At 70.2% G+C, this 57,671-nt stretch carries 51 protein-coding genes and 5 tRNA genes (2 of these 56 cut by a window edge); 35 read left to right on the top strand and 21 right to left on the bottom strand.

Annotated features, from left to right (window positions below):
* The 3 genes from CG723_RS20965 to CG723_RS20975 form a co-directional block, all read left to right on the top strand.
* Positions 1-602: the 3' end of a polysaccharide lyase 8 family protein gene (locus CG723_RS20965; RefSeq protein ID WP_100595014.1), read on the top strand. It extends 1,750 nt beyond the left edge of the window; the window shows 602 of its 2,352 coding nt (coding positions 1,751-2,352); its start codon lies beyond the left edge, outside the window; it ends in the stop codon at positions 600-602.
* 154 nt (positions 603-756) lie between these two features.
* Positions 757-2,358: an acyl-CoA carboxylase subunit beta gene (locus tag CG723_RS20970; protein ID WP_100595015.1), complete on the top strand. Its 1,602-nt coding sequence runs from the start codon at positions 757-759 to the stop codon at positions 2,356-2,358.
* Between the two features lie 22 nt (positions 2,359-2,380).
* Complete coding sequence (locus CG723_RS20975; RefSeq protein ID WP_100595016.1) at positions 2,381-2,575, top strand: acyl-CoA carboxylase epsilon subunit; 195 nt, start codon at positions 2,381-2,383, stop codon at positions 2,573-2,575.
* A gap of 111 nt (positions 2,576-2,686) precedes the next feature.
* Here CG723_RS20975 and CG723_RS20980 read toward each other — a convergent pair whose 3' ends face one another.
* The 8 genes from CG723_RS20980 to CG723_RS21015 form a co-directional block, all read right to left on the bottom strand.
* Positions 2,687-3,268: a GTP-binding protein gene (locus tag CG723_RS20980; protein WP_054239772.1), complete on the bottom strand. Its 582-nt coding sequence runs from the start codon at positions 3,266-3,268 to the stop codon at positions 2,687-2,689.
* Positions 3,249-3,839: a DUF742 domain-containing protein gene (locus CG723_RS20985; protein WP_100595017.1), complete on the bottom strand. Its 591-nt coding sequence runs from the start codon at positions 3,837-3,839 to the stop codon at positions 3,249-3,251. The genes CG723_RS20980 and CG723_RS20985 overlap by 20 nt, the downstream gene beginning before the upstream one ends.
* Positions 3,840-3,932: 93 nt before the next feature.
* Positions 3,933-4,346, bottom strand: a complete 414-nt coding sequence (locus CG723_RS20990; RefSeq protein WP_100595178.1) for a roadblock/LC7 domain-containing protein — start codon at positions 4,344-4,346, stop codon at positions 3,933-3,935.
* 10 nt (positions 4,347-4,356) lie between these two features.
* The gene (locus tag CG723_RS20995; RefSeq protein WP_100595018.1) at positions 4,357-7,593 is read right to left on the bottom strand and encodes a sensor histidine kinase; all 3,237 of its coding nucleotides are present in this window, start codon (positions 7,591-7,593) and stop codon (positions 4,357-4,359) included.
* Between the two features lie 367 nt (positions 7,594-7,960).
* Positions 7,961-8,542 (bottom strand): GTP-binding protein, encoded by a 582-nt coding sequence (locus CG723_RS21000; protein ID WP_100595019.1) that lies wholly within the window; start codon positions 8,540-8,542, stop codon positions 7,961-7,963.
* Entirely contained in the window at positions 8,523-8,933 is a 411-nt protein-coding gene (locus CG723_RS21005; protein WP_100595020.1) for a DUF742 domain-containing protein, read from the bottom strand. The genes CG723_RS21000 and CG723_RS21005 overlap by 20 nt, the downstream gene beginning before the upstream one ends.
* 109 nt (positions 8,934-9,042) lie before the next feature.
* Positions 9,043-9,456 carry a roadblock/LC7 domain-containing protein gene (locus tag CG723_RS21010; protein ID WP_067164664.1) on the bottom strand — a complete coding sequence of 138 codons (414 nt, stop codon included), beginning with the start codon at positions 9,454-9,456 and terminating at the stop codon, positions 9,043-9,045.
* Positions 9,457-9,465: 9 nt separating this feature from the next.
* The gene (locus tag CG723_RS21015) at positions 9,466-13,296 is read right to left on the bottom strand and encodes a sensor histidine kinase (RefSeq protein WP_100595021.1); all 3,831 of its coding nucleotides are present in this window, start codon (positions 13,294-13,296) and stop codon (positions 9,466-9,468) included.
* 578 nt (positions 13,297-13,874) lie between these two features.
* Between CG723_RS21015 and CG723_RS21020 the strand changes: the two genes are divergently transcribed.
* From CG723_RS21020 to CG723_RS21060, 9 genes are all read left to right on the top strand, one after another.
* Positions 13,875-14,072 (top strand): hypothetical protein, encoded by a 198-nt coding sequence (locus CG723_RS21020; protein ID WP_100595022.1) that lies wholly within the window; start codon positions 13,875-13,877, stop codon positions 14,070-14,072.
* A gap of 157 nt (positions 14,073-14,229) precedes the next feature.
* The gene (locus CG723_RS21025; RefSeq protein WP_100595023.1) at positions 14,230-15,006 is read left to right on the top strand and encodes a fumarylacetoacetate hydrolase family protein; all 777 of its coding nucleotides are present in this window, start codon (positions 14,230-14,232) and stop codon (positions 15,004-15,006) included.
* Complete coding sequence (gene gltX, locus CG723_RS21030; RefSeq protein ID WP_100595024.1) at positions 14,999-16,474, top strand: glutamate--tRNA ligase; 1,476 nt, start codon at positions 14,999-15,001, stop codon at positions 16,472-16,474. Before CG723_RS21025 ends, gltX begins: the two co-directional genes overlap by 8 nt.
* A 10-nt stretch (positions 16,475-16,484) precedes the next feature.
* Positions 16,485-17,216, top strand: coding sequence for an HAD family hydrolase (locus CG723_RS21035; protein WP_100595025.1), 732 nt, complete (start codon positions 16,485-16,487; stop codon positions 17,214-17,216).
* Positions 17,217-17,304: 88 nt separating this feature from the next.
* A tRNA-Gln gene (locus tag CG723_RS21040) sits at positions 17,305-17,376 on the top strand.
* A gap of 41 nt (positions 17,377-17,417) precedes the next feature.
* Positions 17,418-17,490, top strand: a tRNA-Glu gene (locus tag CG723_RS21045).
* Between the two features lie 62 nt (positions 17,491-17,552).
* Positions 17,553-17,625 (top strand) — tRNA-Glu (locus CG723_RS21050).
* A gap of 30 nt (positions 17,626-17,655) precedes the next feature.
* Positions 17,656-17,727, top strand: a tRNA-Gln gene (locus CG723_RS21055).
* Between the two features lie 28 nt (positions 17,728-17,755).
* Positions 17,756-17,828 (top strand) — tRNA-Glu (locus tag CG723_RS21060).
* Between the two features lie 152 nt (positions 17,829-17,980).
* On the opposite strand, the gene ndgR is transcribed toward CG723_RS21060, so the two are convergent.
* Positions 17,981-18,697 carry an IclR family transcriptional regulator NdgR gene (gene ndgR / locus CG723_RS21065; protein WP_100595026.1) on the bottom strand — a complete coding sequence of 239 codons (717 nt, stop codon included), beginning with the start codon at positions 18,695-18,697 and terminating at the stop codon, positions 17,981-17,983.
* Positions 18,698-18,882: 185 nt separating this feature from the next.
* Here ndgR and leuC point away from each other — a divergent pair, with 185 nt between their 5' ends.
* The 4 genes from leuC to CG723_RS21085 all read left to right on the top strand — a co-directional run bounded on the left by leuC (position 18,883) and on the right by CG723_RS21085 (position 22,220).
* Positions 18,883-20,313 carry a 3-isopropylmalate dehydratase large subunit gene (gene leuC, locus CG723_RS21070; RefSeq protein ID WP_100595027.1) on the top strand — a complete coding sequence of 477 codons (1,431 nt, stop codon included), beginning with the start codon at positions 18,883-18,885 and terminating at the stop codon, positions 20,311-20,313.
* A 6-nt stretch (positions 20,314-20,319) separates the two neighbouring features.
* On the top strand, positions 20,320-20,913 hold the full coding sequence (leuD, locus tag CG723_RS21075) for a 3-isopropylmalate dehydratase small subunit (protein WP_100595028.1): 594 nt from the start codon (positions 20,320-20,322) through the stop codon (positions 20,911-20,913).
* 269 nt (positions 20,914-21,182) lie between these two features.
* Positions 21,183-21,413, top strand: coding sequence for a hypothetical protein (locus CG723_RS21080; protein ID WP_100595029.1), 231 nt, complete (start codon positions 21,183-21,185; stop codon positions 21,411-21,413).
* A gap of 138 nt (positions 21,414-21,551) precedes the next feature.
* Positions 21,552-22,220 carry an HU family DNA-binding protein gene (locus tag CG723_RS21085; protein ID WP_100595030.1) on the top strand — a complete coding sequence of 223 codons (669 nt, stop codon included), beginning with the start codon at positions 21,552-21,554 and terminating at the stop codon, positions 22,218-22,220.
* A 112-nt stretch (positions 22,221-22,332) separates the two neighbouring features.
* Here CG723_RS21085 and CG723_RS47645 read toward each other — a convergent pair whose 3' ends face one another.
* Together CG723_RS47645 and cofC are read right to left on the bottom strand one after the other, a co-directional pair.
* On the bottom strand, positions 22,333-22,536 hold the full coding sequence (locus CG723_RS47645) for a hypothetical protein (protein ID WP_234374430.1): 204 nt from the start codon (positions 22,534-22,536) through the stop codon (positions 22,333-22,335).
* 13 nt (positions 22,537-22,549) lie between these two features.
* Positions 22,550-23,185, bottom strand: coding sequence for a 2-phospho-L-lactate guanylyltransferase (gene cofC / locus CG723_RS21090; protein WP_234374431.1), 636 nt, complete (start codon positions 23,183-23,185; stop codon positions 22,550-22,552).
* Between the two features lie 165 nt (positions 23,186-23,350).
* Here cofC and CG723_RS21095 point away from each other — a divergent pair, with 165 nt between their 5' ends.
* From CG723_RS21095 to CG723_RS21105, 3 genes are read left to right on the top strand one after another with little or no spacing between them, the layout of a single operon-like run.
* On the top strand, positions 23,351-24,151 hold the full coding sequence (locus CG723_RS21095) for a lysophospholipid acyltransferase family protein (RefSeq protein WP_234374432.1): 801 nt from the start codon (positions 23,351-23,353) through the stop codon (positions 24,149-24,151).
* A complete protein-coding gene (locus tag CG723_RS21100; RefSeq protein ID WP_100595031.1) occupies positions 24,148-25,158 on the top strand; it encodes an NAD(P)H-dependent glycerol-3-phosphate dehydrogenase in 1,011 nt (336 codons plus the stop codon). Before CG723_RS21095 ends, CG723_RS21100 begins: the two co-directional genes overlap by 4 nt.
* A 56-nt stretch (positions 25,159-25,214) precedes the next feature.
* A complete protein-coding gene (locus CG723_RS21105) occupies positions 25,215-26,372 on the top strand; it encodes a D-alanine--D-alanine ligase family protein (RefSeq protein WP_100595032.1) in 1,158 nt (385 codons plus the stop codon).
* Between the two features lie 21 nt (positions 26,373-26,393).
* On the opposite strand, the gene CG723_RS21110 is transcribed toward CG723_RS21105, so the two are convergent.
* Both CG723_RS21110 and CG723_RS21115 read right to left on the bottom strand, forming a co-directional pair.
* Positions 26,394-26,885, bottom strand: a complete 492-nt coding sequence (locus CG723_RS21110; RefSeq protein ID WP_100595033.1) for a DUF3515 domain-containing protein — start codon at positions 26,883-26,885, stop codon at positions 26,394-26,396.
* Between the two features lie 20 nt (positions 26,886-26,905).
* Positions 26,906-27,139 carry an Lrp/AsnC family transcriptional regulator gene (locus CG723_RS21115; RefSeq protein ID WP_016642988.1) on the bottom strand — a complete coding sequence of 78 codons (234 nt, stop codon included), beginning with the start codon at positions 27,137-27,139 and terminating at the stop codon, positions 26,906-26,908.
* Positions 27,140-27,363: 224 nt separating this feature from the next.
* Between CG723_RS21115 and CG723_RS21120 the strand changes: the two genes are divergently transcribed.
* Positions 27,364-28,329, top strand: a complete 966-nt coding sequence (locus tag CG723_RS21120) for a thiamine-phosphate kinase (RefSeq protein ID WP_100595034.1) — start codon at positions 27,364-27,366, stop codon at positions 28,327-28,329.
* Between the two features lie 5 nt (positions 28,330-28,334).
* On the opposite strand, the gene CG723_RS21125 is transcribed toward CG723_RS21120, so the two are convergent.
* From CG723_RS21125 to rpmB, 3 genes are all read right to left on the bottom strand, one after another.
* Positions 28,335-29,591 (bottom strand): FAD-dependent monooxygenase, encoded by a 1,257-nt coding sequence (locus CG723_RS21125; RefSeq protein WP_100595035.1) that lies wholly within the window; start codon positions 29,589-29,591, stop codon positions 28,335-28,337.
* Between the two features lie 35 nt (positions 29,592-29,626).
* On the bottom strand, positions 29,627-32,647 hold the full coding sequence (locus tag CG723_RS21130; protein ID WP_100595036.1) for a BTAD domain-containing putative transcriptional regulator: 3,021 nt from the start codon (positions 32,645-32,647) through the stop codon (positions 29,627-29,629).
* Between the two features lie 131 nt (positions 32,648-32,778).
* Positions 32,779-32,964: a 50S ribosomal protein L28 gene (rpmB, locus tag CG723_RS21135; RefSeq protein ID WP_003951095.1), complete on the bottom strand. Its 186-nt coding sequence runs from the start codon at positions 32,962-32,964 to the stop codon at positions 32,779-32,781.
* 247 nt (positions 32,965-33,211) lie between these two features.
* Between rpmB and CG723_RS21140 the strand changes: the two genes are divergently transcribed.
* The 9 genes from CG723_RS21140 (at position 33,212) to mutM (ending at position 42,408) form a co-directional block, all read left to right on the top strand.
* Entirely contained in the window at positions 33,212-34,882 is a 1,671-nt protein-coding gene (locus CG723_RS21140) for a DAK2 domain-containing protein (protein ID WP_100595037.1), read from the top strand.
* A 241-nt stretch (positions 34,883-35,123) separates the two neighbouring features.
* Positions 35,124-37,343, top strand: a complete 2,220-nt coding sequence (gene recG, locus CG723_RS21145; protein ID WP_100595038.1) for an ATP-dependent DNA helicase RecG — start codon at positions 35,124-35,126, stop codon at positions 37,341-37,343.
* Positions 37,344-37,394: 51 nt separating this feature from the next.
* On the top strand, positions 37,395-37,997 hold the full coding sequence (rsmD, locus tag CG723_RS21150; protein WP_100595039.1) for a 16S rRNA (guanine(966)-N(2))-methyltransferase RsmD: 603 nt from the start codon (positions 37,395-37,397) through the stop codon (positions 37,995-37,997).
* Positions 37,998-38,023: 26 nt separating this feature from the next.
* Positions 38,024-38,503 (top strand): pantetheine-phosphate adenylyltransferase, encoded by a 480-nt coding sequence (gene coaD / locus CG723_RS21155; RefSeq protein WP_199841845.1) that lies wholly within the window; start codon positions 38,024-38,026, stop codon positions 38,501-38,503.
* Between the two features lie 73 nt (positions 38,504-38,576).
* Entirely contained in the window at positions 38,577-39,668 is a 1,092-nt protein-coding gene (locus CG723_RS21160) for an ATP synthase F0 subunit B (RefSeq protein ID WP_100595041.1), read from the top strand.
* A 153-nt stretch (positions 39,669-39,821) separates the two neighbouring features.
* Positions 39,822-40,457, top strand: a complete 636-nt coding sequence (locus CG723_RS21165) for a YceD family protein (RefSeq protein WP_100595042.1) — start codon at positions 39,822-39,824, stop codon at positions 40,455-40,457.
* A gap of 2 nt (positions 40,458-40,459) precedes the next feature.
* Entirely contained in the window at positions 40,460-40,633 is a 174-nt protein-coding gene (rpmF, locus tag CG723_RS21170) for a 50S ribosomal protein L32 (RefSeq protein WP_030361955.1), read from the top strand.
* A 19-nt stretch (positions 40,634-40,652) separates the two neighbouring features.
* On the top strand, positions 40,653-41,453 hold the full coding sequence (rnc, locus tag CG723_RS21175) for a ribonuclease III (RefSeq protein ID WP_100595043.1): 801 nt from the start codon (positions 40,653-40,655) through the stop codon (positions 41,451-41,453).
* Between the two features lie 88 nt (positions 41,454-41,541).
* Positions 41,542-42,408 (top strand): bifunctional DNA-formamidopyrimidine glycosylase/DNA-(apurinic or apyrimidinic site) lyase, encoded by an 867-nt coding sequence (mutM, locus tag CG723_RS21180; RefSeq protein ID WP_100595044.1) that lies wholly within the window; start codon positions 41,542-41,544, stop codon positions 42,406-42,408.
* Here the strand turns inward: mutM and CG723_RS21185 are convergent.
* Positions 42,375-42,767, bottom strand: coding sequence for a winged helix-turn-helix transcriptional regulator (locus tag CG723_RS21185; RefSeq protein WP_100595045.1), 393 nt, complete (start codon positions 42,765-42,767; stop codon positions 42,375-42,377). The two genes, mutM and CG723_RS21185, sit on opposite strands and share 34 nt — an antisense overlap.
* A gap of 85 nt (positions 42,768-42,852) precedes the next feature.
* Positions 42,853-43,968: a CAP domain-containing protein gene (locus CG723_RS21190; RefSeq protein ID WP_100595046.1), complete on the bottom strand. Its 1,116-nt coding sequence runs from the start codon at positions 43,966-43,968 to the stop codon at positions 42,853-42,855.
* A gap of 135 nt (positions 43,969-44,103) precedes the next feature.
* On the opposite strand from CG723_RS21190, the gene CG723_RS21195 reads away from it, so the two are divergent.
* The 4 genes from CG723_RS21195 to CG723_RS21210 all read left to right on the top strand — a co-directional run bounded on the left by CG723_RS21195 (position 44,104) and on the right by CG723_RS21210 (position 50,792).
* Positions 44,104-44,385, top strand: coding sequence for an acylphosphatase (locus tag CG723_RS21195; protein ID WP_100595047.1), 282 nt, complete (start codon positions 44,104-44,106; stop codon positions 44,383-44,385).
* Positions 44,386-44,766: 381 nt separating this feature from the next.
* A complete protein-coding gene (locus CG723_RS21200; protein ID WP_100595048.1) occupies positions 44,767-44,970 on the top strand; it encodes a hypothetical protein in 204 nt (67 codons plus the stop codon).
* Between the two features lie 268 nt (positions 44,971-45,238).
* Positions 45,239-49,054, top strand: a complete 3,816-nt coding sequence (locus CG723_RS21205) for an AAA family ATPase (RefSeq protein ID WP_100595049.1) — start codon at positions 45,239-45,241, stop codon at positions 49,052-49,054.
* A 313-nt stretch (positions 49,055-49,367) separates the two neighbouring features.
* Positions 49,368-50,792, top strand: coding sequence for a sugar porter family MFS transporter (locus tag CG723_RS21210; protein ID WP_100595050.1), 1,425 nt, complete (start codon positions 49,368-49,370; stop codon positions 50,790-50,792).
* 40 nt (positions 50,793-50,832) lie between these two features.
* On the opposite strand, the gene CG723_RS21215 is transcribed toward CG723_RS21210, so the two are convergent.
* Positions 50,833-51,813, bottom strand: a complete 981-nt coding sequence (locus CG723_RS21215; protein ID WP_100595051.1) for an LLM class flavin-dependent oxidoreductase — start codon at positions 51,811-51,813, stop codon at positions 50,833-50,835.
* Between the two features lie 65 nt (positions 51,814-51,878).
* Positions 51,879-53,327 (bottom strand): cytosine permease, encoded by a 1,449-nt coding sequence (locus CG723_RS21220; RefSeq protein WP_100595052.1) that lies wholly within the window; start codon positions 53,325-53,327, stop codon positions 51,879-51,881.
* Positions 53,328-53,540: 213 nt separating this feature from the next.
* Here CG723_RS21220 and ftsY point away from each other — a divergent pair, with 213 nt between their 5' ends.
* Positions 53,541-54,755 carry a signal recognition particle-docking protein FtsY gene (gene ftsY / locus CG723_RS21225; protein WP_100595053.1) on the top strand — a complete coding sequence of 405 codons (1,215 nt, stop codon included), beginning with the start codon at positions 53,541-53,543 and terminating at the stop codon, positions 54,753-54,755.
* 326 nt (positions 54,756-55,081) lie between these two features.
* On the opposite strand, the gene CG723_RS21230 is transcribed toward ftsY, so the two are convergent.
* On the bottom strand, positions 55,082-55,759 hold the full coding sequence (locus CG723_RS21230) for a bifunctional DNA primase/polymerase (protein ID WP_100595054.1): 678 nt from the start codon (positions 55,757-55,759) through the stop codon (positions 55,082-55,084).
* 468 nt (positions 55,760-56,227) lie between these two features.
* On the opposite strand from CG723_RS21230, the gene nsdA reads away from it, so the two are divergent.
* Positions 56,228-57,671 carry the 5' portion of a transcriptional repressor NsdA gene (nsdA, locus tag CG723_RS21235; protein WP_100595055.1) on the top strand. Its footprint extends 29 nt past the window's final position, so 1,444 of the gene's 1,473 nt are visible here — the first part of the coding sequence; its start codon is at positions 56,228-56,230; its stop codon lies off the right edge, out of view.

Raw genomic sequence — 57,671 nt, forward strand, 5'->3', positions numbered from 1 at the left:
GCGCCCGCGCCCGCTGGGCCCACCTGGAGGGTCACGGCGGCTGGGTCTTCCCCGGCGGCGCCCCGCTGCGGCATCTGCGCGAGGACCGCACGGGTGCTTGGTCCGACATCAACACCACCAGCTCCACCGAGCGTCGCACCCGCCGGTGGCAGACGCTCTGGCTCGACCACGGCACGGACCCCACCGACGCCGCGTACGCCTATCTGCTGATGCCGGGCGCCTCGAAGGACAACCTTGCGCGGCGCGCGGGCGACCGCCACTGGCTGTCGGTCCTCGCCAACACGGCAGCCGCCCAGGCGATCACCGTGCCCTCCCTCGGCGTGAGCGCGGCGAACTTCTGGGCGGCGGGAAGCGTGGGCGAGCTCACGGTGTCGGCCCCCGCGAGCGTCCTCTTGCGCAGGAAGGGGCGCACCGCGACGCTGAGCATCAGCGAACCGCCGCGCACAGGGGAGCCCGTGGACATCACCTGGGACCGGCCCGTGCGACGCGTCGTCAGCCACGACCCCTCGGTCGAAGTGGTCGCCACGGGCCGTAGGCTGCGGCTGCGTGTCACTCCGGGGGCGGCATGTGTGAGCCATCGGTGTGAGGTGGCTCTCAGCTGAGCCATTTGTGTGACCCCTACAAGACAGCAGGGCCCTGAGCAGTCACTTCGCCTGCATGGCGATGGCGTTCTGTTCGGGGGTACCAGGAAAACGGGCCGGAGACTGTACGGAGTCGACGGCCCGTTTTGCTTGCTCGCCTTCGTAAGGTCGCTACATGACCGTTTTGGACGACACCGCCTCAGCCGGTTCCCCCGGGGATGAGCCCACCGACGCGCGTGGACGCGTGGCCGAGTTGCACGCGATTCGTGAGCAGGCGTTGCGGGGGCCCAGTGACAAGGCGACCGAGGCCCAGCACGCGAAGGGCAAGCTGACCGCGCGTGAGCGGATCGAGCTGCTGCTCGACGCGGGATCGTTCAACGAGGTCGAGCAGCTGCGCCGGCACCGGGCGACGGGTTTTGGCCTGGAGGCCAAGAAGCCGTACACGGACGGTGTCATCACCGGCTGGGGCACGGTCGAGGGCCGCACGGTCTTCGTCTACGCGCACGACTTCCGTATCTTCGGTGGCGCTCTGGGTGAGGCCCACGCCACGAAGATCCACAAGATCATGGACATGGCCATCGCGGCGGGTGCCCCGCTGGTCTCGCTCAACGACGGTGCGGGTGCCCGTATCCAGGAGGGTGTCTCCGCTCTCGCCGGTTACGGCGGCATCTTCCAGCGCAACACCAAGGCGTCCGGGGTCATCCCGCAGATCAGCGTGATGCTCGGCCCGTGCGCGGGCGGTGCGGCCTACAGTCCGGCCCTGACCGACTTCGTGTTCATGGTCCGTGAGACCTCGCAGATGTTCATCACCGGACCGGACGTCGTCAAGGCGGTCACCGGTGAGGAGATCACCCAGAACGGCCTGGGCGGTGCGGACGTGCACGCCGAGACGTCGGGCGTGTGCCACTTCGCGTACGACGACGAGGAGACCTGCATCGCCGAGGTCCGCTACCTCGTCTCGATGCTCCCCTCCAACAACCGCGAGAACCCGCCGACCGTGGCCTCCGAGGACCCCGCCGAGCGCCGCTCGGAAGTCCTGCTGGACCTGGTCCCGGCGGACGGTAACCGCCCGTACGACATGGCCAAGGTCATCGAGGAGCTCGTCGACGACGGCGACTACCTCGAGATCCACGAGCGCTGGGCCCGCAACATCATCTGCGCGCTGGCCCGTCTGGACGGTCAGGTCGTCGGCATCGTCGCCAACCAGCCCTCGTCCCTCGCGGGCGTCCTGGACATCGAGGCCAGCGAAAAAGCTGCCCGTTTCGTGCAGATGTGCGACGCTTTCAATATTCCGATCGTGACTCTCCTCGACGTTCCCGGGTTCCTGCCCGGTGTCGACCAGGAGCACGGCGGGATCATCCGGCACGGCGCCAAGCTCCTGTACGCGTACTGCAACGCCACCGTGCCCCGGATCTCCCTCATCCTGCGCAAGGCGTACGGAGGTGCCTACATCGTCATGGACTCGCAGTCGATCGGTGCCGACCTCACCTACGCCTGGCCCACCAACGAGATCGCCGTGATGGGCGCCGAGGGCGCCGCCAACGTCATCTTCCGCCGTCAGATCGCCGAGGCCGAGGACCCCGAGGCCATGCGCACCCGCATGGTCAAGGAGTACAAGGCCGAGCTCATGCACCCGTACTACGCGGCCGAGCGGGGCCTGGTCGACGACGTCATCGACCCCGCCGAGACCCGCGAGGTGCTCATCCGCTCCCTCGCGATGCTCCGCACGAAGCACGCCGACCTGCCTTCGCGCAAGCACGGCAACCCCCCGCAGTAACCCCACAAGGAGATCACTGCACATGTCTGCACACGACATCCGCGTTGAGAAGGGCCACGCCGAGCCCGAGGAGGTCGCGGCCCTGACCGCGATCCTGCTGGCCCGCGCCGCCGCCGCATCGAGCGACAGCCCCGCCCTGCGCGGCCGCGACAAGGCCGGCTGGCGCCGCCTGGAGCGCCAGCACGGCTTCCGCGCCCCGCACAGCTGGCAGGGCTAGGCCGGCGGGCATACGGCCCGTCCGGCCTCTCAGGACGGGCCCACAGCGCGAAAAAGCCCCCGGTGACCCAAAGGGTCCCGGGGGCTTTTCCATGCCTGGAGGCGCCGGAGGCTACCGGAGGCGGGCCATCAGCGCGTGCTCCACGAGCGTGATGAGCGCCGACTTCGCGTCCGCGCGGTGTCGGGCGTCGGTCGTGATGATCGGGGTGTCCGGTCCGATCTGCAGCGCCTCACGCACCTCGTCCGGCTGGTACGGCTGGCTGCCGTCGAAGCCGTTGAGGGCGACGACGAAGGGCAGTCCGGAGTTCTCGAAGTAGTCGACGGCCGGGAAGCAGTCGGCGAGGCGGCGGGTGTCGACGAGGACGATCGCGCCGATCGCGCCGCGGACGAGGTCGTCCCACATGAACCAGAAGCGGTCCTGTCCGGGTGTACCGAAGAGGTACAGGATCAGGTCCTGGTCGAGCGTGATGCGGCCGAAGTCCATCGCCACCGTGGTGGTGGTCTTGTCCCCGGTGTGGGTGAGGTCGTCGATGCCCGCGGACGCGGACGTCATGACGGCCTCGGTGCGCAGAGGGTTGATCTCCGAGACGGCGCCCACGAAGGTCGTCTTGCCGACGCCGAAGCCACCTGCCACCACGATCTTCGCGGACGTGGTGGAGCGGGAAGGCCCTCCGCTAGAGCTTGCGAAGTCCACTGAGCACCCTTTCGAGCAAAGTCACGTCTGGCTGGCCGCCGGCGTTCTCTTCGCCGCCGGGCTGATGAATGGCGACCAGGCCCGCCTCCGCCAAGTCGGCGACGAGAATCCTGGCCACGCCGAGAGGGATGCTGAGCAGGGCCGAGACTTCGGCCACTGACTTGATCTCTCGGCAGAGGGTGCAGATCCGCTGGTGCTCGGGCAACTGGCCCTGCAACTGGTGCGGCTGCGCGGTGGTGTGCACCAGCGCCTCGATGGCGAGCTGGTAGCGCGGCCTGGTGCGGCCACCCGTCATGGCGTAGGGACGCACCAGGGGATTATTGGCGGCCGGTGCGGGGCTGTCGGGGCGCCGCTGCGGCTGCACGGGCTGGATGCGCGGTGCCGACGGCTGGTCGTACGGCCCCGGCTGCCGCGGCTGCGGCGGGTGCGGGGGCGCGTACGGCTGTCGCCGGTGGCTCGGCGCGGAGGGGAAGTTGTACCGGTTCGGCGCGTCACCCTGCCCCTGACCCTGGCCAGGCCCGTAGGACCAGTTCGCTGATGAACCGCTCGGGGGTGTTGCAGAACCAGCCACGCTTTCCTCCTCCAACTGTGCCGGGCACCATCACCGTGGAGCCGCGTCCCGAAACCTTACGGCTACGGAACGCGAAATCGCACCGTCTGTCTGTCAGTTGAGAAGGCTCCCCTGAAGCTCGGCCCGCAGGTCGGGAGTGAGAACCGTCCCCGCGCGGTCGACAAGAAGTGCCATCTCGTACCCGACGAGGCCAATGTCCGCCTCCGGGTGTGCGAGGACGGCGAGGGAAGAACCGTCGGAGATGGACATAAGGAAGAGGAATCCTCGCTCCATCTCCACAACTGTCTGGTTCACGCTGCCGCCCTCGAAGATGCGGGACGCGCCCGCGGTCAGCGAGGTAAGTCCCGACGCGACGGCCGCCAGCTGGTCTGCACGGTCACGCGGGAACCCTTCGGACATCGCCAGAAGGAGTCCGTCGGCGGAGACCACCACCGTGTGGGACACCCCAGGGGTGTTGTCCACGAAGTTGGTGATCAACCAGTTCAGGTTCTGTGCCGCCTGGCTCATCGGGCTCACACTAACGCTCCTGGTTGTAGGTGCTGTCAGGACCACTGTGCTGATTCGTGGCCTGGCCGTTCGTGTCACTTCCTGCTTCGCGTCCCCGCTGCACGCCACGGCGCAGGTTGCTCAGCCTGCCCCTGACGTCCTCAGGCGCGCGGGAGACCTGGGGGCCGCCCTGCGGGGTCGATTCCGCCGTGCCCTCGACCAGGTTGGCCTTGGGCACCCGGCGCGGCAGACCGGAGGAGGTGACTCCGCCCGCCTTGGGCTTCCGGAGCTGCTCCGCGCGGACCCAGCGCTCGTCGTTGGACGAACGCCAGTCGTCGGGGCCGCTGCCGTCGCCGCTGCCGTTGTCCTGGGTGGTGTTGTCGCCACGGTCGGGCGCCGGCGTCGCCGCCGGGGCCTGGCGCTGCTGCCCGCCCGGTCCGCGCATCGGAAGACCGGCGTCGGTGAGCGAACGCGCGGCGGACGGGGTGGGCCCGGCCGGCGCCGCGGGACTGTGCGGGTCGAAGCCTACGCGCTCCTGCTGACCGGCGTCAGCGCGCTGCGCAGATTCCGCTTGAGCGTTGTGCTCGGACCGGTAGGACTCCTGATAGCCGTCCTGCGCCTGCCAGCCGCCCTGCTGCGAGCCGCGCAGCGGCGATTCGCCGAAGGCCGAGTACGTCTCCTGGACGGGTTCCGTATAGGCGTCCTGGGAGACGTAGCCGTCCTGCGGCGCGAAGAACGAGTCGTTGTAGGAGCCGTTCTGCGGCTGCTCGTCGTACGTCTGCTGGCCCTGCGCGTAGACGGACGAGGGGTCCTCGTACGTCTGCTGCGGCTGCTCGTCGTACGCGGGCTGCGCCGGGGCATAAGTGGTCTGCTGCTGCTCGTACGGGTCCTGCCCTTGCGCCGCTGTGATCTCGTCGCGGAACAGGGGGCGGTCGTCACCGGTGTGCGCCTGGGCCTCCAGGGCCGCGCGGCGCTCCTCGCGCATCAGCGAGCGACCGACCGGGTCCAGGTCGCGCAGGTCGTCGGGGGCCTCGCCGTAGCGGCTGTCGTCGAAGCCGAGCTCCGCGGCGGTGCGCAGCGGAGTCGGCTCGTACGCCGACTGCGACGGGATCATCGACGAGACGGTGAACTCGGACTCGGGGAGGTGCTCGCCGCTGCCACCGTGGGTGATGACGTCGGGCAGCATGACGAGCGACGTCGTGCCGGCCTGCTCGCCCGAGGGGCGCAGCTGGACGCGGATGCCGTGCCGGTCGGACAGGCGGCCGACCACGAACAGGCCCATGCGCTGCGAGACCGCGGCGTCCACCGTCGGCGGGTTGGCCAGCTTGTGGTTGATGTCCGCGAAGTCCTCGGCGGTGAGGCCGATGCCCTTGTCGTGGATCTCGACCATGACGCGGCCGTCGGGGAGACGGGTCGCGGTGACGCGGACCTTGGTCTGCGGCGAGGAGAACGTGGTGGCGTTCTCCAGGAGCTCGGCGAGCAGGTGCACGAGGTCGGTCACCGAACGGCCGTGGATCTCGGCCTCCGGCACACCCGACAGCTCGATGCGCTCGTACTGCTCCACCTCGGAGGAGGCGGCGCGCAGGACGTCGACCAGCGGGACCGGCTGGTCCCAGCGGCGGCCCGGCTCCTCACCGGCGAGGACCAGGAGGTTCTCGCCGTTGCGGCGCATACGGGTCGCGAGGTGGTCCAGGCGGAAGAGGTTCTCCAGCTGGTCCGGCTCGGCCTCGTTGTTCTCCAGGTCCGTGATGAGGGTCAGCTGGCCCTCGATCAGGGACTGGTTGCGGCGCGACAGGTTGGTGAAGATCGCGTTGATGTTGCCGCGGAGCAGGGCCTGCTCCGCGGCGAGGCGGACGGCCTCGCGGTGCACCTGGTCGAAGGCGCGGGCGACCTCGCCGATCTCGTCCGTGGAGTTGATCGGGATGGGCTGCACACGGGTGTCGACACGGCCCGGGTCGGTGCGCGAGAGCTGGTCGACGAGCATCGGCAGGCGCTGCTCGGCGACGTCGAAGGCGGCGGTGCGCAGTCGGCGCATCGAGCGGCTCATCTGGCGCGCCATCATCCCGGCCAGCGCGAACGCGGCGAGCAGGGCGACCAGGACGACCGCACCGGTGACGAACGTGGACTGCTTGGCGTCGTCGGCGATGCCGGCGGCCTCGTTCACCGCCTTGTCGGCGAGGTCGGACTCGATGGTGCGGTACGCGTTGAACTTGGCGGTGTTGACCGCCCACCAGTTCTCCGCGGTGACGCCCCTCTGCGCGATGGCGAGGCGGGCGCTCGGCTGCGTGGTGGGCAGCGTGGCGATCGCGGACACCATGTCCGTGGGGTCGGCCGGCGGCGGGACGTAGGTCTTGCCCTGCGCCTTCGCGGCCGCGACGGCCTGCTTGGCCTGCTTCGCGCCGTCAATTGCCAGCTGCTTCTTGGCGGCGTCGAGCTTGTCGACGTCGGCCTGCGTGCCGCCGCCCTTGTACTCCTCGACGGCGATGCCCTCGAGGTACGCGTAGGAGGAGAGCGCGATCTTCTGCTTGCCGAAGGTCGTGGCCGTGGGGCCCGGCTTGACCAGCAGGTGCATACCGATGGACCGCTCGAGCGAGAGCGCGGCCTTGGACAGCGAGATCGCGTAGACCGTGCGGCCGTAGCTCGTGATGTTTCCGGTGCCGAGGCCGAGCTCGTTCGCGAACTCCATCAGCGGGTGCTGGATGCCGACGTAGCCCTCTTCGGTCTGCACGGCGGGGAGCTTGCTCGTGTACGCGGCGGCCCGGAGCTTCTCCAGGCCGGGCTCGACCTGACGGAACTGCGTGAGGCGGCGCTCCAGGCCTTCCTTGGCCGGCATGTTCTTCGCGGCGGCGTCGAAGGCGTCGGCGGCCTCGTTCGTCGTCTCGCGGGCCTTGACGACCTTCGGGTCGTTCTTCCTGCCGAGCAGGAGAGGAGCCGCGGAGATGTCGCGCTCCTCGATCAGGCTGTTGGCGTACGTCAGGGACGCCTGCACCAGACGCGCGGTGTTCTCCGCGTCCTCGGCCTCGTTCCAGGTGTCGATCGAGCCCTTCACCTGGAAGCCACCCATGATCAGACCTACGAGCACGGGTATGAGCAGGATCGCGTTCAGCTTGGTGGGCACACGCCAGTTGCGCGGCGACATCCGGCCGCCGGACGGCGCCGGGGGCGCCTCGGCCCGTGGCACATGCGCGGCCGGCGCCGCTGCACGCGGCGGCGGGGTGAAGTTGCCCCGCGCCGACGACGGCTCGGGACTGCTCTTGCTTCGCCTCACTCGACCAACAACCTCTCGGCGTCGGCACTTACGCTGTGCCGCTGTCTCCAGGCCCTTACCTACTGGGCAGTTCAGCGCATTCCAGCACGTCAGGCGGTTCTCTTCCAAACACTGGGAACCGGAAGCTCCGAGTGACGGACGCCCCAGATAAAACGGTCATAAAGAGCGAGCCCCGCCAAAAGGCGGGGCTCTTGTGCGCACAGTGGAACCGGGTGTGCGCGACCTGTGGCGGCGGCACCGGAATTCTCTGTCGAAACGTTATGAACACGGAGGCCGACCGTGTCAAAGGACACAGAGACCTCCGGGCGCACTACGACAACTGCCGTATGGATCTGACCACTTGGTGGCCGGATTTCCGGCGGTCTGGCTACTTCAGGCGGGCCATCAGGGCGTGCTCGACCAGCGTGATCAGGCCACTCTTTGCATCCGCACGGTGTCGGGCGTCCGTGGTGATGATCGGGGTGTCCGGTCCGATCTGCAGCGCCTCACGCACCTCGTCGGGCGTGTAGGGCTGGTGACCCTCGAAGCCGTTGAGGGCGACGACGAAGGGCAGTCCGGAGTTCTCGAAGTAGTCGACGGCCGGGAAGCAGTCGGCGAGGCGGCGGGTGTCGACGAGGACGATCGCGCCGATCGCGCCGCGGACGAGGTCGTCCCACATGAACCAGAAGCGGTCCTGTCCGGGTGTACCGAAGAGGTACAGGATCAGGTCCTGGTCCAGGGTGATGCGGCCGAAGTCCATCGCCACCGTGGTGGTGGTCTTGTCCCCGGTGTGGGTGAGGTCGTCGATGCCCGCGGACGCGGACGTCATGACGGCCTCGGTGCGCAGAGGGTTGATCTCCGAGACGGCGCCCACGAAGGTCGTCTTGCCGACGCCGAAGCCACCTGCCACCACGATCTTCGCGGACGTGGTGGAACGGCCGCCTCCGCCGTTAGAGCTTGCGAAGTCCACTGAGCACCCTTTCGAGCAGTGTCACGTCGGGCTGGCCGCCTGCGTTCTCGTCGCCACCGGGCTGGTGGATGGCCACCATTCCCGCTTCCGCCAGGTCCGCGACGAGGATCCGGGCCACACCGAGAGGCATCGACAGCAGGGCCGACACCTCCGCCACCGACTTGACCTCGCGGCACAGGTGGCAGATGCGCTGGTGCTCGGGGAGCAGCCCTATCAGCTGGGCCGGGTCGGCGGTCGTGCTGACGAGCGCCTCGATGGCGAGCTGGTAGCGCGGCCGTGTCCGGCCACCGGTCATCGCGTAAGGACGCACCAGCGGCTGGTCGCCCTCAGGACCGTACGAGGCGTGCGGAGATACGCCGTACGGGTCGTGAGAGGCGGTGGGCGGGGTCATGGATCCTCCGGGCGGGACAGCAGGTGGTCTGCGTGCCGTCTGACGGGGCCGGTGGGGGGCGGTGGCGGCCTGACGGTGCGGTCATACGTGCGTGTGGGGGAGGTCGTGACTAGTGCAGCAGGCTGCCCTGCAGTTCGGCGCGGAGATCGGGGGTGAGTACGGAACCCGCGCGGTCCACGAGCAGCGCCATCTCGTAGCCGACGAGGCCGATGTCGCACTCGGGGTGCGCGAGCACCGCGAGGGACGAACCGTCCGAGACCGACATGAGGAAGAGGAAGCCACGCTCCATCTCCACCACGGTCTGGGCCACCGTGCCGCCCTCGAAGATCCGGGACGCACCCGCGGTCAGCGAGGTGAGGCCCGAGGCGACGGCGGCCAGCTGGTCGGCGCGGTCACGCGGGAACCCCTCCGACATGGCGAGCAGCAGGCCGTCCGCGGACACGACGACGGTGTGGGAGACCCCCGGCGTGTTGTCCACGAAGTTGGTGATCAACCAGTTCAGGTTCTGTGCCGCCTGGCTCATCTGGGTCAACTAACGCTCCTGCTGGTGAGTGGGGCTGGGGAAGCTGCCGGTCTGGCCCGTACCGGCCTGGCGACCCTGCTGGATGCCCCGACGGAGATTGGTCAGCCGGCCGCGAACGTCATCAGGCGAACGCGAGACCTGCGGACCGGTTTGGTGCTGTTGCTGCTGAGCCGTACCCGCGACGAGGTTCGCACGCGGGACGCGACGCGGGAGCCCGGAGACGGTGACTCCGCCGGCCGAGGGCTGGCGGACCCGCTCGGCCTGGCGGCCGAGCTCGTCGTTGGGCGACTGGCGCCAGTTGGCGGGCGCCTGAGCCTGCTGGGGCGCCGCGGGTGCGGCGGCCGCCGGGCGGGCGGGCGCGGGGGTGGCGTCGGGCGATTGGGGCTGCTGCGGCGAGCGCTGCGGCAGGCCGCCCGGCCGGCCGTTGTTCTGCTGGGGCGCGGGCGCCTGCGGCCGGTCCTGCTGCTGCGGGGCCTGCTGGCCGTGGAACCAGTTGGTCTCAAGGGTGTCGAAGAGAGGCGTGCGGCCGTCGCCGGGTCCGGCGGGCGGCAGGTCGTCCTGTCGGCCGGGGGCCTGCGGCTGTGCCGGGAAGCCCTGGTCCTGACCGCCCTGGACGGGCGGGCGCGGCATCGAGAAGTCCGCCACGTCCCGGGAGCCGAGCTGCGGCAGGTCACGCGCGGGACCGCCGGGGCGGCCCTGCGGCTGACCCGGGCCCTGTCCCTGCTGCGGCTGTCCGAAGCTGTCGCCGCCGGGGAACTGGCCGTCCTGGCGCGGACGCCCGCCGTTGTTCTGACCGGGGGCCGCGAACTGGCCGGTGGTGGACGGGTCCTGAGCGCCGGGGCGCTGACCGTCACCGAAGCCGGGCGCCGCGAACTGGCCGGTCTGGTGGTTCGGGTTCTGCGGCTGACCCTGCGGCTGGAGGTGGTTCGGGTTCTGCGACTGGCCCTGGTGGCCGCCGAAGACGTCGTTACGGACGAACGCCCCCGTGTCCTGACCCTGACCGTGGTCGTGCGGGGCGGGCGCGCCGGGACGGGGTCCGTCGAAGTCGGGCCGGGGGAACTCGGCCGTCGAGCCGGGTCCCTGACGGTCGTCCACCCGCGGGAACTGTGACGTGGAGTCCGGCTCCTCGTGCCCGCGCGGCGCGTCGAGCGAGGGGCGCGGCACCGGCGGCTGCGCGTCGTCGTTGCCCCAACTCGGCACGCGCGGCTGGGGGTTGCCCCCGGGCAGCTCGGCACGGGGACCGCCACGCGGCGGCAGGACCGGCCTGCGGCCCTGCTCGGGCGCCTGGTTCGTACGCTGCTGGGGCGGCACGGGACCGTTCTGGCCCGGGCCGCCCTGACCGAGGCCCTGACCCTGCGGCTGGCCCTGGCCGGGACCGCTCTGCAGGCCCTGCGCGCCGAACACGCCGGCCGGAGCCGGACGACCCTGCTGAGGGGACTGCTGGGACTGCGGAGACTGAGGCGCCTGCGGGCCACCGGCCTGCGGCCCGTTGCCGTCACGGCTGGGCAGCGCCGCGCGCGGACCAGAGCCCGCGACCTGCGGACGCGCCGCGCCGGGGCCGGCACCGAGCCGGCCCGCACCGCCGGGACCGCCCTGCGGACCCGCACCCGCGCCGACCCCACGCCGTGCGGCGGCCACACCTGCGGCGGCCTGCGCGGCGGCGGGGCCACCGGAGGCGGCGCCGGGACCGGGCTTGCCGGGAGCCTTCTTGCCGCCCTGGGCGACGTCGACGGGCAGCATGACGAGCGCCGTCGTACCACCGGAGTCGGACGGGCGGAGCTGGATACGGATGCCGTGACGCTGCGACAGACGGCCGACCACGAACAGACCCATGCGGCGCGAGACCGACACGTCCACGGTGGGCGGCGACGCGAGCCGCTCGTTGATCGCGGCGAGGTCCTCGGGGGAGAGGCCGATACCGGTGTCGTGGATCTCGATGAGCACACGGCCGTCGGGCAGCGCGTGACCGGTGACCTTGACCTTGGTCTGCGGCGAGGAGAACGAGGTCGCGTTCTCGAGCAGCTCGGCGAGCAGGTGCACGAGGTCGTTGACGACGCGTCCGGCGACCTCGGTCGTGGGGACCGAGGCCAGCTCGATGCGCTCGTACTGCTCCACCTCGGAGGCGGCGGCGCGCAGGACGTCGACCAGCGGGACCGGGCGGGTCCAGCGGCGGCCGGGCTCCTCACCGGCGAGAACGAGGAGGTTCTCACCGTTACGGCGCATGCGGGTCGCGAGGTGGTCGAGCTTGAACAGCGAGGACAGCTGGTCGGGGTCGGCCTCACGCGACTCCAGCTCGGAGATGAGCGAGAGCTGGCGCTGGATAAGACCCTGCGAACGGCGCGAGAGGTTGGTGAACATCGCGTTGACGTTGCCTCGCAGGAGGGCCTGCTCGGCGGCGAGGCGGACCGCCTCGCGGTGCACGTCGTCGAAGGCCGAGGCCACCTGGCCGATCTCGTCGCGCGAGTGCACACCGACGGACTCGACGGAGGTGTCGACGTCCTGCGGGTCCGACTCGGACAGCTGCTTGACCAGCTCGGGCAGGCGGTCCTGGGCGACCTTGGTCGCGGTGTCCTGGAGCCGGCGCAGCGAGCGGATCATGGAGCGGGCCACGACGAACGCGCCGACGAGCGAGACGCCGAGGACGAGCAGGATCAGCGCACCGTTGATGATGGCCGTGCGCTCGGACTCGTTGCGCAGCTCGCGGGCCTGCTGCTCCATCTGGTTGAGCAGCGTCAGCTCGATCTTGGACATTTCCTGCAGACGCTGGCTGTCCGCGTCGACCCAGTCCTTGTAGGACCGCTTGTCCTGGATCCTGATGCCGCCCTCCTGGCTGAGGGCGCGGCGGGCGTACTGGTCGGCGGCCTTGATCGTCGCATTGCCCGAGTCGATGGGCTTCATCAGCTCGGTGGCGGCGACGTTTCCGTAGACGGAGCTGAAGCCCTTGAGGTCGGACTCCTGGTTCTCCAGCGCGGACTCGCCGTAGCGGCGGTCGGTCTCGGAGAGCTTGCCGAAGTCACGGTCGTTCGGGGGCAGGGCGGCCGCGATGACGGCGCGCTGCACGGACGCGTACTCCTTGGCGGAGGAGAACGACGCCAGGGCGCGCGTGCGCTTGATCATCTCGGGGTTGCTGGTCGCCTGCGCCATGTCGGTGGACAGCGACAGGAGCTGCTCGACGAGGCGGCTGTATGCGTCGATCGTCTGGGACGAGGTGCTGCGGTCCTTGAACGCGTCCTGCCGGATGCCCTTGAGGTTGTTGAGCTGGCCGGCGATCTGCGTGACGTGGTCCTGCACACCGTCGAGACCGCTGTTGCTGGTCCCGTCGGTGATCTCGTACGTGCCTTCCATGAAGGCCTTGCGCGCGCGGTCGGTCTTCTGGCGCGCTCCCTTGACGGTGTAGTCCTCGGTCGCCTTGCCGCCGTTGGCCAGCGGGCCCGCCGACTGGTCGCGCTCCTCCTGGAGCGCGGACGCGAGCTCGGTGGCCTGCTTGGTCATGTCGGTCAGCAGCTTCATGTTGTCGAGCTGCTGGATGTCGCTCATCGACTCGCCGATACGCAGCGCGCCGAGGGAGGTCGCGGCGACCACGGGGAGGGCGAGCAGCGACACCAGGCGGGTGGAGATACGCCAGTTGCGCAGCGCTATTCGCGAGCCGGGGCCGCTCGGGCTCTTCGGCTTCGCGGCGGCCTTGGGCGCGGCCGAGGAGGCGGTACTGCCCTCGACGGAGGCGGTCCGGCCCGGGTTCTGGGCGTGCTGGGGCGAGGAACTGCCTGTCATCGGGCCAGTCCCGCCGCGCGGCTCCGGCTCCGCCGCAGCGCTGCCATCCCTGTTCTTACGTCCCTGCACTAGCGTCGCAACCTCTGGACCAGGCGTCCCCCGCGTGCGCGGACGGGACGGTGTCGGCGTAGTTCGGGGGCGAGCGGACACGCCCCCTTCGGTCGTCGGTGACCGGCGCTGCTCCCCCTTCCCGCCGCGACTCGGCGCTGCGTTGCGCCCCGTGCGCGCCGGCTCGATCTCGCGGCGGTCCCGCGAATTCCAGCACAGTGCAGGATCTCCAACAAGGGCCGAGCGCCAGCGCGGGGACACTGTGACGCCGTGTGAGGGGTGTGTCACGAGATGTAGAAAGCGATCTCGTCGATAACGGACTTTTGCTGACGTTCCACCTACACCCCGGGGGTGTCCCAGTCGCCATGATCGGGAGCGGAATGGTTGCTTCAGTGGCGGAATGCCCGTTTCGATACGGCGCACTTCGGGTCCGAATTGAAACTTTTGCCCGCCCTCTGGTGAGCAAACTCACATGAAGAACCTCGTCCCTTCCTGGCTTTCGACGGGAATCAGATGTTTAGCCTGACGCTTTACAGGGATGGCGAATCCGACAACCGGCGCCCTGGGGGCGCCCGCACCGACAAGGTCACGAGCGACACATGAAGACTGTGAAGTCCGCGATGTTCCGCAACATCGCCAACCCGCGGCGTACGACGCTGATGCACCTCAAGGACGCCGACGAGCTGCAGACGGCACCGGAACTCCCGGAGTACTCCGTCGAGCTCCCCGCGCAGACGGCCAACCCGCGCCGCGCCATCCTGATGGAAGCCCCGGAGCAGACGCCCGTCGCCTCCTGACGCGCGGCAGTCCGCGAGGCCGGGTGTGAGAGCCGGTCTTTGAACTCCGGCCAGACGCCCCACGCTGATCCGGCCGGAGTTCAAAGACCGGCTCTTCGCCGCGTTAGCCTGGGGCGTCAGACTCCAGCCAGCGGAAGTAGAGGGGCGCAAGGCACCCGTGCGCATCGCCAGATTCTCCATCGACGGCAATGTCGCCTTCGGCGCGGTCGAGGGCGACAAGCCTGACGAGCTTGTCCTCGACATCATCAAGGGCATCCCGTTCGCGGACTTCGAACTCTCCGGCACGAAGGTCCCGCTGAGCAAGGTCAGGCTTCTGCCGCCGGTGCTCCCGAACAAGGTCGTCGCCTTCGGCCGCAACTACGCGGAACACGCGAAGGAGCTGGGCAACGAGGTCCCGGACGCCCCCTTCGCGTTCTTCAAGCCGTCCACCTCGGTGATCGGCCCCGGCGACCAGATCGCGTACCCCTCCTTCTCGCAGGAACTGCACTACGAGGCCGAGCTCGCCGTCGTCATCGGCCGCATGTGCCGCGAGGTCCCGCGCGAGCGCGTCAAGGACGTCATCCTCGGCTACACCTGCGCGAACGACGTCACCGCGCGTGACGTCCAGAAGCGCGAGAAACAGTGGGCCAGGGCCAAGGGCTTCGACACCTCCTGCCCGCTCGGCCCCTGGGTGGAGACGGACCTCGACCCCAGCGACCTGACGATCCAGTGCACGGTCAACGGACAGCAGCGCCAGCTCGGCCGCACGTCCCAGATGATCCACTCGATCGAGGACCTGATCGTCAACATCTCCGAGGCCATGACGCTGCTCCCCGGCGACGTGATCCTCACGGGCACTCCGGAAGGGGTCGGCCCGCTCAACGTCGGCGACGAGGTCGCCGTCACCATCGAAGGCATCGGCACTCTCACCAACAAGGTGATCAAGCGTGGCTAACGCGAACGTCCGCGTACGTTTCTGTCCCTCTCCCACCGGCAACCCCCATGTGGGCCTGGTGCGCACGGCCCTGTTCAACTGGGCCTACGCCCGGCACAACCAGGGCGTCCTGGTCTTCCGCATCGAGGACACCGACGCGGCCCGCGACTCCGAGGAGTCGTACGAGCAGCTCCTCGACGCGATGCGCTGGCTGGGCTTCGACTGGGACGAGGGCCCCGAGATCGGCGGCCCCCACGCGCCGTACCGCCAGTCGCAGCGCATGGACATCTACCAGGACGTCGCCGAGAAGCTCCTGGCCGCCGGCCACGCGTACCGCTGCTACTGCTCCACCGAGGAGCTCGACGCCCGCCGCGACGCCGCCCGCGCCGCCGGCAAGCCCTCCGGTTACGACGGCCACTGCCGCGACCTGAGCGCCGAGCAGATCGCCGCGTACGAGGCCGAGGGCCGTCGGCCCATCGTCCGCTTCCGCATGCCCGACGAGGCGATCACGTTCGAGGACCTGGTCCGCGGCGAGATCACCTACCAGCCGGAGAACGTCCCGGACTTCGGCATCGTCCGCGCGAACGGCGCCCCGCTGTACACGCTGGTCAACCCGGTCGACGACGCCCTGATGGAGATCACCCACGTCCTGCGCGGCGAGGACCTGCTCTCCTCCACGCCCCGCCAGATCGCCCTCTACAAGGCGCTCACCGAGCTCGGCATCGCGAAGCTCACCCCCGCCTTCGGCCACCTCCCGTACGTCATGGGCGAGGGCAACAAGAAGCTCTCGAAGCGCGACCCGCAGGCCTCGCTCAACCTCTACCGCGAGCGCGGCTTCCTGCCCGAGGGACTGCTCAACTACCTGTCCCTGCTGGGCTGGTCCTTCTCGGCCGACCAGGACGTCTTCTCCATCGAGGACATGGTCGCGAAGTTCGACCTCGCGGACGTCAACTCGAACCCGGCCCGCTTCGACCTCAAGAAGGCCGAGTCGATCAACGGCGACCACATCCGCATGCTGGACGTGAAGGCTTTCGCGGCGGCCTGCGAGCCGTGGCTGCGCGCCCCGTTCGCCAACTGGGCGCCCGAGGACTTCGACCAGGCGGCCTGGGAGGCCATCGCCCCCCACGCGCAGACCCGCGTGACGGTCCTGTCCGACATCACGGCCAACGTCGACTTCCTGTTCCTCAAGGAGCCGGTGGAGGACGAGGCGTCCTGGACGAAGGCCATGAAGGGCGACCCGGCCGGCCTCCTGACCACGGCCCGCGCGAAGCTCGAGGCCGCCGACTGGACGTCGGCCGACGCCCTCAAGGAGGCCGTCCTGGCCGCCGGCGAGGAGCACGGCCTCAAGCTCGGCAAGGCGCAGGCCCCGGTCCGCGTCGCCGTCACCGGCCGCACGGTCGGCCTGCCCCTCTTCGAGTCCCTGGAGATCCTGGGCAAGGACAAGACCCTGACCCGCATCGACGCAGCCCTGGCCAAGCTCACGGCCTAAGCTCGGTCACATGCCGATCCGCGCGGTCCTGTGGGACGTAGACGACACGATCTTCGACTACGCGAATGCGGACCGCGCGGGAATGCGGGAACACCTTCGGGCCGAGGGCCTGGCCGACGGATTCACCTCCGTCGGCCAGGCCCTCGCCCGTTGGCGCACCCTCACCCAGGAGCACTGGGCGCGCTTCGAGTCGGGCGAGACCGACTGGGAGGGCCAGCGCCGTGACCGTGTACGGGCCTTCGTGGGGCGCGGCGCCGACGGCACCATGGACGATGCCGAGGCCGACGCCTGGTTCGGGCGCTACATCGTCCACTACGAGGCCGCCTGGGCGCTGTTCCCCGACACGGTCCCTGTGCTCGATCTCCTCGCGGACCGCTACCGGCACGCGGTCCTGTCCAACTCCTCGCTCCACAACCAGGACCGCAAGCTGCGCGTCCTCGGCGTCAGGGACCGCTTCGAGGCCGTCGTCTGCGCCGCCGAACTCGGCGTGGCCAAACCGCAGGCCGCTGCCTTCCACGCCGCCTGCGAGGCCCTGGAACTGCCCCCGCGCGAGGTCGCGTACGTCGGCGACCAGCCCGACACCGACGCCCGCGGCGCCGAGGAGGCGGGGCTCACCGGCATCTGGCTGGACCGCGCGCGGACCGGCGGCCGTCCCGAACTCACGCGCATCACGGCGCTCGACCAGCTCCCCGCCCTGCTGGCCCCGGATACCCGTTTTGGAGCGCCGTCCACCTTCGGGTAATGTTCTTCCTGCGCCAAGGGAAACGGGCCGAAAGGCCGGATCCGGAAGCGTAAATCAAACAGAACCCTCGCAAGGGGTTGCTTTTTGATGGCCTATGGTGTAATTGGCAGCACGACGGTTTCTGGTTCCGTTAGTCTAGGTTCGAGTCCTGGTAGGCCAGCTCGCAGAGCTTATCTGCATCGCGGATTCCAGATCCGCAAAGCCCCCGTTGTGTAGCGGCCTAGCACGCCGCCCTCTCAAGGCGGTAGCGCCGGTTCGAATCCGGTCGGGGGTACAGATCCTTCCCAGGGGGACAGTCCGGGTCGCACCCGCTGTTTTTCATGCAGGATCGCTAGGGCCCCCGTTGTGTAGCGGCCTAGCACGCCGCCCTCTCAAGGCGGTAGCGCCGGTTCGAATCCGGTCGGGGGTACTGATCGGGCCATCCAGGCCTGGATCGCATTGGGCTATGGTGTAATTGGCAACACGACGGTTTCTGGTTCCGTTGTTCTAGGTTCGAGTCCTGGTAGCCCAGCTGGATCGCGTGACAGCGCAAGATCCTCGCCCCCGTTGTGTAGCGGCCTAGCACGCCGCCCTCTCAAGGCGGTAGCGCCGGTTCGAATCCGGTCGGGGGTACAAGACAGCAAGAGGCCCTCCCCAGTAGGGGAGGGCCTCTTCGCGTTGTCCGGAGCGCGTGAGAGCAAAAGGTCTCACCAAGTCTCAACTCGGGCCGGTCGCTGCGGCGTTGAAGCGGCCGGCCCGAGGGGGAGCGGTGTGGTGGGGGAGGGTCAGCCGGTGCGGCGCAGGGCCTCGGAGAGGCGGCCCGCCGCGTCGATGACGGCCTGTGCGTGCATCCGGCCCGGGTGGCGCGTCAGGCGCTCGATCGGTCCGGAGACCGAGACCGCCGCGACGACGCGGTTCGAGGGGCCGCGCACCGGCGCGGAGACGGACGCGACGCCCGGCTCCCGCTCGCCGATCGACTGGGCCCAGCCACGGCGCCGGACGCCCGACAGGGCCGTCGCCGTGAAGCGGGCGCCCTGGAGGCCGCGGTGGAGGCGCTCGGGCTCCTCCCAAGCCATCAGGATCTGCGCAGACGAGCCCGCCTTCATCGTGAGTGTGGAGCCCACGGGGACGGTGTCCCTGAGGCCCGACAGGCGCTCGGCGGCCGCGACGCAGATACGCATGTCGCCCTGCCGGCGATAGAGCTGCGCGCTCTCGCCCGTCACGTCGCGTAGGTGGGTGAGTACCGGGCCCGCCGTCGCGAGCAGGCGGTCCTCGCCCGCCGCCGCGGCCAGCTCGGCCATGCGCGGGCCGAGGATGAAACGGCCCTGCATGTCACGCGCCACCATGCGGTGATGTTCCAGTGCCACGGCGAGACGGTGAGCCGTGGGTCTTGCCAGTCCGGTCGCCGCGACCAGCCCCGCGAGGGTGGCCGGACCGGACTCCAGGGCGCTGAGAACAAGGGCCGCCTTGTCCAGAACGCCGACGCCGCTAGAGTTGTCCATGCGTCGATACTCGCGTCTCACTCTGTGAAACGCAAGTTCAATTTCCCGTGAAACTTGACACCCTGTACTTACAGCGGCCCGCAGACCAACGGGCCGGGACGTTCACGTCCGGTACGAGGGGTACGGACGTCGGCGACCACGATCTCTAGTTGGGCCGGCTCACGATGCCGGCCGGAGGGAAAGCGATGGGTAGGACACTCGCGGAGAAGGTCTGGGACGACCACGTCGTCCGGCGCGCCGAGGGCGAGCCCGACCTCCTCTTCATCGATCTGCACCTGCTGCACGAGGTGACCAGCCCGCAGGCCTTCGACGGCCTGCGCCAGACCGGTCGCCAGGTGCGGCGCCTCGACCTCACCATCGCCACCGAGGATCACAACACCCCGACCCTCGACATCGACAAGCCGATCGCGGACCCGGTCTCGCGCGCCCAGCTGGAGACGCTGCGCAAGAACTGTGCCGACTTCGGTGTGCGCCTGCACTCGCTGGGTGACGTCGAGCAGGGCGTCGTGCACGTCGTCGGCCCCCAGCTGGGCCTGACCCAGCCGGGCACCACGGTCGTCTGCGGCGACTCCCACACGTCCACGCACGGCGCGTTCGGCGCGCTGGCCTTCGGTATCGGCACCTCCCAGGTCGAGCACGTCCTGGCGACCCAGACGCTGCCGCTGGCCCGTCCCCGCACGATGGCCATCACGGTCGACGGCGAACTGCCCGAGGGCGTCACCGCCAAGGACCTGATCCTCGCGATCATCGCGAAGATCGGTACGGGCGGCGGCCAGGGCTACATCCTGGAGTACCGCGGCTCCGCCATCGAGAAGCTCTCGATGGAAGCCCGCATGACCATCTGCAACATGTCGATCGAGGCCGGTGCCCGCGCGGGCATGATCGCCCCCGACGAGATCACCTTCGCCTACCTCGAGGGCCGTGCGCACGCCCCCAAGGGCGAGGACTGGGACGCAGCGGTTGCGTACTGGAAGACGCTGAAGTCGGACGACGACGCGGAATTCGACGCCGAGGTCGTCATCGACGCCGCCGCGCTGGCGCCGTTCGTCACCTGGGGCACCAACCCCGGCCAGGGCTCGCCCCTGTCGGCGCACGTCCCCGACCCTGCTTCGTACGAGGACGCTTCGGAGCGCCACGCCGCCGAAAGGGCCCTGGAATACATGGGGTTGACCGCTGGGCAGCCGCTGCGCGACATCAAGGTCGACACCGTCTTCGTAGGTTCGTGCACCAACGGCCGCATCGAGGACCTGCGCGCCGTCGCCGAGATCGTCGGGGGCCGCCAGGTCGCCGACGGCGTACGGATGCTGGTCGTTCCCGGCTCCGCGCGGGTGGGTCTGCAGGCCGTCTCCGAGGGCCTGGACAAGGTCTTCAAGGAGGCCGGCGCCGAATGGCGGCACGCGGGCTGCTCGATGTGTCTGGGCATGAACCCCGACCAACTCGCCCCCGGCGAGCGCTCCGCGTCCACCTCGAACCGCAACTTCGAGGGCCGGCAGGGCAAGGGCGGCCGTACCCACCTGGTCTCGCCCCAGGTCGCCGCCGCCACCGCCGTGCTCGGCCACCTGGCCTCTCCGGCCGACCTGTCCGACACTGACGCCCGTACGCCCGCTGGAGTCTGATCAGCCATGGAAGCATTCACCACGCACACCGGCCGGGCTGTCCCGCTGCGCCGCAGCAACGTCGACACCGACCAGATCATCCCCGCCCACTGGCTCAAGAAGGTCACCAGGGACGGTTTTGAGGACGGGCTCTTCGAGGCCTGGCGCAAGGACCCCGAGTTCGTGCTGAACAAGGCCGAACGCGAGGGCGCCACGGTCCTGGTGGCAGGTCCCGACTTCGGCACCGGATCCTCCCGCGAGCACGCGGTGTGGGCGCTGCAGAACTACGGCTTCAAGGCCGTCATCTCCTCGCGGTTCGCCGACATCTTCCGCGGCAACTCGCTCAAGAACGGCCTGCTCACGGTGGTGCTCGACCAGAAGGTCGTGGACGCGCTGCAGGTTCTCGTGGAGAACGACCCCCAGGCCGAGATCACGGTCGACCTGGAGGCGCGTGAAGTACGGGCCGAGGGCGTCACCGCAGCCTTCGAACTCGACGAGAACGCGCGCTGGCGGCTGCTGAACGGCCTGGACGACATCAGCATCACGCTCCAGAACGAGGGCGACATCGCGGACTACGAGTCCAAGCGTCCGTCGTTCAAGCCGCAGACCGTGCAGATCTGAACTCTGCAAGGCTGATTCCGGCCATCGCAACGAGCATCTGTACCCCCAATCGTGGACGGTTGGGGGTACAGCTGTGTCCGGCCTCCGACCGCTCGCCAAGTGCCGTTGCGGAGGTCTCAACTCCCCGCGTTTTCAAGGGTGTTCGAGAGGTGCGCGAGCCTCGTGGCGCCCGTGCGCGCACGCCCCGCGAAGGGGCCCAGGAGCCCCGCCAGGGACGGCAGTTACCCCCTGCGGAGGCGACAACTCGCCCCAGATGGCACAATCTGTGCATGGAACACGACGGCCAACTCCAGCTCTATGCGGCGGTCGCGGACCAACTCAAGGAAGCGCACTCCAGGGTGCGCGCACTGCAAGTCCCGGAGGGCGTACGGATGGCGCTGACCCGGAAGCTGCTGGTCATTACGGCCGCGGCCAAGCACGATCTCGCCGGTGCGGCAAGGCGACTGGACCGATTCATGGTGGACCTCGACGAGGGTCGATTCCCACAAGAGGGCCACTGAAGAACTTCGAGACAGCCCGAGTCCGTTGCGGCACAAGGGTGATTAGCCCGTTTCGTGTTTGATTTGCGGTATATATCTGCCTAACGTGCGAAAAAGCCGGACCGGATACGTTCCGGCAATGTCTCCGAAGGGGAAGACGTGAACAAGGCGCAGCTCGTAGAAGCGATTGCCGACAAGGTCGGCGGCCGTCAGCAGGCCGCGGACGCCGTCGACGCGGTCCTGGACGCCATCGTCCGTGCCGTTGTCAGCGGGGACCGGGTCTCGGTCACCGGCTTCGGCTCGTTCGAGAAGGTCGACCGCCCGGCTCGCTACGCCCGTAACCCGCAGACGGGTGAGCGCGTACGGGTCAAGAAGACCTCCGTTCCGCGTTTCCGTGCCGGTCAGGGCTTCAAGGACCTCGTCGCGGGCTCGAAGAAGCTCCCGAAGAACGACGTGGCCGTGAAGAAGGCGCCCAAGGGCAGCCTGACCGGCGGTGCTTCGGCGACGGTCAAGAAGGCCGCGGCCAAGAAGGCCACGACCGCCAAGAAGGCGGCGGCGAAGAAGACCACCGCCAAGAAGGCCACGACCGCCAAGAAGGCGGCGGCGAAGAAGACCACGGCGACGGCGAAGAAGGCCACCGCAAAGAAGGCCACCGCCACGGCGAAGAAGGCCACCGCCAAGAAGGCCGCCCCGGCGAAGACCGCCGCGAAGAAGGCCACCGCGAAGAAGACGGCGCCCGCCAAGAAGGCCACGGCCAAGAAGGCGCCCGCCAAGAAGTCCACTGCGCGCAAGACGACCGCCAAGAAGACCACCGCCCGCAAGAAGTAAGGGCGACGGCCTCAAGGGCCCCTCACGCGCCGGGCCGGGCTCCCCTCGGGGAGCCCGGCCCGCGGTGTTTCGCGAAAACCCGGTTCATGCGCAAGCCCAGTTCAGGAGGGGCTCAGAGTGTCTGCAGCGTCACGAGAGTGATGCGCCGCGCCTCTCCCTCACCCTCGACCTCGATACGGACCCGCTGCCCCGGGCGCAGCAGCCGGAGGCCGCCCGCGTCGAACGCCGGGGCGTCGAAGGGCACGGGGGTGCCGTCGTCGAGCAGCACGCTGCCGGAGCGGGTGTCGGAGTCGTATGTGTACGCGGTGGCCTGCATGCAGGCAGCGTACTCAGTCCGGGATCAGCAGCCCGGCGGCCGCCCCCGCCGTGCGCGGGCCGACGCCGAGCGACAGTGCCGCCCGCAGGTCCTCGCCGGTGTCCACGTCTTGGCGAACGGAGTCGACGCCCGTCAGCGGGAGTTCCATTGCTCCCGACGCGGCATGACGGGCTCGGGACGCGGTGCCGAATGCGGGGCGCAATTCATTGCCGGGACCCGCACTGAGAAGAGTCGTCCCGATTCCCGCCGTATCGGGGAGAAATGCGCGGGGAAATAGCGCGGCCTCTGCAAGAACCCGGGACAATTCCGCCGACCGCAGAGCCGGCAGATCGGCGTTGAGCGCCGCGACGGCCGCATCCGGGCGCCGGGCCCGCGCCGCCGCCGCACCGTGCGCCAGGGCGGCGTTCAGGCCCGCGCCAGGGGTATCGGGGACGATCAGGGCCCCCAGGGCGGCCAGCTCCCTCCCGGCGAGCTCGTCGTCCGTGACTACCACCACATCCCGCACCCCGGCCGAGGCGGTCGCGGCGGCCACGGTGTCCTGCGCGAACGCCAGCGCGAGTCCGGGACGCACCCCGTCCCCCGCCGTGGGCGCCAGCCTGCTCTTGGCCTGCACCAGGGGTTTCAGCGGGATCACCAGGGTCCACTGCACGTGAGGTCCGTCCCTTCGGGTCGCGCTCATTGTGGCCCGGCGCGTGAGGTGGGCATAAACGCGCGGGCGTACGGTGTTCTCGACAGACCGGCGGCCTGGGGCGACACTTGTGCGGCTGACCAGGTCCGAGAGGGCCTTCAAGGGTCCATAGAGGAAGGTGTCCGAGTGTCCCGCCGCAGAATCGGCTTCTGGTACCGCCTGGCGGCGGTCATCGCTAAACCGCCGCTCGTGGTTCTGATCAAGCGGGACTGGCGCGGAATGGAGAACATTCCGGCCGACGGCGGATTTATCACCGCGGTGAACCACAATTCGCATCTGGACCCGTTCGCGTACGCGCACTTCCAGTACAACACCGGACGCGTTCCGCGATTCCTGGCCAAGCACGGCCTCTTCAAGAAGGGGTTCATCGGCGCCATCATGCGCGGCACCGGACAGATCCCCGTATACCGCGAGACCACGAATGCGCTCAGCGCGTTCCGTGCCGCCATCGACGCCGTCGAGCGCGGGGAGTGCGTCGCCTTCTACCCCGAGGGCACCCTCACCCGCGATCCGGACCTGTGGCCCATGGCCGCGAAGACGGGCGTCGCGCGCGTGGCACTGCAGACCAAGTGCCCCGTGATTCCCGTCGCCCAGTGGGGCGCCAACCTCGTGCTCGCGCCGTACGCGAAGAAGCCCGACCTGCTGCCGCGCAAGACGCACCACGTCCTCGCCGGACCGCCCGTCGACCTGGAGCGCTTCTACGACAAGGAGATGACCCCGGAACTCCTCAAGGAGGCCACCGAGGTCATCATGACGGCGATCACCGGGCTGCTCGGTGAACTGCGCGGCGAGCAGCCCCCGCAGCGGCGTTACGACCCCCGTGAGGCGCGCATCGCGCAGCGCCGCAAGGCCGCCGGGACCAACACCCTTACGGAACAGGCCGGTTCGCCCGCCATCGAGCACGGAAGTCCTGAGGAGAGCAAGTGACCCCACCCGTCAAGGCGGCCGTCTTCGGAACCGGCTCCTGGGGTACGGCCTTCGCCATGGTGCTCGCCGACGCGGGGTGCGACGTCACCCTGTGGGCGCGCAGGCCCGGACTGGCCGAAGCGGTCAACTCCACGCGTACGAACCCCGATTACCTCCCCGGCATCGAACTCCCCGGCAACATCAGGGCGACCACCGACGCCGCCGCGGCCGCGGACGGCGCCGAGTTCACGGTGCTCGCCGTGCCCTCGCAGACGCTGCGCGCCAACCTCGCCGAGTGGACACCGCTGCTCGCGCCCGGCACGGTCCTCGTCTCCCTCATGAAGGGCGTCGAACTCGGCTCCGCCATGCGGATGAGCGAGGTCATCGAGGACGTCACCAAGGTCGGCGAGGACCGCATCGCCATCGTCACCGGCCCCAACCTCGCCCGCGAGATCGCCGCCCGGATGCCCGCCGCCGCCGTCGTCGCCTGCAGCGACGAATCGGTTGCGCAGCGCCTCCAGACCGCCTGCCACACGCCGTACTTCCGGCCGTACACGAACACCGACGTGATCGGCTGCGAGCTCGGCGGTGCGGTGAAGAACGTCATCGGGCTCGCGGTCGGCATCGCCGACGGCATGGGCCTCGGCGACAACGCGAAGGGCTCGCTCATCACGCGCGGCCTCGCCGAGACCACCCGGCTCGGCCTCGCCATGGGCGCCGACCCGCTCACCTTCTCCGGGCTCGCGGGCCTCGGCGACCTCGTCGCCACCTGCTCGTCGCCCCTGTCGCGCAACCACACCTTCGGTACCAACCTGGGCAAGGGAATGACCCTCCAGGAGACCATCGCGGTCACCAAGCAGACCGCCGAGGGCGTCAAGTCCTGTGAGTCGGTGCTCGACCTGGCGCGCCGGCACGGCGTCGACATGCCGATCACCGAAACCGTCGTCGGCATCGTGCACGAGGGGAAGTCCCCGGTCGTCGCCCTGAAGGAGATGATGTCGCGCAGTGCCAAGCCCGAACGGCGCTGACGCGGGCGTCGCCGGACGCTGACTCCGCTGCTACCAGCAGGTACGCTCAACGCGATATGAGCAGCGAGAACCTTCCCCAGAGCAGCCGCCCGTCGGGCCAGAAGCCCCGTGTGGCCGTCGTCTTCGGCGGTCGCAGCTCCGAGCACGGCGTTTCCGTCGTCACCGCAGGCGCCGTACTGCGGGCCATCGACCGCACCAAGTACGACGTGCTGCCGATCGGCATCACGCGAGAGGGGCGTTGGGCGCTGACCGCCGACGATCCCGAGCGGATGGCCATCGCCGACCGCAAGGTGCCGGACGTCGCCGAGCTCACCGAGTCCGCCGAGGGCGGCGTCGTGCTGCCGGTCGACCCGTCGAGCCGTGAGGTCGTCTACACGGAGCCCGGCTCCGTGCCCAAGGCCCTCGGCGACGTCGACGTCGTGTTCCCCGTCCTGCACGGCCCGTACGGCGAGGACGGCACCATCCAGGGCCTGCTCGACCTGTCCGGGACGCCGTACGTCGGCTGTGGCGTCCTGTCCTCGGCCGTCGGCCAGGACAAGGACTACATGAAGCGCGTGTTCACCTCGTTCGGGCTGAAGGTCGGCCCCTACCTGGTGATCCGGCCGCGCGAGTGGGAGCAGGACCGCGAAGGCGCGCGGCGCCGCGTCGCGGACTTCGTCGGCGAGCAGGGCTGGCCGCTGTTCATCAAGCCCGCGCGCGCGGGTTCGTCGATCGGCATCACCAAGGTCGACTCCTTCGAGGGCCTCGACGAGGCGATCGAGGAGGCCCGCAGCCACGACCCGAAGATCATCGTGGAGGCGGCGCTCGTCGGCCGCGAGATCGAGTGCGGAGTCCTGGAGTTCGAGGACGGGCCGCGCGCGAGCGTGCCGGCCGAGATCCCGCCGGTCCAGGCCCACGACTTCTACGACTTCGAGGCCAAGTACATCGACTCGGCGTCCGGCATCGTGCCCGCGCCGCTCACCGACGAGCAGACGGCCGAGGTGCAGCGGCTCGCGGTCGAGGCGTTCGACGCGGCGTCCTGCGAGGGGCTCGTGCGCGCCGACTTCTTCCTCACCGAGGACGGCGAGTTCGTGATCAACGAGATCAACACGCTGCCCGGCTTCACCCCGATCTCCATGTACCCGCGCATGTGGCAGGAGAGCGGCGTGAGCTACCCGGAGCTGGTGGACCGCCTCATCCAGGCGGCGCTGAACCGCTCTACGGGACTGCGCTAGCCCCGTAGCGAAGCATGCACGTCAGTCGGCGATCCCTTCGGGGATCGCCTTCTTGACGGGATCGGCGAAGTCGACCAGGGGCGAGGCCCCCTCGGCGGCCAGCTCCTTGGGCAGGGTGACCTCCACGTAGGCGACCCGCAGCGTCGTCGTGAGCACCTGCGTGCCGTCGTCGCGCTTCTCGTACGCCCAGCCCACGCCGTTCACCTTCACCGGCAGGGCCTGGGGGTCGTCCATCAGCGCGGGCCGTTCGACACCGCAGCGCAGTATGATCGCCGGATCTCCCCACCCCGCGGTCAGCTCGGACCGCGGAGAGGGGTCGTTCCTTCCGTGCCCGTCCACCGTGTCCGGAAGCCGTTTGTGCAGGTTGCGGCACAGGTCGGTGACCTTGGCGTCAGGGGTGGGAACCGCCGCGTGCGCCGAGTCGTCTGCTGAGGAGCAGCCCGAGACGGCGAGCAGCAGGGCCAGGGCGGGGAGCCCGGTGGCAAGACGGGGCCGGTGACGGAAGAAGTTCACCGGCCAAGGTTAGACGGGGGCTACAAGTGCACGACCGGGCAGGTCAGGGTGCGGGTGATGCCGTCCACTTGCTGGACCTTGGCGACCACCATGCGGCCCAGCTCATCGACTGTGTCGGCCTGCGCGCGCACGATGACGTCGTAGGGACCTGTCACGTCCTCGGCCTGGATCACCCCCGGGATCTTGCCGATCAGCTCGGCTACGGTCGACGCCTTGCCGACTTCGGTCTGAATCAGGATGTACGCCTGTACCACGGAACCTCCAGGGCGGCCACGAGGATCATGTGGGGAGAAGGGACGCCACGGTATCGCGTCGCCGCTCGCCGCGGGGAGACCCGCGGTGGCTGTGGCGTACACACTGCGACTTACGGACGGCGGGCACCGGTCAACGGGACGGTCCCGCCCACGACAATGACCGTACCGATGACAGAGACGGCTCGCGACCGCAAGCGGACCGGGGCAGAAGGGGCAGTACGCGCATGAAGGGCACCGTCGGCGAGCTGGGCGAGTTCGGGCTCATCCGAGAGCTCACCTCCCGGCTCACCACCACCCCGGCCGTACGACTCGGCCCGGGCGACGACGCGGCCGTGGTGGCCGCGCCGGACCGCAGGGTCGTCGTGAGCACGGACATCCTCCTCGAAGGGCGGCACTTCCGCCGCGACTGGTCCACGGCCTACGACGTCGGGCGCAAGGCCGCCGCGCAGAACCTCGCGGACATCGCCGCCATGGGCGCCGTCCCGACCGCGCTCCTGCTCGGCCTCGTGGTCCCCGCCGAACTCCCCGCCAGCTGGCCGAACGAGCTGATGGACGGCCTGCGCGACGAGTGCCAGGTCGCGGGCGCCGCCGTCGTCGGAGGCGATGTCGTTCGCGGTGACACCATCACCGTCGCGATCACCGCGCTCGGCGACATGCGCAACCACGAGCCGGTCACGCGCGCCGGCGCGCAACCCGGCGACGTCGTCGCGGTGACCGGCTGGCTCGGCTGGTCCGCGGCCGGGCACGCGGTCCTCTCGCGCGGCTTCCGCTCGCCCCGGGCCTTCGTCGAGGCCCACCGCAGGCCCGAACCGCCGTACCACGCGGGCCCCGCGGCCGCCGGGCTCGGCGCCACCGCCATGTGCGACGTCAGCGACGGCCTCATCGCCGACCTGGGGCACATCGCGGAGGCCAGCAAGGTCCGTATCGACATCAAGTCCGGCAAGGTCGACGTGCCTTCGCAGATGAACGACATCGGGCAGGCCGTCGGTGTCGACCCCATCCAGTGGGTGCTCACCGGGGGAGAGGACCACGCGATCGTGGCCACCTTCCCGCCGGACGTGAAGCTGCCCGCCCGCTGGAAGGTGATCGGCGAGGTACTCAACCCGTCGGCGCTGCCCCAGGTGACGGTCGACGGCGCGCCCTGGACGAACAAGGGCGGCTGGGACCACTTCGGGGACATCGAGGCCTGACGGGCTCACCGGCCGCGCACGACGGCGGCCGGTGCGTCCAGCAGGGCCGGGTAGTCCTTCAGGTCGAGCGCGGTCGCGGCCTTCTCCGTCAGGCGTTTGAAGAACCCGGCCATCAGGCGGGAGCTGAGCAGCCGGTACATCCGGTCGCGGCTGCGGATCCTCCGCTCGGTGGGTGGTGCGAAGAAGGGGCCCGCGTTTCCCGAGATCTTCTGGCAGCCCTTCGCGAAGTCCCCGATCTGCGCCTCGTAGGCGGCGAACGCGGTGCGGTGATCGCCGTCGGCCAGGGCCAGTTCACCGGCCAGGACGTACGCGCCGACGATCGCTACGCCCGTGCCCATGCCGCCCATCGTGGCGCCGTACCCGGCGTCGCCGAGCAGGACCACGCGGCCCTTGGTGAGCCGGTCGACGTGGATCTGCGCGATGGCGTCGAAGTACAGGTCGTCCGCGTCCTCCAGCGCCTTGAGGACCCGCGGAGCCTCCCAGCCCATCCCCTCGAACCGCTCCGCGAGGATCCGCTTCTGCTGGTCCACGTCCCTGCGGTCGTGGTCGAGTGGCTCGGAGCGGAACACCAGGAGCGCGCCCGCGCGGTCCGGGTCACCGTCGTAGTTGCTGACACAGACCGCCCGGCCCGGGTCGCTGTACAGCCGGCCGGTGCGGTCGAGGCCCAGGTGGTTGGGGATGCCGAAGCCGGCCACGTAGTGGTCGAGGAAGCGCAGGTACCGCGACTCGTCGCCGAACACGAGGCGGCGGGTGGGGGAGTGCAGTCCGTCGGCCGCCACGACGAGGTCGAAGCGGCGGGGCGCCGCGCGCTCGAAGGTGACGTCGACCCCGTTGTCGTCCTGGGTCAGGGTGGCGATCGAGTCACCGAAGACGTACTCCACAGAGTCCTTGCTGTGCTCGTGCAAGATGCGGGAGAGGTCGCCGCGGAAGATCTCCACGTCGCCGCTCATCAGTTCCGCCGGCAGATCGAGGCGCGGGGTGCCGTCGGCGTCGACGACCGTCTGGCGGCCCATGTGGGTCTGGCGCGCGTGGATGTCGTCGTGAATGCCGAGCGCGGTCAGGACCGTGCGGTGCACCCAGCCGCGGAAGTCGACCGCGAATCCGCCCTCGCGCAGGGCGGGGGCCTTCTCGACGACGGTGACGCGGGCTCCGTGCAGGGACAGGGCGAGGGCGACGGCGGGACCGGCGACGCTGGCACCGGAGACCAGGACGTCGAGGTGGGACAGTCGGGTCGATGCGTACGCGGTGTGTGTGGTCTTCATGTCCCCGAGCGTCGCGGGCGCCCCTGACCGCCCGCTTACCGTCGGCTGACCGCCGCTGACCGCATCGCCCGGCCCTCTTCGAACGCCTTCTCGTACGTCTCCGTAGTGAGCGCCGCACGGACCCGCGCCTCTACGGGGGTGACGTCCGGGTCCCCGGCGAGCGCGCGGCCGCGCAGGCCCGCACCGGCCCCGAGCAGCACCGCGGCCTCGCGCGGATCCTGCGCCACGGAGGCCAACGCCTCGGCCGCATCGGCGAGTTCGAGTGCACGCGTGGGTCCGTCGCAGAGCGCGAGGCCCTGCTCGAACCAGTCGCGGGCCTCGTCGGGCCGGGACGCGGCGAGGGCGGCGCGGCCCAGACCGATGAGGGTCCGCACGGTCTCGCCGACGCTGAACCAGTTCGCGGCGCACAGTTCGAGAGCCGCCTCGTAGTGCACGCGCGCGTGCTCCGTGTCCCCGCCGATCCGCGCCACATCGCCGAGCCCGCGCCGCGCGCTCGCCACCTTGTCGGGGACGGCTGCCGTACGCGCCATCGCGGCGGAGCGCGTGAAGTGGTCGGCGGCGTCCCGGAGTTGGCCCTGATGGAGCAGGACATACGCGCGCCGGTGGAGCAGATCGGCGGTCTCCTCAGGGGCTTCGAGCGCGGCCACGTGCGCGAGACCCTCGTCGAGGAGCGCCAGGGCCCGCTCCCGGTCGCCGCGCCAGTCCGCGAACATGCCCAACGGATCAAGGCAGTTGGCCATGCCCCACCGGTCCCCGGTCGCCCGGAAGCCGTCGAGTGCCCGCTCGAAATGCTCCTCCGACGTGACGGGGCGCCCCGCGAACCACTCCTGGAAGCCCAGGCCGACATCGAGCAGCGCGAGCCCCCAGGGCGCCTCACCGACCTGCCGGCGCACCCGCTCCTGCACGGCGTGCTGCGGCCCGTACGTCACCGACCACAGGACCACCACGAACGGCCGCCGCAGCGCGTGGTCCCGGGATGCGAGCACGGCCTCCGCGCGCGCCAGGCGCTCCGCTTCACGCGGGTCGTTGCCCTCGCCCGTGACCGTGTTGATCACGCACAGGACGTACTCCTCGGCAAGGTCCTCCGGCGGCTCGTCCCCGAGCGCCGCGAGCAGCTCGCGCGCCAGCGGCACATGCGCTCCGTGCAGCCCGCGCAGCCGCCAGAACCAGGACAGGTCCGCCATCAGCCGCAGCGCCGCATGCGGGTCCGCGCGCACGAGATGGCGCAGGGCCGCAGACAGGTTGTCCTGCTCGGCCCCGAGCGCGGCCAGCCGCGGCAACTGCCCGCCGCCGCGCAGATACGGCTCCGCCTGCGCCGCCAGTCCCTGGAAGTACGCGGCGTGCGCGTCCCGCAGCCGCGACAACTCCCCCTCGTCGGCCAGGTGCTCCGTGCAGAACGCGCGAATGGTCTGAAGCATCCGGTAGCGCCCGCCGGCCGCCTCCAGGAAGGACTTCTCCGTGAGCGAGGCCAGCAGGTCCTCCGGGTACGGCACCCCGCACACGGCCTCGACCGCGGCGAGCGTCGCGCCCCCGGACGACCCTCCGGCGAACACGGCCATCCGCCGCGCGAGATCCCGCTCCTCCTCGTCGAGCAGCTCCCAGCTCCACTCGACGACCGCGCGCAGCGTGCGATGCCGGGGTGCCTTGGTCCGGTCGCCGCGGGACAGCAGCCGGAAGCGGTCACCGAGGCGGGCCGCGAGTTCGTCGACGGTGAGCGTCCGCAGCCTGGCCGCGGCGAGTTCGATCGCCAGTGGCAGCCCGTCGAGGGCTTCGCAGATCGCGTGAACGGCCTCCACGCGCGCGTGCAGATCGGCATCGGGCCGTACAGCGGCCGCCCGGTCCATGAAAAGGCGCGCGGCGGGACCGGCCGCGAGCGGCGGCACCGGGCACAGTGCCTCACCGGTGATGCCGAGCGCCTCCCGGCTCGTGGCGAGGATCCGCAGCCCGGGGCACGCGCCGAGCAGCACGACCGCCGTGCGGGCCGCGTCGTCGACGAGATGCTCGCAGTTGTCGAGCACGAGCAGCACGTCGCGCCCCTCCAGCGCGTCGATCAGCCGCGCGACCGGATCCCCCTGAGGCCCCCGGAACCCCTCACGCACCCCGAGCGCCGCGAGCAGCGCGTACGGCATCTGCTCCCCATCGGCGAGGGGCGCCAACTCGGCCCAGCACACGTCGGCGCCGTCCCGCGCGGCCTCGGCCGCGAGCCGGGTCTTGCCCGCCCCGCCCGGACCCGTCAGCGTCACGAGCCGGGACCCCGCGAGCAGCGCGTCGATCCGGGAGAGTTCGTCCGTCCGCCCGACGAATCGGGTCAGCTGCGCGGGAACGCCCCGCCCGCGCGCGGGTTCCCGCCCCCGAAGGAGTTCCAGATGCAGCGCCGAGAGCTCCGCCGACGGATCGGCGCCCAGCTCGTCGGCGAGGACACGGCGCACCTCCTCGTACACGGCGAGCGCCTCGGCCGCCCGCCCGCCCGCGTGGAGGGCGCGCATCAACTGACCGTAGAGGCGCTCGCTGAGGGGGTGGGCGGCGATCAGTTCGCGCAGCTCAGGGACGAGACCACCACCCGAACCGAGCGCGAGTTCCGCCTCGATACGGGACTGGGTGGCGGTGAACCTGATCTCGTCGAGACGGCTGCCGAAGGCGGCGGGGAGATCGGCGAGCGCGGGTCCGCGCCAGAGCCCGAGCGCCTCCCCGAGGAGTGCGGACGCCAAGGAAGGGTCCCCGGACGAGAGCGACCGCTCGCCCTCGGCGGCCAGCCGCTCGAAGCGGTGCACGTCCACGTCGTCCGGGCCGACGGCCAGCCGGTAGCCCGCCGGGGTCGCCTCGATATCGAGGGAGAGCCGCTTGCGCAGCCGTGAGACCTGGGACTGGAGCGCGTTCGCGGCGCCGGCCGGGGGCTCGTCCCCGTACAGACCGTCGATCAGGCGCTCGGCGGAAACGGTCCGGCCCGCCTCCAGGAGCAGCAGCGTCAGTAGCGCGCGCGGACGCGGACCGCCGGGGTCCAGCGGGGTGCCGTCGGGGGCGCGTACGTCGAGGGGGCCGAGGATGCCGAAGCGCATTGGGCAGATTGTGGCAGCCGGGACTCTTCACGGCATAAAGAGCCGGGACTCTTCACGGCATAAAAAAGGACCGGCCCCCGAGGGGACCGGTCCTTCAAGCAACCAGCTAGGTGGCCGCGCTACGCGTTACGTCAGCGCGAGACCTTGCCGGCCTTGATGCACGAGGTGCAGACGTTGAGCCGCTTCGGCGTCCGCCCGACCACTGCACGCACACGCTGGATGTTCGGGTTCCAGCGACGGGACGTACGGCGGTGCGAGTGCGAAATGTTGTTGCCGAAGCTCGGCCCCTTGCCGCAGACGTCGCAGTTGGCAGCCACGGGTCACTCCAAGACTTCAGATGCACTTACGGTTGATCCCGGCATGCCGGGATCGGATCGGAGGATCTGAGTGGCGGTGCCAGGGGAAGGCCCGATGGATATCGGGCAACCGGAGCAGCATACAACGGCTGCTTCGGTAGAACGAAACTACCATGGCTGACCCGGTTGCCGTCCCGGGCCCTCTTCCGGAGGAACCCCCTCCGGGGTCTACGCTGCGATGCCAGTTCGGCTGCTCTAGGAGGCGCAGGTGCCGCAGGTGCTCGACGTCCACGCGGTGCGCGCCTGGTGCGCACTGGCCCTGGAGGCGCTCGGGCGGGACCGCGAGGAGATCGACGCGATCAACGTCTATCCCGTCGCGGACGGGGACACAGGCACCAATCTGTACCTGACCGTCGAGTCCGCCGTACAGGCCGTGGAAGCCGTCTTCACGGGTCTCGAACCCGCACCGCCCGCGCTGCCCGAAGTCGTCCACGCGATGGCCCACGGAGCCCTGATCGGGGCCCGCGGAAACTCCGGAACGATCCTCGCTCAGCTTCTCCGCGGCATGGCCCAGGTGCTCGCGGGCGACGTCGACGGTGAGGCGGATCACTGCGAAAGGGCCGACGGGGACGGCCTGCGGCGCGCGCTGCGCCGGGCCGCGGAGTCCGCCCGGGAGGCGGTCGCGCACCCCGTGGAGGGCACGGTCCTGACGGTGGCCGCCGCCGCTGCGGACGCCGCCGACATCTCCGGCGGGCCGGGCGGCGACTGCCGTGACGTGGCCCGTGCCGCGTACGACGGTGCCCGCGCGGCGCTCGACGCGACGCCGGGGCAGCTGGCGGTCCTGGGACGCGCGGGTGTCGTGGACGCGGGCGGGCGCGGACTCGTGGCCGTTCTCGGTGCGCTGACCGAGGCGCTGTCGGGCGATCCGGTGGCACCTCCGGGTGTCCGTGGCGTGCACCACGCGCGCGTGGCCGCCGACCAGCCGCTGGAGTGTGCGGACGGCGAGGGGCCCGCCTTCGAGGTCATCTACCTCCTGGAGGCCGACGACCAGGCCGTGGCGCGGCTGCGAACCCGGCTCGACGGACTCGGCGACTCCCTCGTCGTCGTCGGCGGCGACGGACTGTGGAACGTCCATGTGCACGTCGACGACGCGGGCGCCGCCGTCGAGGCGGGCGTCGAGGCAGGTCGGCCGTACCGCATCCGCATCACGCATTTCGCCGTAGGCGACGCCCATATGACGCACCCCACCACCGGCTCCGCGCCCGCCGGGGAACCCGCCCAGCGCGCGATCGTCGCCGTGGTCCCGGGAGAAGGGCTCGCCGGCCTGTACAGCGAGGCGGGCGCCACCGTGGTACCCGAGCGGCCCGGCGAGGCGCCTGGCAGCGGGGAACTGGTCGAGGCGATCCGGCGGGCGCACGCGCGCGAAGTGGTGCTCCTGCCGAACGACGCCGAGCTGCGCCACACCGCCGCCGCCGCGGCCGAGCAGGCCCGCACCGAAGGCGTGCGGGTCGCCCTGATCCCCACCCGGTCCGCGATCCAGGGCATCGCCGCGCTCGCCGTCCACGAGAAGGAGCGGCGCTTCGACGAGGACGTCGTCGCGATGACGTCGGCGGCCGGCGCGACCCGCTACGCCGAACTGGCCGTCGCCGAGCGGCAGTCGTGGACGATGGCCGGCATCTGCCAGGCCGGGGACTTCCTCGGCCTCATCGACGGGGACGTCGCCGTGATCGGCGAAGACGTCACGCGGACGGCCCGTACGACCCTCGACCGGATGCTGGCCGCGGGCGGCGAGATGGTCACCCTCGTCCTCGGCGACGACGTGCCGGACGAGGTCGCCGAACGGCTCGAACGGCACGTACGCGAGACGTACCTGGCCGTCGACACCGTGGTCTACCGGGGCGGGCGGAACTCCGCGCTCATGCTCATCGGTGTCGAGTGAGAGCGTCCCCTTGTCGACGAGTCCGAGAATTTGCCGACGAGTCCGAGAATCAGTGGCGTGGCGCGCAGTGACTCCGCCGTTGCGTAGACGCGATGGCTCACCACTCGTCCGCTGATGCGGATGCATGACGGACAAGCCCTGCCCGGCGCCTGAAGGCACGCCGCGACTCCAGTGCTTTGCCGACGCTCGGAGCCACGGTTCATGGGTTCGCGAGCCACCGATGTCAGAGCCATGGTGTGAAATGAATTCCGTGCCCGCGCTCGAAGAACCGCTGAAGAAAGCGCTCGGTCCCGCCACCGCGAAGGTGATGGCCGAGCACCTAGACCTGCACACGGTCGGTGACCTGCTCCACCACTATCCGCGCAGATACGCGGAGCGCGGCGAGCTCACCCGCCTCGCCGACCTGCCCCTCGACGAGCACGTCACCGTGGTCGCCCAGGTGGCGAGCGCCCGCATCCTGAAGTTCAACGGCGGCGCGGGCCAGCGCCTCGAAGTGACCATCACGGACGGCAGCGGCCAGCTCCAGCTGGTCTTCTTCGGCCGCGGCATCCACAAGCCGCACAAGGACCTCCTGCCCGGCACGCGCGCGATGTTCGCGGGCAAGGCCTCCGTCTTCAACCGCAAGATGCAGCTCGCGCACCCGGCGTACGAGCTGCTGCGGGCCGACGCCCTGGACGCCGGCGAGGCCGACGAGGCGATCGGCTCCTGGGCCGGCGCCCTCCTCCCGATCTACCCGGCCACCGCCAAGCTGGAGTCCTGGAAGATCGCCAAGGCCGTCGACATGGTGCTGCCCAGCGCCCAGGAGGCCCTCGACCCCCTGCCGGACTCCCTGCGCGAGGGCCGCGGTCTCGTCCCGCTGCCCGAGGCCCTCCTGAAGGTCCACCGGCCCCACACGAAGGCGGACATCGCCGACGCCCGCGCCCGCCTCAAGTGGGACGAGGCGTTCGTCCTCCAAGTCGCCCTCGCCAGGCGGCGGTTCGCCGACGCGCAGCTGCCTGCCGTGGCCCGCGTCCCCCGCCCGGACGGCCTGCTCACGGCGTTCGACGCGAAGCTCCCCTTCACCCTCACCGACGGCCAGCAGAAGGTCTCCAAGGAGATCTTCGACGGCCTCGCCACCGAACACCCGATGCACCGGCTGCTCCAGGGAGAGGTCGGTTCCGGGAAGACCATGGTCGCCCTGCGCGCCATGCTCGCCGTCGTCGACGCGGGCGGGCAGGCCGCGATGCTCGCGCCGACCGAGGTCCTCGCCCAGCAGCACCACCGCTCCATCACCGAGATGATGGGCGAGCTCGCCGAGGGCGGGATGCTCGGGGGCGCCGAGCACTCCACCAAGGTGGTCCTGCTCACCGGTTCCATGGGCGTCGCGGCCCGCCGTCAGGCCCTTCTCGACCTCGTCACGGGCGACGCGGGCATCGTCATCGGGACGCACGCCCTGATCGAGGACAAGGTCCAGTTCCACGACCTGGGTCTGGTCGTCGTCGACGAGCAGCACCGCTTCGGCGTCGAGCAGCGCGACGCCCTGCGCGGCAAGGGCAAGCAGCCCCCGCACCTGCTGGTCATGACGGCCACCCCCATTCCCCGTACGGTCGCGATGACGGTCTTCGGCGACCTGGAGACGTCCGTCCTCGACCAGCTGCCCGCGGGGCGCTCGCCGATCGCCACCCATGTCGTGCCCGCCGCCGACAAGCCGCACTTCCTCGCGCGCGCCTGGGAGCGCGTACGCGAAGAGGTGGAGAACGGGCATCAGGCGTACGTCGTCTGCCCCCGCATCGGCGACGAGGAGGAGCAGGGCGGGAAGAAGGGCAAGGGGGCCAAGAAGGAGTCCGCCGAGGACGCGGCCGAGAAGCGGCCTCCGCTCGCCGTTCTGGACGTGGCCGCGGAGCTGGCCCACGGCGCCCTGCGCGGGCTGAAGGTGGAGGTTCTCCACGGCAGGATGCAGCCCGACGACAAGGACGCAGTGATGCGCCGCTTCGCCGCGGGCGAGACGGATGTCCTGGTCGCGACCACGGTCATCGAGGTCGGGGTGAACGTGCCGAACGCCACAGCCATGGTGATCATGGACGCCGACCGCTTCGGCGTCTCCCAGCTCCATCAGCTGCGCGGCCGCGTCGGCCGCGGCTCGGCGGCGGGCCTGTGCCTCCTCGTCAGCGAGATGCCGGAGGCCAGCCCGGCCCGCGCCCGCCTCGGCGCCGTGGCCGCCACGCTCGACGGGTTCGAGCTCTCCCGTATCGACCTGGAGCAGCGCCGCGAAGGCGACGTCCTCGGCCAGGCCCAGTCCGGGGTGCGCTCGTCCCTGCGCATGCTCGCCGTCATCGAGGACGAGGAGATCATCGCCGAGGCCCGCCAGGAGGCCACGGCCGTCGTCGCCGCAGACCCGGATCTGGAACACCTGCCGGGCCTGCGCACGGCCCTGGACGCGCTCCTGGACGAGGAGCGCGAGCAGTACCTCGACAAGGGCTGACAAACTGGAGGTCCCCCACGTCCCCTCGAACCCTTCTCCACTAGGACTCAGATGACCCGCGTGATCGCCGGCCGGGCCGGCGGACGTCGCCTGTCCGTCCCGCCGGGCAACGGCACCCGCCCCACGTCCGACCGGGCGCGCGAAGCCCTCTTCTCCACCTGGCAGTCGCTGCTCGGCGGCGACCCCCTGGACGGCGAGCGCGTGCTCGACCTGTACGGCGGCTCGGGCGCCGTGGGCCTGGAGGCGCTGTCACGCGGCGCGGGGCACGCGCTCCTGGTGGAGGCCGACGCCCGCGCGGTCCGCACGATCCGCGAGAACGTGAAGTCCCTCGGCCTCCCCGGCGCCGAGGTCAGAGCGGGCAAAGCGGAACAGATCGTTCGTGGTCCGGCCCCCGCCACCCCGTACGACCTGGTCTTTCTCGACCCTCCCTATGTCGTTCCGGACGACGATCTTCGGGAGATTCTGCTCACACTCGCCTCGGGGGGCTGGCTCGCGGACGAAGCGCTCGTCACCGTGGAGCGAAGCACCAGGGGCGGTGTTTTCCCGTGGCCGGACGGATTTGAGGCACTGAGGTCCCGTCGCTACGGCGAGGGAACGTTTTGGTACGGTCGCGCCGCCCTGAAGAGCACCGTCACGTGCGAGGACGCACCGTGACCGGACCGGAGAGCGAGGGACTCACGTTGCGCCGCGCCGTCTGTCCGGGGTCGTTCGACCCCATCACCAATGGCCACCTCGACATCATCGGCCGAGCTTCCAAGTTGTACGACGTCGTGCACGTCGCGGTGATGATCAACCAGTCGAAGAAGGGCCTCTTCGAGATCGAGGAGCGGATCGAGCTGATCCGCGAGGTCACCGCCGAGTTCGGCAACGTCGAGGTCGAGTCCTTCCACGGACTGCTCGTCGACTTCTGCAAGCAGCGCGACATCCCGGCCATCGTGAAGGGCCTGCGCGCCGTCAGCGACTTCGACTACGAGTTGCAGATGGCCCAGATGAACAACGGCCTCACGGGCGTGGAGACCCTCTTCGTCCCCACCAACCCGACGTACAGCTTCCTGTCCTCGTCCCTGGTCAAGGAGGTCGCGGCCTGGGGCGGCGACGTTTCCCACCTGGTGCCGCCGGTGGTCTTCGAGGCGCTCACCCAGCGCCTCCCCAAGAAGTGACATCGGGGCGCCAGTTGGCCGTACAGTCGCCTTGTCCGTCTCCAACACCCCTGTAGAGAGTGGCGAGCACACGGTGGACGTGCAGAAGAAGCTCGACGAGATCGTCGCCGCGGTCGGCAATGCCCGGTCCATGCCCATGTCGGCCTCGTGCGTGGTCAACCGCGCCGACCTGCTCGCGATGCTCGAAGAGGTGCGCCAGGCACTGCCCGGCTCCCTCGCGCAGGCCGAGGAGCTGATCGGCGGGCGGGAGCAGATGGTCGAGCAGGCCCGTCAGGAGGCCGACCGGATCATCGAGACGGCGCACGCCGAGCGCGGTTCGCTGATCTCCGACACCGAGGTCGCCCGCCGCTCCCAGGACGAAGGGGAGCGGATCCTCACCGAGGCCCGCAAGGAGGCCGAGGAGATCCGCGCGGAGGCCGACGACTACGTCGACTCCAAGCTCGCCAACTTCGAGGTCGTCCTCACCAAGACCCTCGGCTCCGTGGGCCGCGGCCGCGAGAAGCTCCTCGGCACCGGCCCCGGCCTCGACGCCCAGGGCTATGAGGACGAGGACGCCCCCGAGCGCAGCCACGACCCCGAGACCCTGCGCCGCGACGCCGACTCGTACGTGGACGTGAAGCTCGGCGCCTTCGAGGCGGTCCTCGCCAAGACCCTCGAGGCGGTCGGCCGTGGCCGGCACACGCTCCAGGGCCGGGTCGCCAGCGACGAGCTGGGCACCCTCGGCGCGGACGGCACGGGCGGCCAGCACACGAGCGACGCCGACTACCTCGCCGGACTCGCGGAGATCGGCAACGCTCCCGCGGAGCCGGAGCGGGAGATCCCCCAGGCCCCGCAGATCCAGACCCCGCAGATCCCGGCCCAGCAGCCGGTGTACGCAACGCAGCAGCATGACCCGCAGCAGGACCTGTACGGGTACCAGCAGCACCAGCAGCAGCCCTACGGCCAGCAGGATCCGTACGCGGTGTACCAGCAGGACCCGTACGCGTACCAGCAGCAGGATCCGTACGCCTATCAGCAGCACCAGCAGCAGGGCTACGACCAGGGTCAGGCCGGCTACGCGCAGCCGCAGGTGGCGCACGAACCGACGGCGCTCGACGAGACCAGCCTCTTCGACACGAGCATGATCAGCACGGAGCAGCTGAGGCAGTACGAACAGGGGCGCTGACTGACGGATTGGGCCGAGAGCGAAAGGTCCAGTATCCTGGTTCTTCGGTCGCGCGTACGTCCGCGATCACAGCTGCCCGGGTTCATTCGGGACAGCGATCCCCTTGAGCAGCTTGAACAACTTGAGCATCGAAGACCGAAGGCAGGACCAGCCCTGAGTACGCACCTCGACCACCGCAACCCTCTCGTGTTCGATACGCACGAGCTGGGACGGCGTCCTGGTGCGCAGCAGCGGCTGACCCGCACGGTCGACGCCCCCAAGGACTTCGGTATCGAAGGGGTCGTCGGAGTGCCGGAAGGCGCGCCGATGGAGCTCGAGGTCCGTCTCGAGTCGGTCATGGAAGGGGTGCTTGTCACAGGCACCGCCCGTGCATCGGCTCAGGGGGAGTGCGTAAGGTGTCTGGAGCCGCTCGACCTTGAGGTCGACGCGGATTTCCAGGAGATGTTCTCGTACCCTGACGCCGACGACCGGGGCCGCACCGCGGAACCGGCCGACGACGCCGAGGAAGACGAGGACAGGCTCTTTCTCGAGGACGGCATGTTCGACCTCGAGCCTGTGCTGCGTGATGCGGTGGTGCTCGCACTGCCGATGCAGCCGGTGTGCCAGGACGACTGCCCGGGTCTTTGCTCCCAGTGCGGAGCTCGGCTCGCAGACGATCCGGACCACCACCACGACGCCGTCGACATCCGTTGGGCGGCACTGCAGGGACTCGCCGGGACCATCCAGGACGGCGAGAAGGACGAGATGAGCGGCGCCGAACCTGGCGTCGACGAGAAGCAGGAGAAGTAGCCGTGGCTGTTCCGAAGCGGAAGATGTCGCGCAGCAACACGCGCCACCGCCGGTCGCAGTGGAAGGCTGCGGTCCCCACTCTGGTTTCGTGTGAGCGTTGCCAGGAGCCCAAGCTGCAGCACATCGCGTGCCCCGCTTGCGGCACTTACAACAAGCGCCAGGTCCTCGAGGTCTGAGCGGCTGGTGAGAGGCGCAATGTCTGAGTCGAACAAGACGGACAATGCCTCGTCCCACACGCTTCTGGAAGGGCGGCTCGGGTACAAGCTCGAGTCCGCCCTTCTGGTGCGTGCACTGACCCACCGCTCGTACGCGTACGAGAACGGCGGTCTGCCGACGAACGAGCGGCTCGAGTTCCTCGGGGACTCCGTGCTCGGCCTCGTCGTCACGGACACGCTGTACACCACCCACCCCGACCTGCCCGAAGGCCAGCTGGCCAAGTTGCGGGCCGCGGTGGTCAATTCGCGTGCACTTGCGGAGGTCAGCCGTGGGCTCGACCTGGGTTCCTTCATCCGGCTCGGCCGGGGTGAAGAGGGCACGGGCGGCCGGGACAAGGCGTCCATCCTCGCCGACACGCTCGAAGCGGTGATCGGCGCCGTCTATCTCGACCAGGGACTGGACGCGGCGGGCGAACTCGTCCACCGTCTCTTCGACCCCCTGATCGAGAAGTCCTCGAATCTGGGTGCGGGCCTGGACTGGAAGACCAGTCTCCAGGAGCTCACCGCGACCGAGGGGCTCGGCGTTCCCGAGTACCTGGTCTCGGAGACCGGCCCCGATCACGAGAAGACCTTTACTGCTGCCGCCCGCGTCGGAGGCGTCTCGTACGGCACCGGCACCGGCCGCAGCAAGAAGGAAGCGGAGCAGCAGGCCGCTGAATCGGCATGGCGCGCGATCCGCGCGGCTGCCGACGAGCGCGCCGAGGCGGCGAAGACGGCTGACGCCGTCGAGGCCACCGTGGCAGCCGAGGGGAACGCCGACTCCTCCTCGGCGTCGGCCTGACGCCCGCATCCGAACTGTCCGGTGCCGACCGTCCTGAGGGGCGGTCGGCACCGTTCGTTTCGTATCTGAGCCCTCACAAGGAGACACCGTGCCCGAGCTGCCCGAGGTCGAGGTCGTACGGCGCGGACTCGAGCGCTGGGTCGCCCACCGCACCGTCGCCGACGTCGAGGTCCTGCACCCGCGCGCCGTGCGCCGCCACATCGGGGGCGGCGACGACTTCGCGAACCGGCTGAAGGACCAGCGCATCGGCGTACCCGAGCGGCGCGGGAAGTATCTGTGGCTGCCGCTGGAGCCGACGGGCGGCGCCGTCCTCGCGCACCTCGGGATGAGCGGACAGCTCCTGGTGCAGCCGGCCGAGGCGCCGGACGAGAAGCATCTGCGCATCCGCGTCCGCTTCGCCGACGAACTGGGTACGGAGCTGCGCTTCATCGACCAACGCACCTTCGGCGGCCTCTCGCTGCACGAGACCGGCCCCGACGGGCTGCCGGACGTCATCGCGCACATCGCGCGCGACCCACTGGACCCGAAGTTCGACGACGCCGCGTTCCACGAGGCGCTGCGCAGGCGCCGTACGACCATCAAGCGGGCCCTGCTCGACCAGTCGCTGATCAGCGGCGTCGGCAACATCTACGCGGACGAGGCGCTGTGGCGCGCAAAGCTCCACTACGAGCGGCCGACCACCGGATTCACGCGCCCGCGCACCGCCGAACTCCTCGGCCACGTACGGGACGTGATGAACGCGGCCCTCGCCGTCGGCGGCACCAGCTTCGACAGCCTCTACGTGAATGTGAACGGCGAGTCCGGCTACTTCGACCGCTCGCTCGACGCCTACGGGCGCGAGGGTGAGCCCTGCCGGCGCTGCGGCACGATCATTCGCAGGCGCCCCTGGATGAACCGCTCCAGCTATTTCTGCCCGCGCTGTCAGCGGCCGCCGCGCGCCCCGTCCGCGTCATAACGGGCGCGCGAGGTGAGCACGTCGTCCATCCGGCCCTCGACGAACTGGATGAGGGCCAGGAGCCGTTCGGAGACCTCGCGCCCGAGCGGTGTCAGCTCGTAGTCCACGCGCGGCGGGTTGGTCGGCTGCGCCTCGCGGTGCACGAGGCCGTCGCGCTCCAGCGCTTGCAGGGTCTGCGACAGCATCTTCTCGCTCACGCCGTCCACGCGGCGCCGCAGTTCGTTGAAGCGGAAGCTGCCCTCGTGCAGCGCCCCGAGCGTGAGCGCTCCCCAGCGGCCCGTCACGTGCTCGAGGGTGCCGCGGGACGGGCACTGCCGGGAGAACACGTCGTACGCGAGGTCGCTGCCGCTCGATTCCATGCGGCAAGCGTACTCCGGCGCAGCGCGAACCTCTGGGGTGCGCTAACCATCAGTTAGTGCCGGGACATGTGGCCGGCCGGTGCGGTCAGAAACCGAAGTCCTGCGTCCACCACGGGCCGCCCGACCCGAAGTGCACGCCGACACCCAGCGTCTTGTAGTCGCAGTTGAGGATGTTCGCGCGGTGGCCGGGGCTGTTCATCCAGGAGTCCATGACGGACTGGGCGTTGGCCTGGCCCCGGGCTATGTTCTCGCCGCCCAGGTCCGTTATGCCGGCCTTCTTCGCGCGGTCCCAGGGCGTCGCGCCATCCGGATCCGTGTGGTCGAAGAAGCCCCGCGCCGCCATGTCCTCGCTGAAGTTCCCGGCGAGGGCGGCGAGGCCGCCGTCCGCGGTCACCGGCCCGCAGCCGGCCTTGGCCCGCTCCGTGTTGACCAGCGCGAGCACCTGGGCCTCGGCCGACGCCTCGCCGGACGGGGCCTTAAGGCTCGGCGCCGCAGCCGGGGGCTGCGGCTTCGTGGTGGCGGTCTTCGGCGGGGTCGCGGTCTTGGGCGAGGTCGCCGCACCGCCGGAATCGGAATCCGAAGCGGAACTGGAGGACTTGCTCGTCGAAGCCGTCTTTGACGGGTTCGACGACGGCTTCGACGAAGACTGCGAAGGGGAAGCGGAAGGAGAGTCCGAGCGCTCGGCGCTGCGGCTCGCGGAGGACGGGGCGCGGTCGGCGCTGCCGTCCGTACCGCCCTGCGTCTCGAGCCCCGAAGGGGAGTCGGCGGCGCGCACCTTGTCGGCGCCGCCGCCCAGCGAGTAGTTGTCCATGCCGGGGACCACCCCGGAGGCCACCGCGACGGCGCCCATCGCCACGGCGGCGGAGACTCCGAGGAGCCCCGTCCGCACCGGCCTGGCGACGCGCTTCCTGTGGCGGTGCGAGCCGCCCGGGCTCCCGGAGGGTGTGTATGCGGCTTCGGGCTCGCCCGGGTAGACGTCGTCGAACGCCCAGCCCAGGTCGCCGTTCGCCGTGGTGTGCGGGCTTGCGTTGTACGGGGAGGTGAATCCGTCGGGTGTGTACGTCTCCGCGTGCGCGCCGTCGTACGCGCCGTTGTACCCGGCCTTGTACGTACCGTCGTGCCCGGCATGCGAACCGGCCGTGCTGTCCGTGGCGCGACCCGTGGCGGCGCGGCCGGCGTCGGCGCGTCGGTGGCGTCCCATCTTGTGGCCTTCCTCGTCCTCGCTGTGGGTAATGCGACTCACCCGTTCGAGTGAGTCGCATTGGTCCGGGACGGTACCGCAAGGCGGAAGGGGGCGAAGTGCTCCGAGTGCAATTGGCCGGTTAGCGTGCCCCTTATGAACGAAGACGTACGCATCACCGCCTGGGTGCGCGGACGCGTCCAGCGTGTGGGTTTTCGCTGGTTCACCCGGGCGAAGGCTCTTGAGATCGGCGGCCTGAGTGGCTTTGCTCTCAATTTGGACGACGGCCGGGTCCAGGTCGTCGCGGAGGGCTCACGCGCGAGCTGTCAGGGCCTTCTCGACTGGCTTCGCGACGGCGACACACCCGGGAGGGTCGACGGAGTCACCGAGATCTGGGACGCCCCGCGCGGCGGATACGCCGACTTCGCCATTCGCTGAGAAGGACGCGCAGGCCAGGCCCTCAAGAGGTGTTCATGGCATGCTCAGGGCAACTGCGTGGGGCATGAATGACCTGGTGGTTGCCAATAAGCGCTCGTCGTGGCAGGCTCGCGAAGTAAGGATGATCTCCACGCCCCCAGGGGCCCGAAGTGAGGCCGCGCCGAAGTATTCACGGCGCCGCGCCCCCGGGCTCACCCGTCGATACGGGGTGTGATCGTGTTGACCGTCAAACTTTTTGGTGAGACTCTGGAAGCCCCGCGCACCTTAGCTGTTTGGCATGTATGAACGGCAGCAAGACAACGAGTGCCAGGCACCGCGGGTGCGATTCCCTCACGACCCACACCGCTTCGGTCGGTCACTCATTGTGGAGGACCATCCATCATGGCAAAGGCGCTTCTCGGTTACGTCGGCGGTTCCGACCCGCGACTCCTCGCCGAGATGCGACGGCTCCAGCAGCGCGTCCAGGATCTTGAGTCCGAACTCGTTCGGATCCAGTCCGAGAACGACGCGCTCGCGGCTGCCGCTTCTCACGACTCGCTCCTCGAGAGCATCGACGTACCCCAGGCGGAGCCTGCGCTCACCTGACCACATCCCGCACACGACACCAGTGGTCAGGCAGCCCTTTCATCAAGCCGCTTGATCAGATTGCTCAGATCTGCAAGGGACGCTTTTCGCGTCCCTTCTTTCTGACTTTCCGCTCCCCGTGAGCCGCCCCGTGCCGCGCCCCCTCGAATGCCCCGCCGATGCTCCGCGCGTCGACGTCTTTCTTTAACGTCTGATGTGCCCTGCACTTTCCTGGGTGAAACCGCGGGTTCATGGAGTGAGACACGCGTGGCGGGTAGAGTCCGGCGGCGTGCACCTCAAGGCCCTGACCCTGCGCGGGTTCAAATCGTTCGCCTCGGCCACCACATTGCGGTTCGAGCCGGGCATCACCTGCGTCGTCGGCCCCAATGGCTCGGGCAAGTCCAATGTCGTGGACGCCCTCAGCTGGGTCATGGGCGAGCAGGGTGCGAAGTCGCTGCGCGGCGGCAAGATGGAGGACGTCATCTTCGCCGGCACGACCGGGCGCCCGCCGCTCGGCCGCGCCGAGGTGTCGCTGACCATCGACAACTCCGACGGCGCGCTGCCCATCGAGTACGCCGAGGTCACCATCACGCGGATCATGTTCCGCAACGGCGGCAGCGAATACCAGATCAACGGCGACACGTGCAGGCTGCTCGACATCCAGGAGTTGCTGTCCGACTCCGGTATCGGGCGCGAGATGCATGTCATCGTCGGGCAGGGCCAGCTCGACTCCGTGCTCCACGCCGACCCGATGGGGCGCAGGGCGTTCATCGAGGAGGCCGCCGGCGTCCTCAAGCACCGCAAGCGCAAGGAGAAGGCGCTGCGGAAACTGGACGCGATGAAGGCCAATCTCGCGCGCGTGCAGGACCTTACGGACGAGTTGCGGCGGCAGTTGAAGCCGCTCGGGCGCCAGGCCGCCGTCGCGCGCCGCGCCGCCGTCATCCAGGCCGACCTGCGCGACGCGCGGCTGCGCCTCCTCGCCGACGACCTCGTACGGATGCGGGGTGCGCTGCGCGCCGAGATCGAGGACGAGGCGGCGCTCAAGGAACGCAAGGACGCCGCCGAGGCCGAGCTGAAGAAGGCACTCCAGCGTGAGGCGCTCCTGGAGGCCGAGGTCAGGCAGCTCACGCCGCGGCTCCAGCGCGCCCAGCAGACCTGGTACGAGTTGTCGCAACTGGCCGAGCGGGTGCGCGGCACCGTCTCGCTGGCCGACGCGCGGGTCAAGAGCGCGACGTCAGCCCCCGCGGAGGAGCGGCGCGGGCGTGACCCCGAGGACATGGAGCGCGAGGCCGCCCGGATCCGCGAGCAGGAGGCCGAACTGGAGGCCGCGCTCGAAGCGGCCGAGCGCGCTCTCGACGACACGGTGGCCCACCGGGCCGACCTGGAACGGGAGTTGGCGGCCGAGGAGCGCCGGCTCAAGGACGCCGCCCGGGCCATCGCCGACCGGCGCGAGGGGCTCGCGCGGCTGAACGGGCAGGTCAACGCCGCCCGTTCGCGGGCCGCCGCGGCGCAGGCCGAGATCGACCGGCTGGCCGCCACGCGGGACGAGGCGCGGGAGCGGGCCGTCGCGGCGCAGGAGGAGTACGAGCAGCTCAAGGTCGAGGTGGACGACCTCGACGCCGGGGACGCGGAGCTCGGGGACCGGCACGACGCGGCCAGGGCCGCCCTCGCCGACGCGGAGTCCGCGCTGACGGCGGCCAGGGAAGCCCTGACGTCCGCGGAGCGCAAGCGGGCCGCTGTCTCCGCCAGGCATGACGCCCTCGCGCTCGGGCTGCGCCGCAAGGACGGCACCGGCGCGCTGCTCGGGGCCCGCGACCGACTGACCGGAGTCCTCGGCCCCGCGGCCGAACTGCTCTCCGTCACCCCAGGCTTCGAGGTCCCGGTCGCCGCGGCGTTCGGCGCCGCGGCCGACGCCATCGCCGTGACCACCCCCGCCTCCGCCGCGGAAGCGATCCGCCTCCTGCGCAAACAGGACGCGGGGCGCGCGGCGCTGCTGCTGGCGGGGGAGGATTCCGCTTGGGCCGGGGGTGGGGGCGCGTCGTCGGCCGGGGGGTCGGTCGGTGGTGGGCCTGTGGCTGGTGGTGATGGTGGCGTTTCCGCGGCGGCGGCCGGCGGCATGTCCGCCTCGGCCGGGGGTTCGCCTGGTGGCGGGGCCGCGGGTGGTGGTGACGGCACTGGTGACGTACACCGTGGTGGCTCCCATCCGGCGAGTGCCGCGTCGGCGACCGGGGCGGGCGATGTCGGTGAGGGGCTCGGTGGCTCGGGGCGTGCGTACCCGGGACGGGCTGCGCGGAGTGGGGACGGGCCGCCGCTCGTGGCCGATTTCGTGCGCGGGCCCTCCGAGTTGATGCCTGCCGTGCGGCTGCTGCTGCGGGGGATCGTGGTCGTCGGGACGCTCGAGGATGCCGAGGATCTTGTCTACGCGCGGCCCGAGCTGACCGCAGTCACCGCTGAAGGGGACCTGCTCGGGGCGCACTTCGCGCAGGGCGGTTCCGCCGGTGCGCCCAGTCTTCTCGAGGTGCAGGCCTCCGTCGACGAGGCCGCGGGCGAGCTGGCCGAGCTCGGGGTCCGCTGCGAGGAGCTGGCCGAGGCGCAGCGCGCCGCGGTCGCCCGGCGCGCGGACGCCGCCGCTCTCGTGGAGGAGCTGGGGGAGCGGCGCCGGGCCGCCGACCGCGAGAAGTCGTCCGTGGCGCAGCAGCTCGGCCGTCTGTCCGGACAGGCGCGAGGCGCGGCCGGGGAGGCCGAGCGCAGCGCCGCCGCGGCCGCCAAGGCGCAGGACGCGCTGGAGAAGGCCGTAATGGACGCCGAGGAGCTGGCGGAACGGCTCGCCGTCGCCGAGGAGATGCCGGCCGACGAGGAGCCGGACACCGCGGTACGCGACCGGCTCGCCGCCGACGGGGCCAACGCCCGCCAGACCGAGATGGAGGCCCGGCTCCAGGCGCGTACGCACGAGGAGCGCGTGAAGGGCCTTGCCGGACGCGCAGATTCGCTGGACCGGGCGGCCCGCGCTGAGCGCGAGGCACGCGCGCGTGCGGAGCGGCAGCGCTCCAGGCTGCGCCACGAGGCGGCCGTGGCCGAGGCGGTGGCCTCCGGCGCCCGGCAGTTGCTCGCCCACGTCGAGGTATCCGTAGGACGGGCCGAGCAGGAGCGGGCGTCCGCCGAGAGCGCCAAGGGCGAGCGGGAGCGGGAGCTCGTCGCCGAGCGGGCCCGCGGCCGGGACCTGAAGGCGGAGCTCGACAAGCTGACGGACTCGGTGCACCGGGGCGAGGTGCTCGGCGCCGAGAAGCGGCTGCGGATCGAGCAGCTGGAGGCCAAGGCGCTGGAGGAACTCGGCGTCGAACCAGCGGGACTCGTAGCGGAGTACGGGCCGCAGCAGCCCGTACCGCCCTCGCTTCCGGCCGAGGGCGAGGAGCTGCCCGACGACCCCGAGCACCCGCGCAATCAGCCGCGGCCGTTCGTGCGCGCGGAGCAGGAGAAGCGGCTCAAGTCAGCCGAACGGGCGTATCAGCAGCTGGGAAAAGTGAATCCGCTGGCTCTGGAGGAGTTTGCCGCGCTGGAGGAGCGCCACAAGTTCCTCAGCGAGCAGCTCGAGGACCTGAAGAAGACGAGGAGCGATCTCCTTCAGGTGGTGAAGGAGGTCGACGAGCGCGTCGAGCAGGTCTTCACCGAGGCGTACCGGGACACAGCCCGAGAGTTCGAGGGTGTCTTCAGCCGGCTCTTCCCCGGCGGCGACGGACGGCTGATCCTGACCGATCCCGACAACATGCTCACCACGGGCGTCGACGTGGAGGCCCGCCCACCGGGCAAGAAGGTCAAGCGGCTCTCGCTGCTCTCCGGCGGCGAGCGCTCCCTGACCGCCGTGGCGCTGCTCGTCTCGATCTTCAAGGCGCGGCCCAGTCCCTTCTACGTGATGGACGAGGTCGAGGCCGCCCTCGACGACACCAACCTCCAGCGCCTCATCCGCATCATGCAGGAGCTCCAGGAGGCCTCCCAGCTCATCGTGATCACGCACCAGAAGCGCACGATGGAGGTCGCCGACGCGCTCTACGGGGTGTCGATGCAGGGCGACGGGGTGTCGAAGGTGATCAGTCAGCGGCTGCGCTGACCGCGCGCCGGGCCGCCCGGACATCGGTCACCGGCCCGCCCGTACCCCGTTCACCGGTGCGGCATCAGCCGCGGCGTCGGCCGCGAGACCAGTCACAAGATCACTCCCTGGCAATCGTTCAAGACTTGAATGATGTCTGTGACCAGGGCGTCTGAAGTTCACAGTTACCCCCCTCTTGACTTCGAAACTTGAAGGCATAGTCTCTGCAACGTTGCTTTTACCTTCAGGTGGTGGGCGGCGTGAAGTTGTGCGCCACTGGAAGGGCTCTCACCCCCACCCCCGGCACCGTTGCCGGTGGCCCGAGGAGTAAACCGTGACCAGCACAGCGAAGCCGCCGAGCGCCCGAGAGGCTCACCCCGACCATCTCGGCCACGTCATCTTCATCACGGCGGCGGCCGCGATGGGCGGCTTTCTCTTCGGCTACGACAGTTCCGTGATCAACGGAGCCGTCGAGGCCATCCGTGACCGGTACGACATCGGCTCCGGAACGCTCGCCCAGGTCATCGCCATCGCCCTGATCGGCTGTGCGATCGGCGCGGCCACCGCCGGCCGGATCGCGGACCGCATCGGCCGTATCCGCTGCATGCAGATCGCGGCCGTCCTCTTCACGATCAGCGCCGTCGGCTCCGCACTGCCCTTCGCCCTCTGGGACCTGGCCTTCTGGCGGATCGTCGGCGGCTTCGGCATCGGCATGGCCTCCGTCATCGGCCCGGCCTACATCGCCGAGGTCTCGCCGCCCGCGTACCGCGGCCGCCTCGGCTCCTTCCAGCAGGCCGCGATCGTCGTCGGCATCGCCATCTCACAGCTCGTCAACTACGGCATCCTGCAGGCCGCCGGCGGCGACCAGCGTGGTCAGGTCCTGGGCCTCGAGGCCTGGCAGGTCATGCTCGGCGTGATGGTCATCCCGGCCGTTCTCTACGGCATGCTGTCCTTCGCGATCCCCGAGTCGCCGCGCTTCCTCATCTCGGTGGGCAAGGAGGCCAGGGCCAAGGAGATCCTCGCCGAGGTCGAGGGCACGAAGATCGACCTGGACGCCCGCGTCACCGAGATCGAGCACGCGATGAAGAGCGAGCACAAGTCCACGTTCAAGGACCTGCTCTCCGGCAAGGGCAACGGCGGTCTCTACTTCAAGCCGATCGTCTGGATCGGTATCGGCCTCTCGGTCTTCCAGCAGTTCGTCGGCATCAACGTCGCGTTCTACTACTCCTCGACGCTGTGGCAGTCGGTCGGCGTGAACCCGACGGACTCGTTCTTCTACTCGTTCACCACGTCGATCATCAACATCATCGGCACCGTGATCGCGATGCTCCTGGTGGACCGCGTCGGCCGTAAGCCGCTGGCCCTGGTCGGTTCCGTCGGCATGGTCATCGGTCTCGCGCTGGAGGCCTGGGCGTTCTCGTACGACCTGGTGGACGGCAAGCTGCCGGCCACGCAGGGCTGGGTCGCCCTGATCGCCGCCCACTTCTTCGTCCTGTTCTTCGCCCTGTCCTGGGGTGTCGTCGTCTGGGTCTTCCTCGGCGAGATGTTCCCGAACAAGATCCGCGCAGCGGCGCTCGGCGTGGCCGCGTCCGCGCAGTGGATCGCCAACTGGGCCATCACCGCGAGCTTCCCGTCGCTGGCCGACTGGAACCTCTCCGGGACGTACGTCATTTACACAATCTTCGCCGCGCTCTCGATCCCCTTCGTACTCAAGTTCGTGAAGGAGACCAAGGGCAAGGCGTTGGAGGAGATGGGTTAAGTCCCCGCTGCCATCTCCTCACCCTCGTCACTGCCCCGGCTCAGACCGCACGGTCTTCGAGCCGGGGCAGTACGTTTTCGCAGAACAGATGCAGGCTGCGCCAGCCCTCGTCGACCGGCATACCGCCCGACAACGGGTGCAGCACATAGCTGTCGAGGGCCTGCTCCACGCACTCGTCGGGCGTGAGGATCCGGTAGACGCCCTCGGCGCGCAGCTCGTCGACTGTCGTAGCGCCGGACTTCACCGCCGACTTGATGTCGCCGGACTGCCAGGACGCGTACGTCCGTGCCTCGTGCAGGAAGTGCTCGCCGTGCTCGACCCAGACGCGGTCGGGGTCCTCGGCGACGTGCAGCAGCGGGGTGACCGCCGCGGGCATCATGGTCCAGCCCTCGGTGCCGTGCTCGACGAGCTGTTCCTTGTAGTACGCCTCGAGTTCGGGCAGATGCGCGCTCGGGAAGAACGGCAGGCCGAGGCGGGCCGCCCGCCGCGCCGCCGCCCGCGAGGACCCGCCGACCAGGAGCAGCGGGTGGGGCTGGGTGAACGGGCGCGGAGTGACGCGGACCGTGCGGCCGCGGAAGTCGAACTCCTCGCCCGTCCACGCCTTGAGCAGGGTGTCGAGAAGCTCGTCCTGGAGCTTGCCCCGCCGCTTCCACTCGACGTCGAACTGGCCGTACTCCTCGGGCCGGTAGCCGATTCCGGCCACGGTGACGAGCCGGCCGCCGCTGAGCAGATCGAGTACGGCGATGTCCTCCGCGAGGCGCAGCGGATCGTGCAGCGGGCCGATGATCGCGGAGACCGTGACGGCGATGCGCCGGGTCGCGCCGAAGACGGCGCCCGCGAAGGTGAAGGGCGACGGCAGCCAGTTGTTGGCGACGCCGTGGTGCTCCTCGGTCTGGACGGTGGAGATGCCGCGGTCGTCGGCGTACGCCGCCATCTCGACGGCCGCCCTGTAGCGGGCGCTCAGCGATTCGGGCGTCGCCGCAGGGTCCACGAGGTTGAAGCGCACGACCGTGACGGGCATGAGAAGTCCCCCTTCACAGGGCGGAGTTGGGCCGCTGGTGAAGGGGGACGGTAGCTGACGGAGCGTCAGACAGCCAGAGTCTCGCGCTCCTCTTCGGCGGAGATCTCGGAGGTGGCGGCGACGGCGGGCTTCGGCAGGACCACGTACAGCAGGCCGGAGATCACGATCGTGGCGACCCAGCCGAGGCCGTACTCGCCGATCGGGTTGTTGGCGGCGAGCGGGCCGGTGAACCAGTCGGACGTGGTGAACATCAGGCCCCCGAGCAGGCCGATCGCCCAGGAGGCGACGGCTGCCGGGCTGAAGCCGCCCGTGTACCAGTAGGCGCTGGTGCGCGTGGTGTCGACGAGGGCCTCGGCGTCGTACTCCTTGCGCCGCAGCATGTCGGCGCCGAAGACGCCGACCCAGGCCGAGAACGCCACCGCGAGCAGCGAGAGGAAGGCGATGAACGAGCCCATGAAGCTGGTCGCGACGAGCATCAGGATGCCGCCGAAGATCAGCGAGATGAGCGCGTTGATCGAGACGGCCCAGTGGCGCGGGACCTTGAAGCCGAGGGTCTGGGCGGTGAAGCCCGCCGAGTACATCGACATCGAGTTGATCAGCAGCATGCCGACCAGGGCGATCAGGAGGTACGGGACCGCGATCCACAGCGGCAGGATCTCGCCGAGGAAGGAGACCGGGTCGGCGGCCGAGGCCAGGTCGGGCGTGGAGACCGCCATGACGGCGCCCATCAGGACCATCGGCAGGACGACGATGCCGGCGCCGCCGACCGAGTTGCGCACGATCGCGACCGACGAGGCCGTGCGCGGCAGGTAGCGCGTGAAGTCCGGCGACGAGGGGATCCAGCTGACGCCGCCCGCGGCGATCAGGCCGATACCGGCGACCATCAGCGACATCTTGCCCGCGGGCTGGTCGAAGACGCGGGTCCAGTCGGTGTTGGCGATCAGGTAGGCCAGCACGAGGACCGAGAAGAGACCGAAGAGGTACGTCGCGTACTTGTTGCACTTCTGTACGGCGTTGATCCCGAGGCCGGAGATCACGAACGTCGTGACGACGAAGAGCAGCAGCGTGACGATCACCAGGACGTTGTTGCTCTTCACGCCGAAGAGGATGTCCAGGACGGTGAGCACGGCGTAGGCGCCGGTCACCGCGTTGATCGTCTCCCAGCCCCAGCGGGCGACCCAGATGAGCGAGCCCGGCAGCAGGTTGCCGCGCTGGCCGAAGACCGCGCGCGACAGGGCCATGCCCGGCGCACCGCCGCGCTTGCCGGCGATGCCGATCAGGCCGACGAGGCCGTACGAGACAATGGGGGCGGCGATCGCGACGACGAGTGCCTGCCAGAAGTTGAGCTTGTACGAGACGACCAGACTCGCGCCCATCGTGAGCAGCAGCACACTGATGTTGGCGGCGACCCAGGTGGGGAACAGCTCACGGGTCCTGGCGGTGCGCTCGGACTCGGGGACGGGCTCGATGCCACGGGTCTCGAGTGCGCCTTCGGATTCGGCGGTCTTGCTCATGCGGTGGGGTTCCGTGCCTCTCGCTCGACTCCGTGGGTGTTGGTGGGGGAGCCGGTGGGGGGTGTGGGGAGGGGACGCTGTGGACTCTACGCGCGTTGCATCATCCTCTTCCATCGTACTTTAGTCCGAGTAATCCACTCAAGGGGCTTATGTTCTTTGGAGGAAGCCACAAGGAGGGTGCCCCCGGCGCCCATGGCTGATACTGGACCCGTTATGGAAATCGTCATCCTTGCTGTAGTCATCGCCGTGGTCGTGATCGGCGCACTCGGCGGGCTCGTGGTCGGCAGCCGCAGAAGGAAGCAGCTGCCCCCGCCGCCCCCCTCCGTGCCCGACATCACCGCCCCTCCGGCCGAGCCGCACGTCGGCGAAGAGGCCGAGACGCCGCGCGACGAACCCCGCCGCACGATCGAGGAGGTCGACCTCCCGCTCGTCGAGCCGGAGCCGTCCGCGCCCATCGCGGTGGAGGAGCCCCCGGCTCCGGCCGCGCCCGAGATCGAGGTTCCGGAGCCGACCGCGGGGCGTCTCGTGCGTCTGCGCTCCCGGCTCTCCCGCTCGCAGAACGCGCTCGGCAAGGGGCTGCTCACGCTCCTCTCGCGCGAGCACCTGGACGAGGACACCTGGGAGGAGATCGAGGACACCCTGCTCACCGCCGACGTCGGTGTGCAGCCCACGCAGGAGCTCGTCGACCGGCTGCGCGAGCGCGTCAAGGTGCTCGGCACCCGCACGCCCGACGAGCTGCGCGCGCTGCTGCGCGAGGAGCTGGTCCAGCTCCTCGTCCCGGAGTTCGACCGCTCGGTCAAGACCGACTCGAACCTCGACACCCCGGGCATCGTGATGGTCGTCGGGGTCAACGGCACCGGCAAGACCACCACCACCGGCAAGCTCGCCCGCGTCCTGGTGGCCGACGGCAGGAACGTGGTGCTCGGCGCTGCCGACACCTTCCGCGCCGCCGCCGCCGATCAGCTCCAGACCTGGGGCGAGCGGGTCGGTGCCCGCACCGTGCGCGGCCCCGAGGGCGGCGACCCCGCGTCCATCGCCTTCGACGCCGTCAAGGAGGGCATCGAGGAGGGCGCCGACGTCGTCCTCATCGACACCGCGGGCCGCCTGCACACCAAGACCGGCCTCATGGACGAGCTCGGCAAGGTCAAGCGCGTCGTCGAGAAGCACGCCCCGCTCGACGAGATCCTGCTCGTCCTCGACGCGACGACCGGGCAGAACGGCCTGGTCCAGGCCCGCGTCTTCGCCGAGGTGGTGGACATCACCGGCATCGTGCTCACCAAGCTCGACGGCACGGCCAAGGGCGGCATCGTCATCGCCGTGCAGCGCGAGCTGGGCGTGCCGGTGAAGCTGATCGGCCTGGGCGAGGGCCCCGACGACCTGGCGCCCTTCGAGCCGGAGGCGTTCGTGGACGCGCTGATCGGCGAGTAGCCGTACGACGTCTCTTCGCACATGGAAGCGCCCGCTCCTCAGGGAGCGGGCGCTTCCATGTGTGCGGGCCGCCGCTAGAGCCTGTCGTCACATTCCCGCTGCCTGGCGGCGTCCGGCACGCACTGCCCCATGGTCTCGGCTTCGCTCGAGCAGGGGGACCCCCATGCGGCGTTGCCGAAAAGCCCTGGTAGCTCCTTCGTCAAGCTCTCGGCTTCGCTCGGGCAGGGGGGTCCCCGATCGAGGACTCTCCGGCGCCTTGTGATCGCACGCACCAGACGCCGCCAGGCCCGCTCTCAGGGCGGACGACGGGAATCTGACGACCGGCCCTAGGCCGCCGGGGAGCGATGCGCCACGTACGCCAGGGTGCCGAGGACGAGGCGGGCCTGCGGGGGCTGGGTCGCCGAGTCGAGTCCGGGGGCGCGCAGCCACCGGACCGGGCCGAGGCCGCCGCGGTCGGAGGGCGGGGCGGTGATGTGGGTGCCGGGGCCGAGCGCGTGCAGGTCGAGGGCCGCGTCGTCCCAGCCCATCCGGTAGAGCAGCGAGCCGAGTTCGGCGGCGGAGCCCGGTGCGACGAAGAAGTGGGCGCGTCCCTCGGGCGTCGCCGTCACGGGGCCGAGCGGCAGGCCCATCCGCTCCAGGCGGACGAGCGCGCGACGGCCGGCCGCCTCGGGCACGTCGATGATGTCGAACGCGCTGCCGACGGGCAGCATCACCGCGGCGCCGGGGAACTGCTCCCAGGTCTCGGTCACTTCGTCGAGCGTGGCCCCCGCCGGGACGGTCGGCGCGTGGTCGATGGGGTGGGCGCCGGGTTGGATGCAGTTCGTCTTGCCGCACGAGCAGGCGCCGCCCGAGGCGCGTGCCCCCGGCACCGCGTCCCAGCCCCAGAGCCCGGTGAACTCGGCCACCGAGGTGCAGTCCGACGCGCGGCCTGAAGTGCGGCCGCGGCGCCGCGCACCGGACCGGATGTCGAGAATCCCGCGGCTGCCGCCGATCGTGAAGCCCATGCCCCCTCCAACGGGTCCTGCGCACCGGTGGTTACGAGACGGAATCGGATCGTGACCCTCTGCTTCCGCGGGGCCGTGAACCGCCGGCTCGGGGCGGCGTTCGGTAGCTTCGGGGGTGGTGCACCCGGTGCCGCACGCCCTGGCGTACACCGCTCCGCCCACTTTCGGCCGTCCTATGTCAAGTGAATCGTGTGCCGCGCTCCCCTAGTTCATTCGAAGGGGTGGCGAATGGTGGCGTTTCCGGGTTCGCCATGGCCGGAGGGGTGATCGTAGGATTACTTTCAGTACACGAGCCCCTGGGATGTGAGCACTCTTGGGTATGCCGGAGGCAAGTCGGTTTCCTGTTCGAGGAGTGACAACCACCGGACGGGCGGCCGTAGTTGACGGCATGCTGGTAGGGCTTGACGCACATCGCACCCCGCAGCAGCGGGGTGGCGAAGAGGTGGCTTCAGGGATGGGGGCGTTCCAGTGGGCGGCAGCGACGGAAGCGTGACGAACGCTGAGAAGCGCCCCAATGAGCTGCTGAGCTCGTGGTTCCTGCGCAGCGGCTGGTCGAAGGGCGAGCTGGCGCGCCAAGTGAACCGCCGGGCGCGGCAGTTGGGCGCCAATCACATCTCCACGGACACCTCGCGCGTGCGCCGCTGGCTCGACGGCGAGAACCCGCGCGAGCCGATCCCGCGGATCCTGTCCGAGCTCTTCTCCGAGCGCTTCGGCTGCGTCGTCGCGGTCGAGGACCTCGGCCTGCGCGCCGCGCACCAGTCGCCCTCCGTGTCCGGCGTCGACCTGCCGTGGACGGGCCCGCAGACGGTGGCGCTGATCGGTGAGTTCTCCCGCAGCGACCTGATGCTGGCGCGCCGCGGGTTCCTCGGCAGCGCCCTCGCGCTCTCCGCGGGCCCCGCGCTCATCGAGCCCATGCAGCGCTGGCTCGTGCCCACGCCCGGGACGCCGGTGGTGGAGCCCGACCCGGCGGCCCTGCGCCGCGGGAACCGGCTCTCGAAGCCGGAGCTCGACCTCCTGGAGTCGACGACGGTCATGTTCCGGCAGTGGGACGCGCAGTGCGGCGGCGGGCTGCGCCGAAAGGCCGTCGTCGGCCAGCTGCACGAGGTGACCGACCTGCTCCAGGAGCCCCAGCCGGCGGCCACGACGAAGCGTCTCTTCAAAGTCGCGGCCGAGCTGGCCGAGCTGGCGGGCTGGATGAGCTACGACGTGGGCCTCCAGCCCACCGCCCAGAAGTACTTCGTCCTCGCCCTGCACGCGGCCAAGGAAGCCGGCGACAAGCCGCTCGGCTCGTACGTCCTGTCCAGCATGAGCCGGCAGATGATCCACCTCGGCCGGCCCGACGACGCGCTGGAACTCGTCCATCTCGCGCAGTACGGCAGCCGCGACTGCGCGAGTCCGCGCACGCAGGCCATGCTGTATGCGATGGAGGCCCGCGCATACGCGAACATCGGGCAGCCCGGCAAGTGCAAGCGGGCCGTCCGGATGGCCGAGGAGACCTTCCACGACGCCGACGACTGGGACGACCCGGACCCCGACTGGATCCGCTTCTTCTCCGAGGCCGAGCTGCACGGGGAGAACTCCCACTCGTACCGCGACCTCGCCTATGTGGCGGGCCGCAGCCCCACGTACGCCTCCATGTCCGAGCCCGTCATGCGGCGCGCCGTCGAGCTCTTCGAGAAGGACTCCGAGCACCAGCGGTCGTACGCGCTGAACCTGATCGGGATGGCAACGGTGCATCTGCTCCAGCGCGAGCCCGAGCAGTCCACGGTGCTCGCCGAGCAGGCCATGATCATCGCCAAGAAGGTGCGCTCCGAGCGGGTCAACACCCGTATCCGCAAGACCGTGGACACCGCGGTCCGTGAGTTCGGGGACGTCGCCGAGGTCGCGCACCTCACCGACCAGCTCGCGATCC

Source organism: Streptomyces sp. CB01635, from assembly GCF_002803065.1.
Lineage (GTDB): Bacteria > Actinomycetota > Actinomycetes > Streptomycetales > Streptomycetaceae > Streptomyces.

Excerpts from the sequence above, each read along its gene's own strand:
- CG723_RS20970 (WP_100595015.1), top strand. The coding sequence starts at position 757 with ATGACCGTTTTGGACGACACCGCCTCAGCCGGTTCCCCCGGGGATGAG.
- CG723_RS20975 (WP_100595016.1), top strand. The coding sequence starts at position 2,381 with ATGTCTGCACACGACATCCGCGTTGAGAAGGGCCACGCCGAGCCCGAG.
- CG723_RS20990 (WP_100595178.1), bottom strand. The coding sequence starts at position 4,346 with ATGAGCCAGGCGGCACAGAACCTGAACTGGTTGATCACCAACTTCGTG.
- CG723_RS21005 (WP_100595020.1), bottom strand. The coding sequence starts at position 8,933 with ATGACCCCGCCCACCGCCTCTCACGACCCGTACGGCGTATCTCCGCAC.
- CG723_RS21010 (WP_067164664.1), bottom strand. The coding sequence starts at position 9,456 with ATGAGCCAGGCGGCACAGAACCTGAACTGGTTGATCACCAACTTCGTG.
- CG723_RS21020 (WP_100595022.1), top strand. The coding sequence starts at position 13,875 with ATGAAGACTGTGAAGTCCGCGATGTTCCGCAACATCGCCAACCCGCGG.
- CG723_RS21035 (WP_100595025.1), top strand. The coding sequence starts at position 16,485 with ATGCCGATCCGCGCGGTCCTGTGGGACGTAGACGACACGATCTTCGAC.
- ndgR (WP_100595026.1), bottom strand. The coding sequence starts at position 18,697 with ATGGACAACTCTAGCGGCGTCGGCGTTCTGGACAAGGCGGCCCTTGTT.
- leuC (WP_100595027.1), top strand. The coding sequence starts at position 18,883 with ATGGGTAGGACACTCGCGGAGAAGGTCTGGGACGACCACGTCGTCCGG.
- leuD (WP_100595028.1), top strand. The coding sequence starts at position 20,320 with ATGGAAGCATTCACCACGCACACCGGCCGGGCTGTCCCGCTGCGCCGC.
- CG723_RS21080 (WP_100595029.1), top strand. The coding sequence starts at position 21,183 with ATGGAACACGACGGCCAACTCCAGCTCTATGCGGCGGTCGCGGACCAA.
- CG723_RS47645 (WP_234374430.1), bottom strand. The coding sequence starts at position 22,536 with ATGCAGGCCACCGCGTACACATACGACTCCGACACCCGCTCCGGCAGC.
- CG723_RS21105 (WP_100595032.1), top strand. The coding sequence starts at position 25,215 with ATGAGCAGCGAGAACCTTCCCCAGAGCAGCCGCCCGTCGGGCCAGAAG.
- CG723_RS21120 (WP_100595034.1), top strand. The coding sequence starts at position 27,364 with ATGAAGGGCACCGTCGGCGAGCTGGGCGAGTTCGGGCTCATCCGAGAG.
- CG723_RS21125 (WP_100595035.1), bottom strand. The coding sequence starts at position 29,591 with ATGAAGACCACACACACCGCGTACGCATCGACCCGACTGTCCCACCTC.
- CG723_RS21130 (WP_100595036.1), bottom strand. The coding sequence starts at position 32,647 with ATGCGCTTCGGCATCCTCGGCCCCCTCGACGTACGCGCCCCCGACGGC.
- recG (WP_100595038.1), top strand. The coding sequence starts at position 35,124 with ATGAATTCCGTGCCCGCGCTCGAAGAACCGCTGAAGAAAGCGCTCGGT.
- rsmD (WP_100595039.1), top strand. The coding sequence starts at position 37,395 with ATGACCCGCGTGATCGCCGGCCGGGCCGGCGGACGTCGCCTGTCCGTC.
- rnc (WP_100595043.1), top strand. The coding sequence starts at position 40,653 with ATGTCTGAGTCGAACAAGACGGACAATGCCTCGTCCCACACGCTTCTG.
- CG723_RS21185 (WP_100595045.1), bottom strand. The coding sequence starts at position 42,767 with ATGGAATCGAGCGGCAGCGACCTCGCGTACGACGTGTTCTCCCGGCAG.
- CG723_RS21190 (WP_100595046.1), bottom strand. The coding sequence starts at position 43,968 with ATGGGACGCCACCGACGCGCCGACGCCGGCCGCGCCGCCACGGGTCGC.
- CG723_RS21195 (WP_100595047.1), top strand. The coding sequence starts at position 44,104 with ATGAACGAAGACGTACGCATCACCGCCTGGGTGCGCGGACGCGTCCAG.
- CG723_RS21200 (WP_100595048.1), top strand. The coding sequence starts at position 44,767 with ATGGCAAAGGCGCTTCTCGGTTACGTCGGCGGTTCCGACCCGCGACTC.
- CG723_RS21215 (WP_100595051.1), bottom strand. The coding sequence starts at position 51,813 with ATGCCCGTCACGGTCGTGCGCTTCAACCTCGTGGACCCTGCGGCGACG.
- CG723_RS21220 (WP_100595052.1), bottom strand. The coding sequence starts at position 53,327 with ATGAGCAAGACCGCCGAATCCGAAGGCGCACTCGAGACCCGTGGCATC.
- ftsY (WP_100595053.1), top strand. The coding sequence starts at position 53,541 with ATGGAAATCGTCATCCTTGCTGTAGTCATCGCCGTGGTCGTGATCGGC.
- CG723_RS21230 (WP_100595054.1), bottom strand. The coding sequence starts at position 55,759 with ATGGGCTTCACGATCGGCGGCAGCCGCGGGATTCTCGACATCCGGTCC.